This window comes from Pseudoalteromonas sp. G5_S1_54_S4, from assembly GCF_054968565.1.
In genome coordinates this window covers 1-47,767 of the sequence record NZ_JBQKUL010000035.1, presented here as the reverse complement: position 1 = coordinate 47,767, position 47,767 = coordinate 1, and the positions used below count along the sequence as shown (strand labels likewise).

41 protein-coding genes and 2 pseudogenes are annotated in these 47,767 nt (G+C 40.3%); 17 read left to right on the top strand and 26 right to left on the bottom strand.

From position 1 onward, the window contains the following. Nucleotides 1-770, top strand: a 770-nt coding sequence (locus tag ACTRWE_RS13540) for a hypothetical protein (RefSeq protein ID WP_462880141.1), incomplete at its 5' end; no start/stop codon positions are given. A gap of 93 nt (nucleotides 771-863) precedes the next feature. Here the strand turns inward: ACTRWE_RS13540 and ACTRWE_RS13535 are convergent. Genes ACTRWE_RS13535 through ACTRWE_RS13525 form a run of 3 tightly spaced genes read right to left on the bottom strand, consistent with a single transcriptional unit; the run spans nucleotide 864 to nucleotide 2,699 of the window. After that, the gene (locus ACTRWE_RS13535) at nucleotides 864-1,475 is read right to left on the bottom strand and encodes a hypothetical protein (RefSeq protein WP_462880140.1); all 612 of its coding nucleotides are present in this window, start codon (nucleotides 1,473-1,475) and stop codon (nucleotides 864-866) included. Beyond that, nucleotides 1,468-2,052, bottom strand: a complete 585-nt coding sequence (locus tag ACTRWE_RS13530; protein ID WP_462880139.1) for a sigma-70 family RNA polymerase sigma factor — start codon at nucleotides 2,050-2,052, stop codon at nucleotides 1,468-1,470. Before ACTRWE_RS13530 ends, ACTRWE_RS13535 begins: the two co-directional genes overlap by 8 nt. 14 nt (nucleotides 2,053-2,066) lie before the next feature. After that, a complete protein-coding gene (locus ACTRWE_RS13525; RefSeq protein WP_462880138.1) occupies nucleotides 2,067-2,699 on the bottom strand; it encodes an energy transducer TonB in 633 nt (210 codons plus the stop codon). A gap of 325 nt (nucleotides 2,700-3,024) precedes the next feature. Here ACTRWE_RS13525 and ACTRWE_RS13520 point away from each other — a divergent pair, with 325 nt between their 5' ends. Both ACTRWE_RS13520 and ACTRWE_RS13515 read left to right on the top strand, forming a co-directional pair. Next, nucleotides 3,025-3,879 (top strand): hypothetical protein, encoded by an 855-nt coding sequence (locus tag ACTRWE_RS13520; protein WP_462880137.1) that lies wholly within the window; start codon nucleotides 3,025-3,027, stop codon nucleotides 3,877-3,879. An 80-nt stretch (nucleotides 3,880-3,959) separates the two neighbouring features. Then, the gene (locus ACTRWE_RS13515) at nucleotides 3,960-4,670 is read left to right on the top strand and encodes a hypothetical protein (RefSeq protein ID WP_010387555.1); all 711 of its coding nucleotides are present in this window, start codon (nucleotides 3,960-3,962) and stop codon (nucleotides 4,668-4,670) included. An 86-nt stretch (nucleotides 4,671-4,756) separates the two neighbouring features. On the opposite strand, the gene ACTRWE_RS13510 is transcribed toward ACTRWE_RS13515, so the two are convergent. Together ACTRWE_RS13510 and ACTRWE_RS13505 are read right to left on the bottom strand one after the other, a co-directional pair. After that, nucleotides 4,757-6,088, bottom strand: coding sequence for an MFS transporter (locus ACTRWE_RS13510; RefSeq protein ID WP_016900508.1), 1,332 nt, complete (start codon nucleotides 6,086-6,088; stop codon nucleotides 4,757-4,759). A gap of 113 nt (nucleotides 6,089-6,201) precedes the next feature. Next, nucleotides 6,202-6,978 carry a hypothetical protein gene (locus ACTRWE_RS13505; protein WP_462880136.1) on the bottom strand — a complete coding sequence of 259 codons (777 nt, stop codon included), beginning with the start codon at nucleotides 6,976-6,978 and terminating at the stop codon, nucleotides 6,202-6,204. A gap of 253 nt (nucleotides 6,979-7,231) precedes the next feature. On the opposite strand from ACTRWE_RS13505, the gene ACTRWE_RS13500 reads away from it, so the two are divergent. Next, the gene (locus tag ACTRWE_RS13500; RefSeq protein ID WP_350654372.1) at nucleotides 7,232-7,942 is read left to right on the top strand and encodes a VC0807 family protein; all 711 of its coding nucleotides are present in this window, start codon (nucleotides 7,232-7,234) and stop codon (nucleotides 7,940-7,942) included. A gap of 72 nt (nucleotides 7,943-8,014) precedes the next feature. On the opposite strand, the gene ACTRWE_RS13495 is transcribed toward ACTRWE_RS13500, so the two are convergent. The 3 genes from ACTRWE_RS13495 to dps all read right to left on the bottom strand — a co-directional run bounded on the left by ACTRWE_RS13495 (nucleotide 8,015) and on the right by dps (nucleotide 11,491). Next, nucleotides 8,015-8,458: a c-type cytochrome gene (locus ACTRWE_RS13495; RefSeq protein WP_028835688.1), complete on the bottom strand. Its 444-nt coding sequence runs from the start codon at nucleotides 8,456-8,458 to the stop codon at nucleotides 8,015-8,017. 580 nt (nucleotides 8,459-9,038) lie between these two features. Further along, nucleotides 9,039-10,781, bottom strand: coding sequence for a SulP family inorganic anion transporter (locus ACTRWE_RS13490; RefSeq protein ID WP_064664006.1), 1,743 nt, complete (start codon nucleotides 10,779-10,781; stop codon nucleotides 9,039-9,041). Nucleotides 10,782-10,966: 185 nt separating this feature from the next. Next, a complete protein-coding gene (dps, locus tag ACTRWE_RS13485) occupies nucleotides 10,967-11,491 on the bottom strand; it encodes a DNA starvation/stationary phase protection protein Dps (RefSeq protein WP_350654369.1) in 525 nt (174 codons plus the stop codon). A gap of 348 nt (nucleotides 11,492-11,839) precedes the next feature. Here dps and corA point away from each other — a divergent pair, with 348 nt between their 5' ends. Then, nucleotides 11,840-12,796, top strand: coding sequence for a magnesium/cobalt transporter CorA (corA, locus tag ACTRWE_RS13480; RefSeq protein ID WP_033104432.1), 957 nt, complete (start codon nucleotides 11,840-11,842; stop codon nucleotides 12,794-12,796). A gap of 33 nt (nucleotides 12,797-12,829) precedes the next feature. On the opposite strand, the gene ACTRWE_RS13475 is transcribed toward corA, so the two are convergent. The 3 genes from ACTRWE_RS13475 to ACTRWE_RS13465 all read right to left on the bottom strand — a co-directional run bounded on the left by ACTRWE_RS13475 (nucleotide 12,830) and on the right by ACTRWE_RS13465 (nucleotide 14,731). Next, on the bottom strand, nucleotides 12,830-13,192 hold the full coding sequence (locus tag ACTRWE_RS13475; protein ID WP_016900500.1) for a DUF2237 family protein: 363 nt from the start codon (nucleotides 13,190-13,192) through the stop codon (nucleotides 12,830-12,832). A gap of 167 nt (nucleotides 13,193-13,359) precedes the next feature. Next, nucleotides 13,360-13,779, bottom strand: a complete 420-nt coding sequence (locus ACTRWE_RS13470) for a CBS domain-containing protein (protein WP_033104433.1) — start codon at nucleotides 13,777-13,779, stop codon at nucleotides 13,360-13,362. A 172-nt stretch (nucleotides 13,780-13,951) separates the two neighbouring features. Then, nucleotides 13,952-14,731, bottom strand: a complete 780-nt coding sequence (locus tag ACTRWE_RS13465) for a DUF2189 domain-containing protein (RefSeq protein ID WP_033104434.1) — start codon at nucleotides 14,729-14,731, stop codon at nucleotides 13,952-13,954. Between the two features lie 226 nt (nucleotides 14,732-14,957). On the opposite strand from ACTRWE_RS13465, the gene ACTRWE_RS13460 reads away from it, so the two are divergent. Beyond that, nucleotides 14,958-16,838: an MFS transporter gene (locus tag ACTRWE_RS13460; RefSeq protein ID WP_033104435.1), complete on the top strand. Its 1,881-nt coding sequence runs from the start codon at nucleotides 14,958-14,960 to the stop codon at nucleotides 16,836-16,838. Between the two features lie 58 nt (nucleotides 16,839-16,896). Here the strand turns inward: ACTRWE_RS13460 and katG are convergent, their stop codons facing one another. The 3 genes from katG to ACTRWE_RS13445 form a co-directional block, all read right to left on the bottom strand. After that, nucleotides 16,897-19,164, bottom strand: coding sequence for a catalase/peroxidase HPI (gene katG / locus ACTRWE_RS13455; protein WP_033104436.1), 2,268 nt, complete (start codon nucleotides 19,162-19,164; stop codon nucleotides 16,897-16,899). Nucleotides 19,165-19,487: 323 nt separating this feature from the next. Beyond that, nucleotides 19,488-20,471, bottom strand: a complete 984-nt coding sequence (locus ACTRWE_RS13450; protein WP_033103518.1) for an IS110 family RNA-guided transposase — start codon at nucleotides 20,469-20,471, stop codon at nucleotides 19,488-19,490. 215 nt (nucleotides 20,472-20,686) lie between these two features. After that, entirely contained in the window at nucleotides 20,687-22,027 is a 1,341-nt protein-coding gene (locus ACTRWE_RS13445) for an L-cystine transporter (RefSeq protein ID WP_033102885.1), read from the bottom strand. Nucleotides 22,028-22,318: 291 nt separating this feature from the next. Here ACTRWE_RS13445 and ACTRWE_RS13440 point away from each other — a divergent pair, with 291 nt between their 5' ends. Beyond that, nucleotides 22,319-22,846, top strand: coding sequence for a hypothetical protein (locus ACTRWE_RS13440; RefSeq protein WP_008111407.1), 528 nt, complete (start codon nucleotides 22,319-22,321; stop codon nucleotides 22,844-22,846). Between the two features lie 70 nt (nucleotides 22,847-22,916). Here the strand turns inward: ACTRWE_RS13440 and ACTRWE_RS13435 are convergent, their stop codons facing one another. After that, complete coding sequence (locus tag ACTRWE_RS13435) at nucleotides 22,917-24,041, bottom strand: GGDEF domain-containing protein (RefSeq protein WP_318249040.1); 1,125 nt, start codon at nucleotides 24,039-24,041, stop codon at nucleotides 22,917-22,919. 320 nt (nucleotides 24,042-24,361) lie between these two features. Beyond that, the gene (locus tag ACTRWE_RS13430; RefSeq protein ID WP_200882074.1) at nucleotides 24,362-25,504 is read right to left on the bottom strand and encodes an alkene reductase; all 1,143 of its coding nucleotides are present in this window, start codon (nucleotides 25,502-25,504) and stop codon (nucleotides 24,362-24,364) included. 110 nt (nucleotides 25,505-25,614) lie between these two features. Between ACTRWE_RS13430 and ACTRWE_RS13425 the strand changes: the two genes are divergently transcribed. Then, nucleotides 25,615-26,499, top strand: coding sequence for a LysR family transcriptional regulator (locus ACTRWE_RS13425; protein ID WP_033102881.1), 885 nt, complete (start codon nucleotides 25,615-25,617; stop codon nucleotides 26,497-26,499). 3 nt (nucleotides 26,500-26,502) lie between these two features. Here the strand turns inward: ACTRWE_RS13425 and ACTRWE_RS13420 are convergent, their stop codons facing one another. Both ACTRWE_RS13420 and ACTRWE_RS13415 read right to left on the bottom strand, forming a co-directional pair. Next, entirely contained in the window at nucleotides 26,503-27,771 is a 1,269-nt protein-coding gene (locus ACTRWE_RS13420; protein ID WP_033102880.1) for a mechanosensitive ion channel family protein, read from the bottom strand. A 119-nt stretch (nucleotides 27,772-27,890) separates the two neighbouring features. After that, nucleotides 27,891-29,780 (bottom strand): propionyl-CoA synthetase, encoded by a 1,890-nt coding sequence (locus ACTRWE_RS13415; RefSeq protein WP_033102879.1) that lies wholly within the window; start codon nucleotides 29,778-29,780, stop codon nucleotides 27,891-27,893. A gap of 203 nt (nucleotides 29,781-29,983) precedes the next feature. Here ACTRWE_RS13415 and ACTRWE_RS13410 point away from each other — a divergent pair, with 203 nt between their 5' ends. Next, nucleotides 29,984-30,394, top strand: coding sequence for a nucleotide triphosphate diphosphatase NUDT15 (locus ACTRWE_RS13410; RefSeq protein WP_008111418.1), 411 nt, complete (start codon nucleotides 29,984-29,986; stop codon nucleotides 30,392-30,394). Here the strand turns inward: ACTRWE_RS13410 and ACTRWE_RS13405 are convergent. Together ACTRWE_RS13405 and ACTRWE_RS13400 are read right to left on the bottom strand one after the other, a co-directional pair. Continuing rightward, nucleotides 30,391-30,564, bottom strand: coding sequence for a hypothetical protein (locus ACTRWE_RS13405; RefSeq protein ID WP_008111419.1), 174 nt, complete (start codon nucleotides 30,562-30,564; stop codon nucleotides 30,391-30,393). The genes ACTRWE_RS13410 and ACTRWE_RS13405 overlap by 4 nt on opposite strands. A 139-nt stretch (nucleotides 30,565-30,703) precedes the next feature. After that, entirely contained in the window at nucleotides 30,704-31,702 is a 999-nt protein-coding gene (locus tag ACTRWE_RS13400; RefSeq protein WP_013465771.1) for an AraC family transcriptional regulator, read from the bottom strand. Between the two features lie 96 nt (nucleotides 31,703-31,798). Between ACTRWE_RS13400 and ACTRWE_RS13395 the strand changes: the two genes are divergently transcribed. Further along, on the top strand, nucleotides 31,799-32,248 hold the full coding sequence (locus ACTRWE_RS13395) for an SRPBCC family protein (RefSeq protein WP_033102878.1): 450 nt from the start codon (nucleotides 31,799-31,801) through the stop codon (nucleotides 32,246-32,248). Next, nucleotides 32,238-33,062: a sterol desaturase family protein gene (locus ACTRWE_RS13390; protein ID WP_033102877.1), complete on the top strand. Its 825-nt coding sequence runs from the start codon at nucleotides 32,238-32,240 to the stop codon at nucleotides 33,060-33,062. The genes ACTRWE_RS13395 and ACTRWE_RS13390 overlap by 11 nt, the downstream gene beginning before the upstream one ends. A 70-nt stretch (nucleotides 33,063-33,132) precedes the next feature. Here ACTRWE_RS13390 and ACTRWE_RS13385 read toward each other — a convergent pair whose 3' ends face one another. The 3 genes from ACTRWE_RS13385 to ACTRWE_RS13375 all read right to left on the bottom strand — a co-directional run bounded on the left by ACTRWE_RS13385 (nucleotide 33,133) and on the right by ACTRWE_RS13375 (nucleotide 36,151). Beyond that, nucleotides 33,133-35,322: a fasciclin domain-containing protein gene (locus ACTRWE_RS13385; RefSeq protein ID WP_076920737.1), complete on the bottom strand. Its 2,190-nt coding sequence runs from the start codon at nucleotides 35,320-35,322 to the stop codon at nucleotides 33,133-33,135. A gap of 143 nt (nucleotides 35,323-35,465) precedes the next feature. Beyond that, nucleotides 35,466-35,849 (bottom strand): hypothetical protein, encoded by a 384-nt coding sequence (locus ACTRWE_RS13380; RefSeq protein WP_008111424.1) that lies wholly within the window; start codon nucleotides 35,847-35,849, stop codon nucleotides 35,466-35,468. After that, complete coding sequence (locus ACTRWE_RS13375) at nucleotides 35,846-36,151, bottom strand: hypothetical protein (protein WP_008111425.1); 306 nt, start codon at nucleotides 36,149-36,151, stop codon at nucleotides 35,846-35,848. Before ACTRWE_RS13375 ends, ACTRWE_RS13380 begins: the two co-directional genes overlap by 4 nt. 283 nt (nucleotides 36,152-36,434) lie before the next feature. Here ACTRWE_RS13375 and ACTRWE_RS13370 point away from each other — a divergent pair, with 283 nt between their 5' ends. Further along, complete coding sequence (locus tag ACTRWE_RS13370) at nucleotides 36,435-36,857, top strand: VOC family protein (RefSeq protein ID WP_013465768.1); 423 nt, start codon at nucleotides 36,435-36,437, stop codon at nucleotides 36,855-36,857. Between the two features lie 340 nt (nucleotides 36,858-37,197). Here the strand turns inward: ACTRWE_RS13370 and ACTRWE_RS13365 are convergent, their stop codons facing one another. Then, nucleotides 37,198-38,661, bottom strand: a complete 1,464-nt coding sequence (locus tag ACTRWE_RS13365) for a sensor domain-containing diguanylate cyclase (protein WP_235420439.1) — start codon at nucleotides 38,659-38,661, stop codon at nucleotides 37,198-37,200. 260 nt (nucleotides 38,662-38,921) lie between these two features. Continuing rightward, nucleotides 38,922-39,800, bottom strand: a complete 879-nt coding sequence (locus ACTRWE_RS13360; protein ID WP_033102874.1) for an AraC family transcriptional regulator — start codon at nucleotides 39,798-39,800, stop codon at nucleotides 38,922-38,924. 183 nt (nucleotides 39,801-39,983) lie between these two features. On the opposite strand from ACTRWE_RS13360, the gene ACTRWE_RS13355 reads away from it, so the two are divergent. The 5 genes and pseudogenes from ACTRWE_RS13355 (at nucleotide 39,984) to ACTRWE_RS13335 (ending at nucleotide 47,444) form a co-directional block, all read left to right on the top strand. Beyond that, the gene (locus ACTRWE_RS13355; protein ID WP_013465765.1) at nucleotides 39,984-41,129 is read left to right on the top strand and encodes an iron-containing alcohol dehydrogenase; all 1,146 of its coding nucleotides are present in this window, start codon (nucleotides 39,984-39,986) and stop codon (nucleotides 41,127-41,129) included. Between the two features lie 189 nt (nucleotides 41,130-41,318). After that, a complete protein-coding gene (locus tag ACTRWE_RS13350) occupies nucleotides 41,319-41,645 on the top strand; it encodes a hypothetical protein (RefSeq protein ID WP_033102873.1) in 327 nt (108 codons plus the stop codon). A 173-nt stretch (nucleotides 41,646-41,818) separates the two neighbouring features. After that, nucleotides 41,819-43,072 (top strand): annotated as a pseudogene (locus tag ACTRWE_RS13345) (TolC family protein). Beyond that, complete coding sequence (locus tag ACTRWE_RS13340; protein WP_024601307.1) at nucleotides 43,069-44,298, top strand: efflux RND transporter periplasmic adaptor subunit; 1,230 nt, start codon at nucleotides 43,069-43,071, stop codon at nucleotides 44,296-44,298. Before ACTRWE_RS13345 ends, ACTRWE_RS13340 begins: the two are co-directional and overlap by 4 nt. Nucleotides 44,299-44,306: 8 nt before the next feature. Next, nucleotides 44,307-47,444: an efflux RND transporter permease subunit gene (locus ACTRWE_RS13335; protein WP_024601306.1), complete on the top strand. Its 3,138-nt coding sequence runs from the start codon at nucleotides 44,307-44,309 to the stop codon at nucleotides 47,442-47,444. A gap of 63 nt (nucleotides 47,445-47,507) precedes the next feature. Here ACTRWE_RS13335 and ACTRWE_RS13330 read toward each other — a convergent pair. Beyond that, a pseudogene (locus ACTRWE_RS13330) lies at nucleotides 47,508-47,767 on the bottom strand (TMEM143 family protein); the annotation flags it as partial.

Sequence of the window (47,767 nt, the reverse complement as noted above, 5' to 3'; positions counted from 1 at the left end):
TTTTAGGGCGCTTAGCCATTAGAGGGCAGTGGTTGCTATTTGAGCTGACAGAGTTGTATAAAAAGGATGCTTCGAAAAACTTTGAGAGTGAAGAAATTGAGTTACTTAAAGATAAATTAAGTAAAGTAAAAAGAGCAATAAATCTCCTAGTTGTTAACAACCCTTTGTTGTTTACACCCTATAAAGATGATCAGACGATAGACTTAGTACTAGCGCTTCATCTTTTATACCAAAGTAGCGACGATGATAACTTTGTAAAAAGTTGGTTGGACGCCATAATTTATCGAGTTACTTTTTCTTATGAGTCTAATGGCATGTATCCTACAACTCTGGACTCATATGGACAATTACTAGGACATTACAACAAAGAAAAAACGGATATTCTTTATAAAGAGTCGATGACTAAAGCGAGTATTCTTTATCCAGCTATAACCTTGTTTTGTGAACTATATGAAATGAAGGACTTAGCTGAGGTATTAGAAGATTTTTGCAATAAAAATTTGAAGCATTGTACTCTTCAATATTGGTACCCAAATGAAATATCAGAAGATTATTTATTTTCAGGAGCTAATCAACATGGAATCACAACGACTAACTTTCCAATAAATGGCAAGGCTGCTAGAGAGCATGTTGAGGAAGAGTGTAAACATTCTAATTTTTTTTGGGAGCTATCGGCGGTAAAGCAAGGGTATATGCCATTGGTTTTAGTGGCTTGTCGATTTTATCGTTATCCAATGCCATTTAATTTGCTATTTCCAGAACAAAAATAAATCTAAAGAGGGCTGTTCATCTTTCGATAAACACTTGGAAGAATTTTATTCAGGCTCTTCTATGTGAAGTACGCAGCGCCTCTGTGGTAAAAATCAGCCCCTACACACTTTCACCCCATCTCCAGCATGCTTCAGCGCAATAATCTGCCCTTTGCCGTTATGTGCCATAGCGAGCATGTCGCCGGTATTTATATTACTTTCTACTGCGTGCCTTCCCTTTAAATCACTGAGCAGTGACTGCTTAATTTGTACCAGTACCTCGTCATTGCAGCTGGCTATGTACCAGTCGTTGTCGACCTTTACGAGCGTGCCGTATTCTATGTGGTGTTGTTGATAGCGGCGTAAGTCGTTTGCTAGTTGGGTGTCGAGCGCGCGTTTTTGTTGCGTTATGGTGCTTGCGTAGCTACCTGTTTGATCTATTTCATGCGTTGTTATAAACGAGTAGTCGTGTATGTCTATGGTGTTTAATACGGTTTTAGGGGCAGTATTTATCACGTTGTTACTGTCGAGCACTATAAAAGCCAGTAAGCCCAATGCGCAGGTAAGGCTTGTGAGTTGCAGGGCAAAGCCAAGCTTTTTAGGTTGTTTTTGGATTACGCTATGTTTTAGCGCCTGTTGCTGAGCGTGCGAAAGTCTGGTGCGTGCTTTACACTCGTTATAATGTTGTGTGAGCTTTTCATCAAACTGCTCATCAGGCTTATTCATTACAGTCTCCTAATAATTGTTTTAGGTTTTGTTTGGCGTAGCGTAGCCTTGTTTTTATGGTTTGGGCGTTGCTTTGCGTTATAAGTTCTATATCGGCAAGGCTAAAGCCTTCTTGTTGTAAGGTGATGGCTTCGCGCTGCACAAAGCTAAGTTGCTTGAGCGCAGCATTAAACGCTTCATAACTTATGTGTGTGTCGCCTATGTGTGAGTCACTACTTGTTAATTCACTTTGATTGTTATTTTGCGCAGGAAGTTGGCTGTTTTCGTCAAGCTCGACAAAGTGTTGCTGTTTGCGGTATTCGTCTATTAGGGTGTTGCGTGCGAGTTTAAATAACCAGGCTTTAGGTGTGGTTTGCGCTTGGTAAAGGTGGCGCTTTTCAATAACCTTTAGCCATGTTTGTTGGCTTACGTCGTATGCTAAATGTGTATTAGACTGGGTAACTAGGTAGTGATATAAATCGTTACTGTATAAGGCAATAAGCTGCTCTAAGTGGCGGTTGTCGCCACTTTTTGCATACCGCGCCATGCAGTCTTTGCTTGGCGCTTCAAATAACCATGACTTAATACTCAATAGCATAGGCGCTTATTCCTTTACTGCGAACTGTCTAATTTAAAATCAAGCTGTACGGTTTGACCTGTTTGTAATTGTGCCACACCTTCAATTACTTTTGGACGATATTTCCAGCGCTTAATGGCGCGAAGCGCTTCGCGATCAAATATGCGTTTTGGCTCGGAATTTACTACCGTGGCATCAATCACTTCACCTGTGGGTGAAATATTAAAGCTAAGTTGTACCCAGCCTTCTATACCATCACGTGCTGTGCTAGTTGGGTATTTAGGATTTATACGTACAATGGGTGAAGCATCTCCCGTAGGGCGGGTAAGTGTTTGCTTCATACCGTCACCAAATCCGTCAATTACTATGGGTGGTGCTGTGCTTATTGCTGTTATTGGCTCATTACTAGGTGTTACACGTGGTGGTGCTTTAGGCGGCACTTTAGGTGTGGGTGGTGGCGGTATTCTTTTAATATGCGTGGTTTGTTTATCTTCTGGTGCTTGAAAAATCTCAACAGTAATATCATCACCCAATTTGATAGGCGCTCTTTGCTCGCCACTAATTAAGTATTGCATAAAGGCAAATGCGATAAAGGTCATCGCAGCACCGCCAATAACAGCTGTTGATGTTTTGAACATGGGGTTTTTAGGGAATTCAAGTGTGTGCATAAGCCGCTCCAAATTAACTTATTATGTTGTTTCAGAGCTATAACGGCTGGCAAATAGAAAAGGGGTTAAATCGTTTTAAAATTTTATTAAAAATACAGGGGTAGTATTTTACCTATATAAAAGGTCTCTTGATTTTTTTATTTTGGGTTGGCTAAAAAGAATGTAGTTATTTTAAGTTTTGCCTGTTATTTTCTATTTTCTATTTTATTTACTCTAGGTAGATGAAATTTAGAGCTTTAAGTTGCTTCCCTGCTGTTGTTAGATTTTGCTTCTCAGTAGTGGCGGTGGCAACATTCAGGCATGCTCATTAAAAAGGATTTTATAAATGAAAAAAGCAATATTCGTTTTTTTATTATTTGTTAGTGCGTGTTCATATTTCGAAAGTGAAACAGAGCAAGCTAATCGTTTATCCAAAACACACCAAGTAGACATTCAAGCTGGTGAACCCCATTTATTTTTCCCTGAACAATTTGCAGTTAGTGATGGAGAGCCTCCAATTCTTGAAATGGAAATGACTACGCTTGCAGATGCTTCTGAGTCACTCGATGGTATTGAGGCCGCATTAACGACCTATCCTCCAGGGTTTGTTGCTGAAGCAATTGACGCTATTTACCTTTCTGGACCTATGCTTATAGAGGGGGCTGCTGCTGGAGGAACCTATTCAAGTAATTCCATAATTCTAGTTAATCTCTCAGGATGGAATGGCACGAATTTTAATTTCGAAAATTCGTTGAAAGGGGTTCATCATGAATTAAGCTCGTTAGTTTATATACGTTCACCTTTCGTTATATTTGCATGGCAAGCTTTGCTGCCAAAAGACTGGAAACCCGCAGCATCTAATTTTGACGCGCTTACAAAGTATAAATCTGCACCCGATTATAACGCAGGCTTTTTGTCTGATTATGGTAAAACCTCTGTCGGAAACGACTTTAATATTTATGCTGAATTTGCCTTTGCTGAACCTGAAAAACTGCGGGAACTTGCCGCTACCTATCCAATAATAGCTAAAAAGCTAAGTTTGTTTATTACCGCGTATACGCAGTTCTCGGCTAAATATCAGCAAGACTTTGAAGATTATTTTGCGAGAACGGGTTTAAGTGATGTTGCTGTACAGCCTGATAATTTTGAAATGACTATCCATTTAGATTTAAGCGATCTTAAGCCACAGATAAGCCAATGAGGTTTTTCTTTTTGAGCTGTTATCTCTGCTTAGCATTATGCTAGAATCGGGCTTATCATATAATAAATAAGGATATTTTTGTGGATATTATCATTGGTCAAAATGTGCTGAAGAAAAAAGCGCAGCTAACTCAACTTTCTGAGCGCGCTATTGGGCGAGCTTTTAAAGAGCAAGCCGCTTTGGCAATCCAAATGACACAGTGCAGTGCTGCGGTTTATCGCCGCTTACAACGCACCTATAAATCTACTGTAACTCCTAGGGATCAAAAGCGTGTTAAAGCCGGTGGCTTAACGACACAATCAGTTGTTTTTTCTACCAGCAATAATAGTCAAAAATCTTTTAATAGCTTACTTCCAGCTATGCGTGGCGGCGCTTCAGCGCCTGGTAGTGTTGCAAAAACATCTAACGATGTTGCTATTGCTTCAAATCAGCCCCAAGCAATTAATCTATTAGCTTTATTACACCCAGTGATAAACGAAGATATTATGAAAACAGGTAATAGTGTTGAGAAAGCGGCAACTATTTTAGGCCTTGTTACTACAACAGTTGGTTTTGCTGTTCCTGGTGGCAGCGTTGCTTCTTCAATTGTGAGCTGGGTAGGTAGTGGTGCTACTTATTCAGGGTTTACTATGTCGAGAATTCGCCCTGATGCTCCTGATCGTGCGTATCATCAACTAACAAACTATATTACTTGCTTGGCTGCATGGAATAAAAAGGCATGTGAGTTAATTGATATTGCAGATCCAAATGGCAAGTGGACTTTTCGAGATATTGAAACAGGGTTTGCTTAAAATCTAAAACAATTAAGGGAGTATAATGACTCCCTTAATTGATGTTTGCTTAGCGTTTTTTTTAAAACACTTAAAAGCAGTAAAAATTAATTTTTCACGTCATCTTCGTGAAGATCTTTAAACAGCTCCCCTTGGGGATGTTCAAAAAACTCATCATCTATTTCTTCGTCATCCACAACCAACATTTGATCTTGTGCGGTAGTTTCTTCAATACGGGGATCCATAGTGGCAGCCAGTGGCGAGTTAGTTACATCGGAAGTACCCACCACATAATCACTGGGTTCAGGCTGCTCTACTTTTTGTTTAGAATTAATAAACGTGAGTAATAAATACATGGTTACGGTTAATAGCGAAATAGACGCATACAATGCTTGGTGACCAAAGTAGCTCATGATCTGTGCGTTAACTGTTGAGCCTATTGCCGCACCGGCGCCAAAAGCAACCAATAACGCTGATGACACGCCCACGCGCTCTTCGTCTTCAACTCGCGAATTGGCCAATGCCGAACAAAGCGGATATAAAGTAAAGGCAAACAAACCAAATATAAAGGTCAGTATGTAAGCAATTAACTGTGAGCTTGGTAATAAAAACAATGCCAAACTCACAATGCCTATAGCTATGGCATTAGTACGAATTAATAAACTACGGCGAATACGATCAGAGAGCATGCCCATTGGCCACTGTGCTAGCAGGCCGGCTAAAATAGTTAGCGACATAAAAATAGCAATTTCAGCAGCGTTAAAGCCTGATAATTTGGCAAAAATAGGTGCTAGACCATAAAAGCTACCATTAATAATGCCTGCAAAGTGGACCGCGGTAAGCGATTGTGGCACTTTTTTAGCGTAATCAAATAGGCTCATTTTTATCGGTTTTAAGGGTTTTGGGTGAATTCTACGGGTGATAGAAATAGGAATAATGCCGATAGCCAATGCCATGCACACTAAAAATAGCGGCGCATAACCTAGCTCAGGAAATTGTGCGAGCGCTAATTGCCCTAAAATCATGCCCAAGTATGAAGTGATCATATAAAACGAGAATACCCGACCTCGGGATTCGGGGGCTGACTGTTCATTCAGCCAGCTTTCTAGCACCATGTAATTACACATCATACCTAAGCCAACAAAAAGCCTAAGGCCTAACCATATATAAAGATTATCACTCACCCCGTGAGCAGCCACACAGGCAGTAACCGCCGCAGTACTTGCTGCAAAGGTTCTGATGTGACCCACCGATTTAATAAGATGATACCCAAGTTTTGAACCCAGTAATAAGCCAAGGTAATAACACGAGGTCATTAAGCCTATCCAAAACGTAGACGTGCCTTGTTTACCTAAATAAAGCGCTAAATAGGTAGTAAGTAAACCGGTACCAATAATTAAAAATAAATTGGCAAAGTACAGTGACGGAAATGATTTCATTAAAATGCAAATTATGAGCTAAGACAACTAGATACTAGAGCAAGCGAGAAGGTTTTCCAAGCTGTAAAAGGGAGTTTTATATGACGCAACCCTATGCAGGCTTTAAATAGAGGTTAATGAATAAAATAATCATTTAATAATATTTCTATTTCACCGTTTTGCAGATATTCGGTAATTTTTTTGTTTATTTTTTCAAAGTCTTTTTTATAGCTTGGGTGGCAAATAATATTATCGTTAATGCTCACCGGTGAGTAGTTATTACTATAGGGTAGGTGGGGGTGTATATTTAACTCTTTATAAGCAAAGTTAATATCGGGGTAAAACGCTAATATTAAGTCTACTCGCCCGAGTAATAAAAGTTGTAAGCTTTCCATTTCGCTATTTACTTCAATTACTATTTTGGCTTTTTCTTTTATTTTATCTAACTCACGACTACTGGGTACCCCCCGAACAATGCTAATAATATCGCTGTTATTAATTTGGCCTACGTTTGAAATAATCCGTTCTGGGTTATTAGAAACGACTTTGAGCCGTGCTTTGTTAAATGGTGTGCTGTGTAAAATGTTTTTAGGTAAAGCCATTCCTTCTGAGCCATCAAAGGTGTCCTCACCTGGTGCATAGCAAGCAACAGTTTGTTTTAAAAACTCAAGCTTAGCGCGTTTCATTGGCATGACTTCAATTATATATTGATCACTCAGTTTTGTATCTGCGAGTGCTTTGGTTAATAACGCATGATAAACCCCTTGGTGTTGATTATTAGCAGCGTGTTGAAACAGTCCACTTAATTCGGCAACAGCAATAATTTGTTTGGCAGCGGCCTTTTGATGCACACAAACCACCAATAAAAATAACCAAAAGTACGATGTAGATAAATACTTACCACTGAGCATGACTTTAAACTAATTTATTTTTTGTAGTTCTAATATAGTCTTTGAGGACTGAAAATACGACTGGTGATTTAATTAACGTCTCAATTTATACCTATTTTACTGCAGAGTAAGCGCTACATAATAAAATAATACGACTAAGTGCCATGCTAGAATAGCGAGCGCATTGCGGGTATTATGCATAAAGATAATTTTCAGCATTACTTACTCTTTAGAGAGGAGCTAATGGCAGCAGTAATATTTTTTGGAATTAAAAATGACCAGTGATAATCAAGCTATAAATAAGCGTAAAAAGAATAATCCGCTTATCGAAATCGTATTTAATATCATCATACCTTCAGTCATTTTAATGAAATTTTCTGGCCCTGAATATTTAGGCAGCGTGATTGGCTTAATTGTGGCGCTTATATTCCCTATTAGTTACGGTATTTATGATTTTATAAAAGCGGGCTCATTAAACTTCATCTCGCTTTTAGGCTTTTTAAGTACTTTGCTTACCGGTGGTATTGCGCTGTTTGAGCTTAATGTTGAGTGGTTAGCCATTAAAGAAGCAGCTATTCCGGCAATCATTGGTTTTACCGTGCTGATGTCGGGTTTTTTTGGTAAACCATTGCTAGCCAAGCTCTTATTAAACTCACTTTTATTTAAGTTAGACACTATTTACGATGCCTTAGATGCACGAGGCAATACGCAAAACTTTAAACAAAAGATTACTAATGCTAATTACTTATTAGCGCTGACCTTTGTGTTTTCATCTACGATGAATTACATCCTTGCTAAATGGATTGTTACCAGCCCTGCAGGTTCCGTTGAATTTAACGAACAGCTTGGTGAAATGACATTACTGAGTTATCCGGTAATTGCTATTCCGTCTATGCTCATGCTCATTGGTATTTTTGTTTATGTAATTAAAGTACTAACTAAATTAACCGATATGAAGTTTGAAGACATGGTTAATGCTGAATAGGGTTATACATAATCTATAATAAAAAGCCGTTGTTTAATAACGGCTTTTTTGTTGATGTTTACTTATAAGTATTTATTTGTAATCTGAGTACTTCGTTCTGTGATAAGGAATAAGTTTATAATTTGGTTGTAAAAAGGTCACTAAATCAGTGAGTTCAGAAACGGTCATGGTGTCGTTAAATACCGTCATTTTAGATGCTCCATCGGGGGTTCTAGCATCAGCTCTGTAAGGTCTCGAAAAGCGGTGCGAAGGGTTAATAACCGATGTAACTAACTCAGCATAAGTGACTATTTTGGTTTTATTTCCGCCTAGTCTGATAGAAATATCGTCATGTTTTTTTATACTGTCATCTTCTACACCTGCAAGCGTATGGCATGCCAAACACTCATACTTAATAAAAACGGCTTTACCTTTTTCAGCATTTCCCTCTGGTAAGCTAAACCCCCTTGGAGAATCAACGCCTTTATCGCAACCTGCAAGTGCAATTAAGCATAAAATTATTAATGTATATTTCATGGTAGCTCCTTTGTCTTTCATTGGGTTTAGTGAGCGGCAATTGATAAACCATAGCCATAAACAACTTATGGCTAATTAGCTAAAACTAAAAGCGACCGCATTAGCGACTAAACTATGTATTTACTGCGCTGTATGATATTTGCATCTGGCTATTGTTTGTATTTTTAAGGCTTAGTAAGTAGCAAGAAAAGGTAATAAGGCTACGCTTATTATCAAGTGTTGATTTATTAAAATGCTTGAACACTCTATTGTTTTTATAAAGAGTCATTCACAATAAATGACTCATCTAGGGTCTGTTGACCTTTCAAGGTTAAATTTGCAGCAGTCTGTTTGGTATTTAGGCAAGACAGAGCCTATGTGGTGTGGTTATTCCCCATAAATAGGCGATAACGTAGCATCAATGCCAAACAGGCGCTGCCCGAAGGGTTCTGCCTAGGGACGATTTACTCTTTGTTACTCGGTTTTTACTTAGCCCACTAGGTTACAAACCTCGCGCCGCGATTAAACCGCCCCTAGTTTGAACAAATTTTAATCCACAAAGGTCAACAGACCCTAGTGTAGTTGAGGAAAAATAATAACCCTAATTATTACCTGCATTTATCTCTTCGGAGTTTTGCGATTGAAACATCGTAACCTCGTCGACATGCTGACTGACGCTGTTTTTTTGTAAGGCAATGTATAAGTCTGAATGAATATAAATACCGTCTTTACCTGAGGCGATACCAGCGGTTTTAAACCAAGAAAGTAGCTGGCGTTTTCTTCCCGCTAGCTCTAATCGAATACCTCGTTTTTTAAAGATCACATCTAGGTCTGCGAGCATGGCCATAACGCTTAAATCAAGATGAGTGAAGCAGGGCACAGCATCAATAATGACACATTGCGTGTCGTCTTTTTGTCTTGCATATTGCTCTAACAAGCGGCGTTTAAAATAACTGGCATTAAAATAGGTTAAAGGAGAATTAAAACGATATATAAAAACCCCTTGTACTGCTTTGGCTTTATCTGTTTCGTCTAAGCTTCTTACTACGCCTTTTATATCCACACCTAAAATGGTGTCTGATGGGCGCATAACAGTTCGAATAAATTGAAATAACCCTAGTAATACAGCAAGGGTAATTCCTGGTATAACACCAATAAACAGCACAGCAAAAAGTGTGGCTAAGGCTAAGTAAAATGCCTGTTTATCTTTAAATTTTAATTGCCAGATTGCCTTTAAATCAAGCAGGTGAACAGAGGCAATTATTAATACAATCCCGAGTGCAGCACTGGGAATAAATTCAAGCGGCGCAGTTAGAAAAAGAGCGATAACGCCAATAATAGCGGCAGCTATAATCGAAACTAATTGGGTTTTTCCGCCAGAGTCGTCGTTTACGGCTGTGCGTGAGTCGGCACCACTAACGGCAAAGCCTTGTGATAATGCTGACGCTAAATTAGCGATGCCCAAGGCTCTAAATTCTTTATCGGCATCGATGTCGTAGCCATTCTTTGCTGCAAAGCTTCGCGCCGTTAGCATCATGCTGACAAAGCTAACTATGGCTAAGTTGAGTGCCGGTACAACAAGTTCTCGAATAATACCCACGTCAAATACTGGGGTGTTAAACACAGGCAAACCACCGGTTACTGTGCCTATGGTTTTTATTTCAAACTGCTCTAAATTAAACAACCAAACGAATACCGCACCTAGTGCAATGGCAAACATAGAGGCTGGCCATGTAGGTTTTAAGCGCTTTAACACAAAGTAAACGCCGAGGGTAAATAAAGCCATTAACAAGGTGGGAATATGAGTTTGCGATAAATACGTAGGGACGCCACCTAAACGCTCAAGCAAGTAGCGCTCATCAAAGGTAAAGCCAAATACTTTAGAAAACTGACCAACAATAATGGTAATAGCCACACCGTTTAATAACCCCATTAAAATTGGTTTAGATAAAAAGTCGGCTAATACACCTAGCTTAAAGCGGCTGGCAATAAAGCACCAAAAACCGGTCATTGCGGTCATGGTGATCACTAATTGCCAATGTTTAAAGCTATCGCCTGCAGCGAGTGGAGTAACAACTGCAGCAATAACCGCACATGTTGCGGCATCAGGGCCAATAATAAGCTGTTTAGAGGTACCAAAAAGTGCATAAAGCATCATAGGTAATACGCAAGAATACAGGCCAACTGCAGCATTAACGCCTGTAAGTTGCGCATAAGCTATAGCAACAGGTAAAGCAACGGCTGCAACCGATAATGCCGCCCTCACATCATCAGCAAACCATTGGCGTTGATAATTAAATAAGGTGTGTAAACCTGGCATAAAGCTATATAGACGCGACAACACTTCAAATTCCCTGCTAATAATTAGGAGTCGATAGTAAGTTCTCTTTAATAATAAGTATAGTAACTAAACGTGTTATATGCGCTAAATAGGGGGATTTCTAGTGTATTAATAAGAGGAATATAGTTTAAAAACAAAAAAGCCCAGCAAGTTACTGGGCTTTGTAAGTCAAATGACTGCTTTAAAAATTAGCTTTTCAATTGACCAGTAGATGATTCTATGTGGGCGCGAACAAACCATTGATATTGCTCAAGCTCTGCAAGTTGCGCAATGATCATATCTTCAGATACCGGATCAAGCTCAGCAAGTGATTCTATGGCTTTACGGTGATCACCGTTAACGCCATTATATACTTTGTCTAATGCGGCTAAATGTTCAGTTACTAAGCCTTTACCTATGGCGTAATCTTCCCATGTACGACGCTCAACAATCGATTTTGGTGTGCCAACTGGGACGCCGCCTAAAGTGGCAATACGTTCTGCTATGGTGTCGGTCATTTCACGGACGGTTTCTACTTGTGGGTCTAGCATTTCATGTACGCCAATAAAGTTTGGACCTACTACATTCCAATGAATATGTTTTAAAGTTAGCTGTAAATCAATTAGCGCTACCATGCGATTTTCTAGTACAGATATTGCTTTATTTGCTGATTCGTTTTTTACACCGGGAGCGGTAAATTCAGCGACTTTATTTGCATTATTACTGTTACTCATGATTCCTCCTACTATTTCAAAAATAGTGCTCGCTTTACTCTAGTGAGTATTTAAATTGCGATAACGAACACCTCTTGTATTTATAGAAGCAATCGTCATGCCGATAGTGATATGGTTTTAACTAACTGAAAAATAGCAGTTTAATTTTTATTTATAGAACTTGATAAAGCAGTAAGATTAAGTGCATATGAAAAATATGCACTTTTTTGTAAATTCTGCAAAACAGCAGTACTTTAAAGTGTTAGCGAATAGCGTGCCCTTTATAGTGGTTATAATGAAGGTATTATCATTGTTGATTAATGTCCTGTTACATATACTCAACTTAAAGATTCATTAAAGGAGAAGTGTATGTTGAGGTTTTTTTCCATCGAGCAAGGAGTGATCAAAGAGTTAGCGCCTTTACCTGATACCCCTGTTGAAGTATCCATAAAGAATGCACATTGGATTGATACTATTAATCCAACACCGCAGGAGCAAAATGCGCTTGCAAAAACGCTCAATATAACTTTTCCAGATTCGGTCGATGTAGAAGAGATTGAAACGTCGTCTAGGTGCTTTATCGATAATGAAGGTTTACATGTGCATGCATTGTTTATGTCACCTAATGAAGGGCGATTTAATACTGTAACGGTAGCTTGTTTGTTGCAAAACAATTGCTTACTTACTATTCGTGATGAGGAATTGGCTGATTTTAGACTGCTGCGCTTAAGAGCGCGCAAAGGTCAGGTGGCATGCGATACAGCAAAACAATTATTAATCACTTTATTTGATCAAAAAGTTGAAAACCACGCGGATATGCTCGAAGACATGCATCATCAATTAGAGAGGCTCAGTGCTTATGTACTTGAAGAAGATAACTCAGACTTAGAAGAGGCGGTTGGTCGTATAGCTCGCTTAGAAGATGCTAATGGTAAGGTGCGTTTATGTTTAATGGATACGCGACGCAATATTTCGTTTTTAATACGCCGTATAGGCGCGCAAAATGACGAGCGCGAATCTCTTAGAGAAATTGTACTCGATATAGAAACTTTAATGTCGCACTGTACCTTTTTATTCGACAAGGTGAACTTTTTGATGGATTCAACACAAGGCTTTATTAATATTGAACAAAATCAAATTATTAAAACCTTTTCTATTGCCTCAGTAGTTTTCTTACCGCCTACAGTAGTGGCTAGTGTGTATGGTATGAATTTTAATATAATGCCTGAGCTACAATGGGAATGGGGTTATCCATTTGCAATTGGCATTATGTTACTGTCGGGCTTTGCCCCTTATTTATTTTTTAAACAAAAAGGGTGGTTATAATACTTTAATATTGCAAGCTGAGCGCTCAAATCATTACCCGGTATATTGATGTGCTTTTAATACTTCAAGGGGAATAATATCTAGCGCTTTTTGGTTTGTTGCTTCAAGAACAACAGGAGGAGCAACATTTGCAGCAATGGCATGATACCAACGAATCGCACATAAGCACCACTTATCGCCAGCTTTTAAGCCCGCAAAATCATATAAAGGATTAGGGCTAATTAAATCGTTACCTTGCGCCTTAGAAAATTGCAAAAATTCGTCGGTCATAATGGCGCACACACTGTGATTACCAAAGTCTGAATCTGGCACATAGCAAAACCCTTCGCGAGTATAGCCGCCATTGCCACAACATAGTTGTAGGCGAGTTCCTAATACATTTAATTGATTAGCCATATAACAAATTACCTTTTAGTAATAACTGCTGAAAGTAGAGCTGTTTACCATAACAGGCTGTTAGTGGCTTAGCTATATACGAAGAGGCTTCTGGGTAGGCATTTGTTTATAAAAATAGCTGCGCTTTGGGTAAATTCAAAACGCAGGTTTTTTATTGTGCTATTAAGTTAAGATAATAGCGCCGCAGCTAAGCGCACAAAATCAGAAGAGGTTAAAATACCCACCAATTGACCTTGCTCGCTAACCACAGGCATACAGCCATGGCGATTATCTACAAAAAATTTAACGACATCTGATAGCGGCTGCTCTGGCGTTACACTGATAAAATCACTCACCATAATATCTTCTACTTTTGTGAGTTTTTCTTTGCGTTGTAATGCATTAGCACCAAACGTTGCCATGATCCCCATTACTTTGGCGACCATAATTTTTTGCGTAAGCATGCCAACAAATGCGCCATCTTCGTCGATGACGGGAATGTGACGAACATTTTTTTCTTTCATTAAATTATGTGCGTCGTGCAAAGTACTTTTTATATTCACTGAGAATGGGTTAGGTGTCATTAAGTCTGCAACGTTTTGACTCATGTTTATTCCTTTATATTATCTGTGGTGTATCAGCTTATATTAGCGCTATTTTTAAGCTTTGCACCTTATTCAGATCAAGGTTTTTACGGATTTTATAAACTGAGAGAGAAGAGGCAACACTTAATTAAATGCCAAAAAGCATTTAATTAAGTGATAAAACTACAGGTAAATATTATTCATAACCACGTGGTGTTTTTGTTTTAATAACAGCAATGTATCCATGCCAACTAGCGTAACTAAGTAGTGGCATAATAATAATAAATCCGGCGGCACCTGCAGCAAAGCCCAACGCTACCAGTACAAATATACAAATTGACCATACTACCATGGCTGCAAAGTTTTCTTTAACTGCGTGGATTGAAGAAACGACAGCAGTCATAATATCAACACGTCTTTCCATCATAATTTGCGGCGTAAATGCAGAAATTGAAAACACACTAACCAGTAAAATACCGCCAATAATACTGCCTATGGTTAAAAACGCCGAAAGCTCTTCAAATGTTGGGTTTGCATGGCTTGGGTACAATGCATGAACAATTGCGGCTAAGCGCATCCAAATAATCATAATTACCATAAGTAACACGGCAAAACCCCACTCACCTACAGGGTTACGAAACATCGATTTGAATGAATGGCTTAAAGTAGGTTTATGGCCTTTTTCAAGCTCCCAAGCCACATCGTACAAACCAACCGCAAACACAGGACCTATTAAGGCAAATGCAACCGTGGCTGGCAGTATGGCAAGGTGGCTGTCGGTAAGTACAACAGAGTAAACAATCGCTACGGGAATAAGTGTGAAGATTAAACCGTAAATTAAGCTCAGCATGGGCGCGCGCGCCATATCCTTAAACGCTAACGAAAGCCAATGAAAAGCGGCAAATGTATTTACTTTGTTGCACTCTAAACAACGTGCGAATTTGGTGTCTTTGTCTATTGTGTTTGTAGTTGGCATGAAGATTCTCCTTTTTTAGTCACCTTTTAGTTTTAGAACATAGATGTTTTATTTACAACTCATAAACAACTTATACGCAAGATTTAGTTGCATTGTTTATTTGTTAATCGTTTTTATTGCGTGTTAGCGATTAGGTATATTTTTGAGCACGTACTTAAAAAAGTGGGTTCGTATTTCTTTTACACAGTGGTAATCTAAACGCTGTAGCTAATTTTAAGAGACCGTAATGAAGGAAAATAAACAACAATATCAAGGAGCTTTACTGAGCAGTAAACGGTTTTTACCTCTGTTTGTGACACAGTTTTTCTCCGCTTTAAATGACAATGTTTACAAGCAATCAATCCTCCTTATTTTAATTTTTCAGGCTGCTACGGTGGCCGATGGTGCTTTTTATTCTAACGTGGCTGCGGGATTATTTATTTTGCCATTCTTTTTATTTTCAGGCATGGCTGGTCAAATTGCAGAAAAGTTGGAAAAATCAAAGTTGATCAGCATCGTAAAGTTTTGCGAAATTCCAATAATGCTGGTGGGCGTGGTATCTATTTTAACCGAGCAGGTTTGGTTAATGTTAGGTACTGTGTTTTTAATGGGTTTACAAAGCACTTTTTTTGGGCCACTTAAATACTCTATTTTACCGCAGCATGTGGCTCCTCATGAATTAACCAAAGCTAATGGGTTAGTTGAATCTGGCACCTTTGTGGCTATTTTATTGGGCACCGTATTTGGCACTTATTATATAACCCAAGCTGCAGGCCCTGTTTATATCAGTATCGCGATAGTGAGCTTGGCGGTTATTGGTTATTTGAGTAGTCGTTTTATACCAAAAAGTGCTGCGAATGATGCTAATTTAAAGGTATCGCTTAATCCTATTTCCTCGACCAAAAGTGTATTTAATGTGCTTAACGCACAAACCGAGTCAGTGGGTAAATCAGTATTGGGGATCAGCTGGTTTTGGCTGATTGGTGCAGTGATATTAACCGCGCTCCCTAACTATGTAAAACATGTAATGGGAGGCGATGAGCTGGTGGTTACCTCAGCTTTAGTGGTGTTTTCGTTGAGTATTGCATTGGGGTCTTTACTTTGTGAGAAGCTATCGCGCTCACGTATTGAGTTAGGCATTGTGCCTTTTGGGGCGCTTTTAATTAGCTTGTTTTTATATTTATTAAGCCAAGAACCAAGCATTGAGTTTTATCGCCAAACTAATGAATCGCTGCTTACCCTTGAACAAGTGATTAATACCGGCGATATGCTCTGGCACTTTATTTGGATGGCTGGTATTGGTATAGCGGCGGGTTTTTATACGGTGCCACTGTATGCACTTATTCAGCAGCGTACTCACCCAGATAGCCGTTCACGAGTGATTGCTGCCAATAATGTACTAAACGCCTTATTTATGGTGGGCAGCGCTGTTTTAAGTATTGTTACCCTAACGCTTTTACACTGGGAGATTTCACAATTACTGTTGTTATTAGCAGGTCTTAATTTACTGATATCGCTGTACATATATAGCAAAGTGCCTGAGTTTTTCTTACGTTTTATTATCTACATTTTAGCGATTTGCATGTATCGAGTACGCACTAAGGGAACGCTTAATATGCCCGATAATGGGGCTGCCGTGGTGGTGAGTAACCATGTTAGCTTTGTTGATTGGATGTTTATTTTAGCCGCGTCACCTAGGCCAATTCGGTTTGTCGTGTTTGCCCCTATTTATTATTCACCAGCACTTAATTGGTTGTTTAAAATGGCCAAAGCCATTCCAATTGATAGCGAAAAAGCAAATCCTAAGGCGTTTAATAAAGCCTTTGACGATATCGCTCAGGCACTAGAGCGTGGAGAGCTGGTGGGAATTTTTCCTGAAGGCAAGCTCAGTGGAGATGGCGAAGTTGATGTATTTCGCCGTGGCATTGAAAAAATAATTCAGCGCACACCGGTGCCTGTTATTCCTGTTCATTTAGATGGACTATGGGGCAGTATTTTTAGTCGAAAAACAAAGTGGCGATTGCCTAGACCAAAGTGGTCGTTGGTCAGTGTCACCATTGGTGAAATGGTGGCTGCACAGAAGGTTAATGCCGATGATTTGCGCGAGCGAGTGGTTGCTTTAAAGTAGCTTAATAAAAAAGCGCTGCAATTAATTGCAGCGCTATGGTTGTATTACTTAATGGTTATTAACGGTCTAAGTTCATTACTTTAGTCCATGCCGCAACAAAGTCTTCTACAAACTTTTGCTTTGATGTATCAAAGGCATATACTTCGGCAACTGCACGCAATTCTGAATTTGAACCAAAAATCAGATCAACTGAAGTGGCTGTGTACTTTTGCTCACCTGATTGACGATCAAAGCCTTGATAAATACCCGCATCTGATGACTTTTTCCAAACCGTCGACATATCTAATAAATTAACAAAGAAGTCGTTATTTAGAGTGCCTGGCTTGTCAGTAAATACGCCGTAGTCAGTGCCTTTGTAGTTTGCATCAAGCGAACGTAAGCCGCCTACTAACACGGTCATTTCTGGCACGGTTAGGTCAAGCTGATCGGCTTTATCTATTAGCATTTCAGTTGGCGACTTATAGCTTTTTTCTGCATCAAAGTAGTTTCTAAAGCCATCGGCAGGCAGCTCTAATAAACTAAATGCATTAACGTCAGTTTGCGCTTGCGTAGCATCGCCACGGCCAGCATTAAACGGTACATCTACTGTGTAACCTGCATCTTTCGCTGCTTTTTCAATCGCTGCATTACCACCTAACACAATCAGGTCGGCTAGTGACACTTGGCTTTTGCTAAAGAAACTATCATTAAAGTCGGCTTGAATCGCTTTTAATACGTTAAGTACTTTTGCGGTTTCGGCCGGATTATTTACCGCCCAATCCTTTTGTGGAGCAAGCGCAATGCGTGCACCGTTGGCACCGCCTCGCATATCAGAGTCACGGTAACTTGCAGCCGAAGCCCAGGCTACACGTACTAACTCAGGTACACTTAAGTTTGAGTCTAAAATAGCGGCTTTAAGCTTTTTCACAGCACCAGCATCAATGTTTGATTTAGTCTCTGCTGAAATTGGGTCTTGCCAAATTAAGTCTTCATTAGGAACTTCTTTCCCTAAAAAGTTACGTGGTGGTCCCATATCTCGGTGAGTCAATTTGTACCATGCTTTAGCAAAGGCCAGTTGATACTCTTTAGGGTCATTTAAAAAGCGCTCAGCAATTTTGCGATACTCTGGGTCAAATTTTAATGCTAAGTCGGCCGTAGTCATTACCGGTGCGTTAAACTTACCCTTGATATGAGCGTCAGGTACAGCGTTGTGTAACGATTCATCCGTTGGGATCCACTGAATGGCACCTGCAGGGCTGCGAGTTTGTTTCCACTCAAAGTTAAGCAGGTTGCTTAAGTAAAGTGATGACCAGCGGGTAGGTGCTTGTGTCCATGCGCCTTCTAAACCACTAGATACGGTATCTTCAGAGTGGCCTTTACCACATTTGTTTTTCCAGCCTAAACCTTGCTCTTCAATACCGGCTGCAGCAGGCTCTGCACCTACACAGTCTTTAGGTTTGTGCGCACCATGCATTTTACCAAAGGTGTGACCACCGGCGATAAGTGCCAGTGTTTCTTCATCGTTCATCGCCATGCGAGAAAATGCAACACGAATATTTTTAGCTGAACCGATTGGATCAGGAACCCCTTTAGGGCCTTCAGGATTTACGTAAATTAAACCCATGTGCGTTGCACCTAATGGGCGTTCTAATTTGCCGCTAGCATCTTCACGGTCGCTGGCAAGCATTTCTACTTCTGGACCCCAGTAAACCATGTCTGGTTCCCAGTCGTCAGTTCGCCCGCCGGCAAAACCATAGGTTTCAAATCCCATGTTTTCTAGAGCAACGTTACCTGCTAATACGATTAAGTCTGACCATGAAAGTGCTTCTCCGTATTTTTGTTTAATTGGCCAAAGTAAACGGCGCGCTTTATCCAAGCTTACGTTATCTGGCCAGCTGTTAAGCGGTTCAAAACGTTGTTGACCACCGCCTGCGCCACCACGGCCATCAAGCGTACGGTAGGTGCCTGCGCTGTGCCATGTCATACGAATAAAAAATGGGCCATAGTTACCAAAATCCGCTGGCCACCAGTCTTGAGATTGCGTAAGTAGGGCGTCAATATCACTTTTTACTGTGTCTAAATCTAGGCTGTTAAATGCCTCTGCATAATTAAAGTCTGCACCATAAGGGTTTGAACGTAGATCATGATCACGAAGAGGAGATAGATTTAGTTGATCTGGCCACCAAAATTGGTTTGTTCTGGTTGCGCCCATTTTAGCCTCACCCATGCCAACAGCACCTTGTGGCTTAGACATTTGTGGTTTTTCTTGGCTAAAAGCAGAGCCAGACATAAGTGCCATACTTATAAATCCAACAAGTGCTTTTTTAGTAAATGATCGGTTTTTCATTGTCAGCTTCCTTAAAGTTAACGAATTTCGTTATATACAAAGCGTATTAGTATTATTAAAAATAGAATCTAATAATTTAAAAATTAGTGAGCTTTTACTCCATTCAAGTTGTTGTTTACCAAGCTTGAATGACTAAGCAGTGCGAATAGTATAGTAGAGGGGCTAAAAACCGTGTGCGAAATAAACCGATTGATACAATCTATAAAAATGATTTATTAAAGTTAAATGATTAAATAAACAAATCACTAAAGAGCATTGAAAGTGGCAGACGTAAAAAAGCCCAGCGTAGATACCATCTCTCTTTATAGGCTTCAAGATCGTATTTAACTTTCTTGGAGCTTAAACGCTTCTTGATTTTTTATTACACCAAAACATATATGAATGAGTTTACGCATATTGGCGCCAATGATTTGCATCGACGTTTTGCCATTATTCAGCAAGGCTATTTTTTGCTGTTGTATCTTATAATTCCACTGCCCAGCGACTACTGCTGCCATATAAAGTTTACTTCTTATTTTTGAGGGCCCTAGCTTGCTCATAGTTGTACGGCCCTTCATTTTCCCAGACTCATGCAGCCGCGGTATTAAGCCACAGTAGGCAGCAGCTTGCTTAGCTCTGCTGAAATTTTTAGCGGCGAATATATACGTCAGCTCTCGAGACATAACAGGCCCAATACCGGGGATTGTTTCTAGTAACGTTCTATTCTTCTTTAAGTCAGGAAAGCTATTTATGTGACTATCAATATCTGACTTAAGTTTTTTTATCTCATCATCTAGAAAGTTAATCGTTTCTTTTAATGATTGAGTGACTCGCTCAGATGTCGCATTAAACTCACTTGCTTCTAATCGATTCTGCTCTCGTTGTTTATTGGACTCCAATGCATCAAGTCGACGCAGTAAGGCTTTAAGCTCTCTAATTTCCTTTGCTTCAGGTTGCCAGAAGTTAACGGTTGATTGCTTAGCATAACCGTAGCTTGCAAGCATTATCGCATCTGACCTATCTGTTTTATGAACAACATTTAGAGCCTCAGCATATTTTTTTGCTTTGCTAGGGTTAGCGAGAATAATATTGAATCCTTGCTGGTATAAAAAGTACATTAACGGCTCATGGTAAACACCGGTTGGCTCTACCGTGATAACGATTTCCTCAGCTATAGTTTTGGTTGTACTTAAAAGCCACTGCTTAATTTCCTTGAAAGCTAGGTGGTTATTTTTAAATACTTTTGTTTTCTTTTTATTAGTGATTGGATCTCTCAGCCAACATAAATCAACTTTATCTTTACTGATATCAAAACCAATAAACATCATCTCTACTTACTCCCCTTGTACATACAGCATCAACTTAATCTAAGAGTGCTTGGATACCATTCAGTTTGTTGAGAATTGGAAGCTAGGGCTTAATCTACGGCTCAGTATCAAGTACTGGGCGGGGCTACAAGCTCACTAACTTCCGATGTAATAAATGATAGCTAATCATCTATTACAGAGAGATACAAGGCTGGGCTATTAGATTAAAATCTGTGTTATTGATTTTTCATTAATTTGCTGGTGATCACACCTGAGGTCATAGAGCCTGATACGTTGAGCGCAGTGCGTGCCATATCTATTAAGGGTTCAATAGAAATAAGTAAAGCCACAACCTCTATAGGTAATCCCATGGTAGGCAATACAACCAACGCTGCGAAGGTAGCACCACCACCAACACCTGCAATACCAAACGAGCTAATAACTACAATACCAATTAACGGTAAAATAAACTCAAATGTAAGTGGGTCTATCCCCACACTTGGCGCAACCATCATTGCGAGCATCGCAGGATAAATACCAGCACAGCCGTTTTGACCAATAGTGGCACCAAAAGAAGCCGATAAGTTTGCAATTGCTGGTGGTACTTTTAACTGGTTAATTTGCACATCGACATTCATAGGAATGGAGGCCGCTGAGCTACGTGAGCTAAATGCAAAGGTCAGTACTGGCCAGATTTTTTCAAAATAATGCTTTGGGTTTACACCCACAAAGCTAAGCAATAAGCCATGCACAACAAACATTAATAAAATAGCCACATACGAGGCAACAATAAAGGCAAGTAAATTTAAAATATCGTTACTGCTAGAGTTTGCCACGACGCTTGCCATTAGGCCCGCAACACCATAAGGAGTGAGTGCAATCACCATGCGAACTAAGCTCATTACCATAGCTTGTAGGGCGTTTACACCGTTACGAATTGGGCTGGCAAGTTCTGTTTTTTCCAGCATTACTTTACGTGCAGCTATACCAACAAGGACACCAAATATAACCGTGGCAATAATAGAGGTTGAACGTTGATTACTTAAATCCGCAAAGGGGTTTTCAGGAATAAAGCTCAGTAGCATTTGCGGCACGCTTAAGTCGGCTACATTCGCAGCTTTGCTTTGTAGGGTGTCCATTCTAGCGGCTTCTCGAGTACCCGAAACTAATCCTTCAATGCTCAAGTCAAACCCATAGGTGACAGCAATACCCACCAAAGCGGCAATTGCTGTGGTAAAGAGTAAAACAGAAATACTAATAAATGATATTTTACCTAAAGAGCCTTGGTTTTCGAGCTTTACCACTGCGGCAATCATAAAAATTAATACCAATGGCATGATGATCATTTTTAATAAACCGACATAGCCTTTACCCACCACGCTTACCCAGCTGAGTATTTCTTTAATCGTCTCTGGAGAGTGGGCAAATAAAAACTGTAGGGCTAAGCCAAAGGTGCTGCCAAGCACTAAGCCAAATAAAACGGTACGAGATAAAGAGCTGCTTTTTTGCGAAACAAGATAAATCGCGAACAGCAAACCGACAAATAATGCCAACATTAATAATACAGCAAGCGACATAGTACCCTCTTTTATAGCTGTGAATTAGCGCGGCACTTTAACGCTTTGTAAGACGTTAACAAAATACGCTTTCGCTATGGTATAGAATTAAAATGAATATAGTAATAATATTAAAGTATAACGAATGAGCACATTGTTGAAAAAATTAGCCCATATGATTGTATTTTCTTTAATTTATGGCGTTTACTAGATGAAAGTAAGATCTTAACTACAAATAAAATCGTAACCCTAATACGTAGTAATAAATTAATTTGTTCACTTTAGTTTTTATTTAAAAGAGGGAGTAGAGGTATGTTAAAGGCAATAATGGCACTGGTGATGGTTTTAGTGGTTAGTGGGTGTTCAACCCAATACCCAAACCAAGCACTACTTGGTAAGCAATTTCCTACTGTGACGGGAGAAAGCTTAGAGCAAAAGTCATTCACCATTCCTGAGGACTTTAACAACCCCAATACGTTGCTGTTAATTGGTTATAAACAAGATAGCCAGTTTGATATTGATCGTTGGCTTATTGGTTTAGATATGAGCGCAGTGAATGTGACCGCTTATGAGTTGCCCACTATTCAGGGTATGGTTCCTCGCATGTTTAGTACCTTAATCGATAGCGGTATGCGCAAAGGGATCCCAAAAGAGTTGTGGGGTGGGGTGATCACAATTTACAAAGATGGCGATAAGGTTCAAGCATTTACTGGTAACGAAAACCCGAATAACAGCCGCGTAATACTGCTTGATGAGAGTGGCAAAATTATTTACTTTTACGACCGTGGCTTTTCGGTCTCCGCGTTAAATAATTTAAAAGCGGTGATTGAAAAGCAATAGGTTGCAGGTAAAGTTAGCATGCCTTTGGGCATGCTATAACTAAACGTTAGCGTGCCACGTTACAAAATCATTATTCGCTTACGTTGTTTCTGCCTTTCTTTTTAGCTCTATAAAGCGCTAAATCAGCATTTTTTAAAGCCTCGTCAAAGCTTTGTTTTGCTGTTCTTTGTGCTACGCCAATAGAAACAGTCACGTTCACCGTTTTATTGTCGCTTGGCTGTTTACCTTTGCGAGATTTTTTATCTGTGCGTTTTGGGTTTCTGATCACCATGTCGTAAGTTGCAATATTTTGACGCAGTGTTTCGAGTTCAGGAATTGACTGCTCAGCTGTTTTTCTTGGAAATACAACGGTAAATTCCTCTCCGCCATAGCGGTAAATCTTGCCACCCCCTTTAACGCCACTCATTTTTGCTGCCACTAGCTTAAGTACTTGGTCGCCAATATCATGGCCATAGGTGTCGTTGAATTTTTTAAAGTGGTCAATATCGAGCATAGCAACAGTGTATTTTCGCCCTAATGATAGAGCAAGCTGATTAAGTGCGCGGCGCGTTGGTAAGCTCGTTAAATCGTCTCTGTAAGCTAAATAATAAGAGTCGGTACTCACCGCTAATAAATACAGAGAAGCCATAAGTACAGCAATGACAGACCAAGGAAAATCAATAATGTGTTGCTGATTAAGGCACCACACAATAAAAGTAATGAGTAACGCCGTTTGCGTCAGGTTATGTGTTCTTACGCTTTGCCAAATGAGTAAGCTGCCAATGAGCGACAGTGGTAAAGCTATGGGTAAATAAGGAAGCAGTTGAGTATAAACAGAAGGTTGTAATGATAGCCCTTGTAAATGCAGACTCAGTGCCAGCCACGCAAACGCTGCGCCGCCACATAGAATAATTAATAAGGTTCGGGTCGCAGTGTGTATTGATAAAAGTGCGCGATCTTTTATCACGGCTAACAACATTAATAAACTTGCAGCGCATAGTAAAACCCAATCAGATTGCGCTTTAAGCCAACTTGACCACGGCAAAGCATACTCAAGTGAACATAAATAAAGTAACCAAAATGCGCACAAAATAGCGACTCGACTTCGATTAAACTGAGTGGCAAATATAGCGGTAATAATTAGTAATGGATAAACAAGATTATTAATAAGAGAGAGTTTACTTTGCCATTGGGTTTGAAATTGAGTTAATAACAAAAATAATCCACACACAGCTAAAAGACTCAAAGAAGTTGATTTAACTCCTGCTAATTTTAACAACCCATGCTCCAAAGACCGATGCCTAAAAAAATAAAAGCTTATTGTATTGATATATAAAAAATATTACTACTTTAATGCTTGTTAATTATTTAAAAACAATACTTTAAAACTAATTTTAATGCTTTTTATCGACATTTTTTAACCAAATGTATGACATTTTAGTAAATGTAAAAATAGTGAGCAGATTAAATTCAACAAGGTGGGAGACGATGTAAAAAGCGTTTAAACATTGAATAAGGCCATCCATGGCCTATTAATTAATCGTTTTTGTAGTAAGGGTAGTCACTGTAACCTTGCTCAGTCCCGCCATACATAGTGGCTGCATCGGCATCATTTAATGGCCATTGATTTTTTATGCGCGCTGGTAAATCAGGGTTTGCAATAAAAGGGCGACCAAAAGCAAATAAATCACCGTAGCCTTTAGCTAACATCGCCACCGCTTTTTCAACAGTGTACTTACCAGCGTAAATAATACGCCCAGAAAATTCAGCTCTAGCTGCTTGATAAAATAGCTCTGGTAAATCAGGAGCATTGTCCCAATCAGCTTCTGCAATTGAAAGGTAAGCAATACCGGCTTGTTCAAGTACTTTAATCGCTTCAATGTAGGTATGATGTGGGTCTGATTCTACTAACCCTAAATAAACACGGGTTTCATCAGTACTGCTAAATAAGGGCGCAAATCTAACCCCTAAGCGCTCAGGGCCTACTACGTCACTTACTGCCGCGACAATTTCTTTTAAAAAGCGCAGGCGATTAGTAAGAGATCCGCCGTATTCATCATCTCGTTTATTGGTGTGCTCAGAAATAAACTGATTTACTAAATACCCATTAGCACAATGCAGTTCTACGCCATCAAACCCCGCTTCTAGCGCATTACGGGCAGCTTGTGCATACATGCCAACAAGCTCTTTTACTTCATCGGTTGTTAAAGCTTGTGGTTCACTTGGGTTGGCTAAAGCGCCTTGAGCCGGTCCTGTTTCAATAAAGACTTTAACGCTATCAGCTGTTAGAGCTGAGGGGGCAATAGGTTTGGCTTCATTAGGCTGTAAGCTGGTATGTGAAACGCGGCCAACGTGCCAAAGCTGGGCAAAAATAATTCCACCTTCTGCATGTACTGCATCAGTTACTTTTTTCCAACCAGCTATTTGTTGATTAGAATGAATGCCTGGTGTCCAAGCATACCCTTGTCCTCTTGGTTCAATTTGAGTGCCTTCGGTAACCATAAAACCGGCACTAGCACGCTGTGCATAATATGTGGCCATCACCTCGTTGGGGATATTGCCAGGAACTGTGCTGCGTGAGCGTGTAAGTGGCGGCATTACAATACGGTTTTTAAGTGTGTATGGGCCTAAATTGATTGATGAAAATAGACTGTCGATATTCTTACTTGGTTGACTCATTTTAATACCTTTTAAATTAATAATGCTGTTTAGCGCCAATTACAATGCTGGTGAGCATAGGGATTAAAAGGTACAATTTGAAACAATGTTTTTTTGTTTAAGATACAATTATGAATGGTATATCTCGGCTTGATATAAAACAATTACGAATATTGAGTGCATTACTTAAACTAAAAAATGTGTCGGATGTGGCCCGCAAAATGGGCTTAACCCAGCAGGCTATTAGTGAGCAGCTGCGAAAATTGCGTGACTTATTTGACGATCGGCTTTTTATTCGCCAAGGCAATACAATGGTTGCAACACCTAAAGCAATTGCACTAGAGAAGCCCATTAATCAAATATTAACTCAGGTAGAAGCGTTATTAATACCTAAACAATTTACCCCAAGTAGTTACAAGGGCGTATTTACAATAAGTGCGACTGATTACGCTATAGCAGCTCTTTTGCCACAATTATTAGAAATAACAAGACGCGAAGCGCCAGGATTAAAGCTGATTATTCGTGACTTTGCCTCTGATAATGTTAATCAATTAATAAGTGCAGGAGAGCTGGATTTATTAATTAGTTTTCCTGAATTTATCCCTACAAACTTAATCTATGACACATTATTTGAAGAACAACATATTTGTATTGCGGGGAAAGACACGGTGTTTTCTTCATCGACGTTGAGCCTTGCTGAAGTGGCGGCACACCCTCAATTAGTGGTTTCAGCGTCACGTGCTAACTTAAGAGGCTCTCACGACCAATGGTTTGCTGATAAGGGCTATGCGCGCAATATAGTTATGTCAGTGCCTGGCTTTTCATTTGTCCCCGATTTGCTTTGCAGTACTGACTTAATTGCTTTTTACCCATCGCGTTTACTGCCAAACGCCAAAGTGAAACAGCTTGAAGTTGAATTATTACCACCGCCATTTAAGGTGATTGCAGCGTGGCATCCACGTTCAAATAACAGCGATATTCACCAGTGGTTAATAGCACAATTAAAACGGATTTAGTGATTATTTAATTAGTTGACGAATATCGTTCCCTGTTGGTGCCTCATGGGCACGTAACGAAAAGGCGGGTAATATCGCTAATATATGGTCAAATATATCTGACTGAATATTTTCATACTCACCCCAATTAGTTGTATTGGTAAATGCATAAATCTCAATGGGTAAGCCATTTTTAGTTGGCTCTAGCTGCCTTACCATCAGTGTCATTGCCTGATGAATATGTGGATGCTGTTTTAATAGCGCGACTAAATAATGACGAAATGTGCCAACGTTAGTGAGCCGACGACCATTTAACGTACAGCTCATATCTATTTTTTTCGTGGTATTTTGCTCGTTAATAGCCGGTAGGGTAATTTCGAGGTAGTGACTTAATAAATCTGCTTTTTTCAGCGCGGTGATTTCTTGTTCATCTAAAAAGCGCACACTGCTCATTTCTATATGGATACTCCGTTTTATGCGCCTGCCACCGGATTCTGACATACCGCGCCAGTTTTTAAATGAGTCAGAAATTAGCGCATAGGTTGGAATAGTGGTAATGGTTTTATCCCAATTTCTTACTTTAACTGTGGTCAAGGCTATATCAATCACATCGCCATCTGCGCCGTATTTGGGCATTTCTAACCAATCACCAACCGCAAGCATATTGTTTGCTGAAAGCTGAATACCGGCCACCAGCCCTAAAATAGCGTCTTTAAACACCAGTAGCAGTACAGCCGATAGCGCACCTAAACCACTGAGTAATATTAACGGGGATTTATTCATTAATAATGAAATCGCTAAAATACCGGTTAATACGCTGGCGATCAGTTTAATTGTTTGTAAAAAACCACGTAATGGGAAGTGAGCTGCAATGGGTTGCCTGTCAGATATTGCTTGAAAAATATTGAGCATAGAAAACAGCGAGAGCAGTGCAAATAAAATGATCCACTGATCAGTAAACATCTCAATGATATGTAAAAAAGCCGTTCCTTCTGGAACCCAGAGCCTAGCTTGTATAACAACCACAGCACCTTGTAAAACAAAGGAAATATTACGTGTTAATTTAAGCGCTAAGTCGGCAGGCGTGTGGGTATCGGTTTGAACAACTTTATCACTAAAGCGGCCTTTAAGTAGTCGTTTTGAAACTGACCTTAAGATTAGGTGCAATATGAGCGCAAATAAGCCAACCCAGCACAGTACTAATATGTTGTACCATAAATGCGCACTCCCAGGAAAATAAAGACTAAACCATTGCAGTAAAAATTCTCGCAGCTGCGATCGTATTTCAGTCATTTATATTCCCAAGAGATTTATTTGCGTGAGTTTCATCTATTTAATGAAATCTATTTAAGCAGATGGGGCGAGAAAAGTCTATTTAAGCCGCGCTTAAATAGACTTTTTAAAAATAATATTTATATTTTATTTTCAGCAAGTTGCAGAGTTAACTCCTCAAAAATACTCGGATCGTCAATGGTTGATGGAATTTGCAGTTCTTCACCATCAATAAGTTGACGTAAGTTTTTGCGTAAAATTTTACCTGAGCGTGTTTTTGGTAAGCGCTCTACACACATAATATTTTTAAGACACGCAATAGCGCCGATTTGATTACGCACGGTTTGCACCAATTGCTGCTCTACTTCTTTATGCGATCCATGAAAATCATTTTTTAATACCACCATGGCCATGGGGTTTTGACCCTTGAGCGCATCATTAACACCAAATACGGCACATTCAGCAACCGCGGGATGAGCGGCTACAATTTCTTCCATTTCACCGGTTGATAAACGATGTCCCGCTACATTAATAACATCATCGGTGCGGCCCATAATAAATAGGTAGCCTTCATCATCAATATAACCGCCGTCGCCAGAAAGATAATAGCCATCATATTCACTTAAATAACCGGCTTTAAAGCGCTCGGTATTTTGCCAAATAGTGGGTAAACATCCTGGCGGTAAGGGCAGTTTAATAACGACTGCACCTTGTTCATTGGGGGCGCATTCGTCACCATTCATATCTAAAATACGTACGTCAAACCCAGGAGTCGCAACCGTTGAACTGCCTGCTTTTGTAGGTAGGTGCTCAATGCCGACAGGATTACAGGCTATCGCCCAACCAGTTTCTGTTTGCCACCAATGATCAAGCACAGGTAGGCCTGTTTTTTCTTTGAGCCAATCGTAGGTGGGAGGATCTAAGCGCTCGCCTGCTAAAAACAAGCGTTTCAGACTTGAAGTATCGTATTGTTTAAACCCATCGGCATTGGGATCTTCTTTTTTTATCGCTCTAAAGGCCGTTGGTGCGCTAAATAAAGCCGTTACTTTATACTGTTCAACCACTCGCCAAAATGCACTGGCATCTGGGGTTCTAACTGGTTTACCTTCAAATAAAATAGTGGCGCAGCGGTACATAAGCGGTGCATACACTATGTACGAATGGCCTACAACCCAACCAATATCCGAAGCGGTCCAAAACACGTCACCGGGTTTCATTCCGTATACGGTTTCCATGCTGTAATGCATGGCCACGGCATGGCCGCCATTTTCACGAACAACCCCCTTGGGAGTACCCGTTGTGCCTGACGTGTATAAAATATAAAGCGGGTGATCGCCACTTACCGGAATGGGATCAACGCCAGTAGCTGTTTGCATTGCAACAGCCCAGTCAATATCACGCTCAGGCATAAGTGGTGCAGTTACTTGCTCACGCTGATAAATTATACAATTTTCTACTTTATACGAGGCTGATTCGAGCGCGTTATCAAGTAACTCTTTGTATTCAATTACGGTATTCACTTCCACACCGCAAGAAGCACTGAGTACTAACTTAGGCTTGGCGTCATCAATTCTTACGGCAAGCTCATGCGCTGCAAACCCGCCAAAAACGACCGAATGAATAGCGCCGATGCGGGCGCAGGCTAACATGCCAATTACAGCCTCGGGGATCATGGGCATATAAATAACCACGCGGTCGCCTTTTGTTACGCCTAAAGACTGCATTACTCCTGCGAATTTAGCGACTTCTTGTTGCAGTTCAAAGTAACTGTAGCTGCGCGCGGTATTGGTTACGGGTGAGTCATAAATTAACGCTGTTTCATCACCATGGCCGGCAATAACATGCTGATCTACCGCTAAAAAGCAGCTATTAAGTTGGCCATCGGCATACCAGTGATATAAACCGTTTTCATCTTGTGTGTAAGCTGTTTCGGGAGCCTGGTACCAAGGGAGACGTTTACTTTGCGATAACCAAAACGCTGCCGGGTTTTGTTTAAACTCGTTGTAATGTTGTTTGTATTCACCTGACATAAAGGCTCCTGAGCAAAATTTAATATAACTTTATTTAAAACTAAGCGCTTTTTATCAGGAGTGATATTCGACTATGGTCGGTTAAATAATGAACGAGTTGTTTGGTTTTTAGCTAACGCTATGGTTTATAACGAACTAACAACTAGTTTGATGACTTAAATGAGGTAACATATAAAAATGATGAACTATTTAATGTGGTAATAATGAATCAAGTTGTCAGAGTAGGCGTTGCAGTGATAGTAATGCATGATAATAAAATTTTACTCGGTGAGCGAATAGGCGCACATGGTGCAAATACCTGGGCAACCCCTGGGGGGCATTTAGAATTTGGTGAAACGGTTGAGCAATGTGCAGTGCGCGAAGTAGCAGAAGAGACAGGGCTTACTGTTACTAATATTCGTAAACTCGATTTTACCAACGATATTTTTAGCGCCGAGAACAAGCACTATATTACTTTATATGTACGGGCAAAGTATGAAGGTGGCGAGCCTGTGAATAAAGAGCCTAACAAATGTTTACAGTGGCGTTGGTGCGATATTAATAACTTACCTTCACCTTTATTTACTTCATTGAAAAATTACTTAACGCAAGGCGTTTTACCTACTCAAGACTAAAGGCGCGTTGGAATAGGGAGCTGCCATTTATTTAAAATTTGTTGGTATTCACCGCTTTCTTTTATCGCGTTTAATCTATCAGTAATAATTTTCGCTGTTTGCGGGTTAAGCTGCTTACTTGCTGCAAAGTGAAGAGAAGAAGGTAACCGGGTTTGCGTGACAGACCGCACTATAAAAAACCAATACAAAAACAGTTAACATCATACGCAAACGCATAAATAATTGTCTTTAAAGCAATACATGAGGCTAGTGTAAATAAAATCAATAAAAAGGTACACGTTAAATGTGTGTTTTAGGTAATCAAATTGTTTAATTATTGTTTTTTATAAATTGACGAGGTGAGCATTGATACCAGCGCTTAAAGGCGCGATTAAAAGAGCTTTGATCATTAAACCCCAACATAGTTGCAATACTGCTTAGCGAATAATGAGGAATATATGTTAACAAACGGCGTTTTTGCTCTTGCTCAAGAAGCGCGGCAAAATTGGTGTTTTCTTGCTTTAGATGACGTTGCACTGTGCGCGGGGTCATATTTAAAGCACTAGCCGTTCTGATCAGTGAGCAGTCCTGCAAATCGTATTTAGCCATTAAAATATGATTAATTTTTTCTGTTAATAATTGCTGACTTTTAAACTGGGATAGCTGTTGCTCTGACATTTGCTTTAGCACAGCGTTAATCTGGGAGTTATCGGTTTTAAAAGGAAGGGTTAAGTAACTACTTGGAAACTCTACTTGATTAAAGTTAGCGCCAGCTTTTACTGGGCAATTAAACCATTGCGCTAATTGTTGTAACTCACTGTCTGAAAAATGTGCTGTAAAATAAACGCAACTAGGCGAAAGCTGAGGATTAAGCAGTTGGCGTATAACACTTACCCACGCGGTCATATTTCGTAATACGGCCTGTGGACTGCACTGTGGGTCTGCTAACCAAGTTACCTTGCAAAGTGTTTGTTGCTGTTCAAACTCAGCACGCCCTATGTTAGCCACTAGGCTGTCGTAACTCAGTAGTGCAGTAATGGCACTGGCTAGATTAGTACTCGATTCAATTAAATACCCAAGTACACCAAAATCAGCGGTACGTATTTGTTTTCCTAATTCAAACCCGAATAAGGAGTCATTTAGCGTTTGCTGTGCATAACTAAGCAGCGCATTATAGCTTTTTAAGCTAATACGAGGCGCTAATTGTTGTGTTTGCTTATTTGTATATTCATCAAATTCAATGGCAGTTAGTATCTCTTGGCTATCTAATCCTGTGCTTTGAAGATAATCCAAACAGCTAGAAAAGTAATGATCGGCTAAGGTTTTCATTTGTCGCCTAAAGCTAAAAAATAGTCATCTAATCGCAAGTTTGCCATGCAATATTTTTATATGCTAGAGATCTATAAAAATAATATGGGGCACACAATGATTGAGATAAACGTTAAACATAGTGTGGCAGCAACACCTGAACAATTATGCATCTTATTATTAGCGCATGCTGATTTGGGGCGCTTTTTTAATGCGCAGTTTGAAGTGTTAACACCGCAAGACTCGGGTGAAATAAGTGGTGGAAAAGGCACTATTAGACAAATAAAAATGCAAGGTACAACATTTAAAGAGCAAATAATAACGGCCGATAATAGCCACATTAGTTACCGTATTTTAGGGGATAAACCCGTTGCACAGCACCGTGGTGATATTTACTTAAAAGCCAATAATGCTCAGCCATCACTCACCGAGATCAGCTACCATATTCGTTGCATTGCGCCTTTGTGGTTACCCAATTTTATACTGGCTTTTTTTATAAAAAAAGATGTTAGCCAAGCACTTAAAAAAATAGCCAGCTATTTTCAGGAGAAACATCATGAGCATTGAAATTATTTTATTGGCACTGAGCCCTATTTTTTTGCTGTTTGTAGGGGTTGAGTTTATAAAATTTAGACGTTACTACGATATAAAAGACAGCTTAGCCAACGCGTTACTTGCTTTATTACATCAAGGCGCTGATGCCATTGCGTTATTATTATTAATGCCGTTTTTTTATTGGTTGTATCAGTTTCGGCTATTTGATATTGAATTGACGCTATTTACTGTATTAGGCGCTTTTTTACTGCAAGACTTTTTATACTATTGGTTTCATCGTGCATCACATCATATTCATTGGTTATGGGCCGCTCATGTAGTGCATCATAGTTCTACTAAAATGAACTTTACCACGGCATTTAGGCAAAGTTTAATGTATCCGCTGGCGGGAATGTGGCTATTTTGGTTGCCGATGATATTAATAGGCTTTGAGCCTGTGATTGTTTTTGCGGTGGTGGCACTTAATTTGGCTTATCAATTTTTTGTACACACGCAAGTGGTAAAAAAGCTCGGTTGGTTTGAAGCATTATTTAATACCCCATCGCATCATCGGGTGCACCACGCTATAAATAATGGCTACTTAGATAAAAACTTCGCTGGCGTTTTAATTATTTGGGATAAATTATTTGGCACTTATGTAGAAGAGGATGAAAACAAGCCCTGTAAATACGGCATTATTGGTCAATTAAACAGTAATAACCCAATCAAAATCACCTTTCATCAGTGGCTGTATTTATTTAAAAGTACTTACCAAGCTAAAGGGTTAAAAGCCAAGTTAAACGTGTTGTTTGGCTACCCAACAAGCTCTCAAAGTAGTAATAAGTAAGCCTATTTTTATATAAAAAAAGCCAGGATCAAATAGCATCACTCCTGGCTTATCTCACAGTAAAATTTAGTTATTTGGCCGTTGTGATCACTGTATCAATTAAGTGTACAACGCCATTACTAGTGTAAATATCAGTGGTTGTTACATTGCTGCCAGCTACTTGTAGTGATGTAGCCGGTAAGCTTACTTGCCACCAAATATCGTTCACAGCTTGACCATTATTCTGACCAGCTGCCGTATCACCTGAGAAGGTATATAAAGGACGGCCAAGGTAAGCGACTTGCATGCTGCCATCTGAGCGAGCAATCAATGATAAACCCGGAATATTTTCGATAGACTCCGCAGTGCCTAACACGGGTGGCCACGTTGTTGCACAAGCTGCTTCACATACGCTCATTGCCTCACCTAAGTCGTTATCAAATACATACACGGTTTTACCAGGCATTGCATCGGCCATACCCGTTACTAAACGATTATTTGTTGCATCATAAGCTACGCTGTCTGTTGCTGTATTTTCGGTGCTGGTAAAATCTACCACGTTTACGCTTAGCATATTATCAGCAAGTGTAGTGACCATTTTACCATTGGCTGCAAATGCATCGGTACTTCCAACTTGAGCGCCTAATACATGTTGAGTCAAAACACCTGTTAGTGCAGCGGTGTCAGCCAATAAGGCATCTAAATCAGCGGAAGGGATTTTACTAAATGCCGCATTTGTTGGTGCAAATACAGTAAATGATTGATTGGTATCGTTAAACGTATCAACTAACCCTGCTGCTTGCAGTGCAGTTACTAATGTAGATAATGCAGGCGTTTCTGTGGCAACTGTTGCAATAGTTTTAGTCGGTGTGCCGACTTCAGCCGGTGGCATAATCACTTTATTTAATACATGAATAACGCCGTTGCTTGCGGTTACATTTGCCTCTGTGATTGCCGAATCATTGATAAATAGCGAGCTATTCACATAAGAAATAGCAGCCATGTCGCCATTGGCCATTTCTACTTTGTTACTATTGCTATTAGCAATGGCTACAGCGTCATCAGATAAAACAGTGGCGTCAGGGAATACATGGTAAAGCAAGATATCACGAAGTGTATCTGTATCAGCTAACAGCGCATTAATTGTATCCTGACCGAGCGCTGCAAATGCATCATCCGTAGGAGCAAATACACTAAAAGTGTTATCTGGATCAGCAACTAACGTATCTAAGCCTGTTGCCGTTAGTGCAGCAAGAAGCGTAGTAAAGTTACCATTAGCACTGGCTATATCAGCAATTGTTCCTGCGCTTTGCGGTAAGGTTACATCAGAAATAATAACCGAATCGATTACATGGATAACACCGTTAGAAGTCATAATATCTTTAACAATGATGTTTGCACCGCCAAACGACAACATATTTGTATCTGCGTTTATCGCAATTGGAAGTGTATTGCCTAATAGCGTTTCAGCTGATTGGCCGTTTAAAGACATTGCAGTGACTGAATCAACTGACCCAACAAGCACATGCTGCTTTAAAACATCCGCTAAAACGGTAGGGTTTGCCAGCAGTGTATTTAAAAAACCACTACCAATTGCTTCAAATGCAGCGTCGGTTGGAGCGAAAACGGTGAACTCTTTCGACGTATCCGCCAGTGCCGATGTTAAGCCTGCAGCGTCAAGTGCGGCAAGCAAAGTACTAAAGTCGCCTGCTTGTTGAGCTGTTTCAACAATATTGTTGGTTGGCGGTGTTTCTGACACTGTTTTGGGTGTAAGTACTGCGTCAATAACATGAATAATACCGTTGTCGGTTTTAATGTCGGTCATTGTTACCGTGCTGGTATTAACTAATAAGCTTTCACCATTTAAAGACAGTGCAATACTTTGTCCGTTTACCGTTTCAACGGTTGACCCAGCCGAACCAATTGCTGCTTGCGCATCTACTCTGCCAGAGATCACATGGTAAGTTAAAATTGAGCTTAAAGTATCAGGATCAGCTAATAAATTATTGATAGTTTCTTCACCTAATAACGCAAATGCATCATCAGTAGGAGCAAAAACGGTATAGCTGTTAGTTAAATCGTCTAGTGTTTCATCTAGACCTGTTGCTTCTAAAGCTGCAACAAGGGTAGTGAATTCTCCAGAGTCCTGTGCGGCATCTAAAACAGAAACGGCTGGTTGTGGATCTACAGTGACAGGGGCGTTGTTATCATCGTCGCTACTACAACCTTGAATGAGTAACAAGGGAAGTATGATAGCACCGAGCTTAAATACTTTATTCATAATTTTTCCTTTAATTGAATGTTACAGTGTTACAGCTTTGTGAACTCTACGTAGCCAAGCTCTGTATTGATCAAAAAAAGGAGCGTTATTTTTGTACGATTTAATAGGTGTAAGATTTAATTGAACTTTTATTCAAGCAAGTCTTAAATTTTAGTTTTTTTACTGCGAGGCGCACCCAGTAAAATAAAAAGGTGGCAAATACACACCGATAAAAATGCACTAATTCCCAAAGCGCCACCAAAGCCATCAAGAATGGGAACCAAATAGGCAAAAAACAATGAAAATATAATTGCTGAACTGGCAAGCGTATAAACACCAAAGCGGTGAGGGGCGCTCATGCCAATAAAGGTGCCGCCAAAAAAGACGATACTATAGAGTTCTGCGTTGAGGCTCAGCTGTGCAAAAATCAAATAGGCAATAATTGAGAGTGCAGCTGAGGCTCTTATAGCATCAAAGCGGTTATGCTTTGCTAAATAAAAGGTAAAAAAAGCACCAGCCAAGGCTAATACTGGGTATGTAATAGTCATATCAGCAATCCTTTAGCTAAAACAAACAGGGCTACACTGGCAAATGCAATACTGCCTAATCGTCCGCCAAATCCTGCAAATACATTAAGTGTTAGTGTATATAAAACAGCGCCAATGGCAGAAATAATAGCGATTTCCCAATAGTTGCTAATTAAGCTGGTGGAACACATACCGGCAAAACTACCTGCATAAATGGAGGCATAAGGGTGGTTTTGATAACGTGCAGGAAACGGAATAAATGAACCGATAAGGCCTGTTAAAGCAGCAGACACAACAATAGGTAATGCCAATGTGGTATGCATTATAAAGCACGACAAGCAGCCTATAAAAAAGGTGATGAATTTTAAAAGTATGAATTTAGTCATAAGGCGCACATCATAAAGGTTCAGTTTTAGCTTTAATAGTTAAAATCGACAATTTAAGACTAAAAGCGATATATGTCTCCCAAAAGAGCAAATAACCGTGGCTTTAAATTAAATGTACGCAATGAATGACTAAAAATAATGCCGTTAATGTTCTATAAATTACAAATTATGTATAATGCAGCATATTTCATATATTAAAAGTTATAACCTAAGGTAATTTATGTCTAACTGTTTGCATTTGGCTATTCCAGCTGGTGATCTTGAAAAAGCGAAAGCGTTTTATTGTGACGTGCTTGGTTGTAAAACGGGTAATAGTGAAGCTGGGCGATGGGTAGACATTGATTTTTGGGGTAACGAGTTAACGCTTCATCAAAGCACAGAGCGCTTACCAACAGTGCGTCATGATGTTGATATGGGCGCAGTAGCTGTACCGCATTTTGGTATTCACTTATCTGAAGATGAATTTCAGGCGTTAAAAACTCGGATTGCGGCTGCTGGCCTTGAATATTTAGATAAGCCTTACCGCCGTTTTGTAGGTGATGAATTTGAGCAAGAAACGTTTTTTATTGAAGATCCAAATGGTAACGTTTTAGAAATGAAAACTATGGTAAACCCAGAAGTCTTATTCAAAAAAGACGAGTAATGATTATGCGCCTAAACGATTACTTTAGGCGTTTTCTCTAGGGTCTGTTGACCTTTGCGGATTAAAATTTGTTCAAGCTAGGGGCGGTTTAATCGCGGCGCGAGGTTTGTAACCTAGTGGGCTAAGTAAAAACCAAGCAAAGCTTCCGCGTCCTGCTCACGCCCCTTACCTACATCCATGTAGGCAACAAAGAGTAAATCGCCCCTAGGCAGAACCCTTCGGGCAGCGCCTGTCTGGCATTGATGCTGCGTTATCGCCTATTTATGGGGAATAACCACACCACATAGGCTCTGCCTTGCCTAAATACCAAACAGACTGCTGCAAATTTAACCTTGAAAGATCAACAGACCCTAGTGTAGGTTTGCTTAGCCTGCGCTTTTCGTAATGACTTTTTTTGATACATTGCTTCATCACCGGCTTTTAAAACCTCATCTAAATTTTTAGGCGCTTCGCTATAGTTTATTTGTCCTACGCTTGCGTAAATAGCGATGGTGTTGCCTTGGTGTTCTAAGCTAAGCGCATTTAATTTTTGTTCAAGGGTCGCAACTCGCTGGTTAATTTTATCTTTGCTGGTAAATAATGCCATAGCCACAAACTCATCTCCGCCTAAGCGGCCAACTGCGTCTTCACTGCGCATATGCTGACTAATTGACTCTGCCACCGTGCAAAGTACTTTATCGCCAACATCATGGCCGTAGGTATCATTTATTGCTTTAAATCGGTCTAAATCGATATATAAAAAACACAATACGCCACCACGTTGAGCGTGTTTTTTTAATAACTCATTGGCTTTTAAACTCCAGCCTCGGCGGTTATAAATATGACAAAGATGATCGTAATTAGCGTGCTGTTCAGCCTGTTTTTTAGCATAACTGAGTCGTTGAATTCGCCTACCAACTGCAATAGCAAGAAGCAGAGATTCAATCGTAAAAGCAATCACAAACCCATAACGCTGTATAAAAGGACTGTATTCGGTTAGTAACACTCTAAATATCATGCTGATAAATACACAGCTTAAGGCAATAAATACCAAGCTGGCTTCGTTAACGCCTTGTTTAGCTTGCACAGCTGAGAGTATAAAAATGGTCATCACAATCAGTAGTGACAAATAGCCAGTAACGATTGTGGTGATATTAGTAATAGCGGGTAAATCTAAAGCTATTTTTTGTAAGCACAAAGTCAGTACACATAACGCGGTAATTTTTAATGCATAACTTAATTTGCGCCAATACTCAGGTAGCTCTAATAGTGCGCTCATAAACCAAGTAGCACTGACTATAGTTAAACCAATGCTTAATGTATAAAGGTGGCTGATATATGCAGAAAAGTAGCCATTGGTAAATAAATAGGGCTGGCCTTCTTGTAAAAAAATAAAGCTAACGATACAAAAAAGATAGATGCTATACAGTTTAAAAATAGCGTCTTTAATGCCATAACCTATTATTAAAGCATAAAAAATAAGCGTTGCGCATAATCCATAAAACACCCCAAATATTAAATTGTACAATTGCACCTTTTCAATAAATTGCTGTGAGTCTAGCCAAGTAAACCGGGGGTTATAGCTGGCAGTAGTGGTTAAAGTTAGCTCTGCATTAAAGCTGCCTTGTTCCATTAAAATAGCCATTTGATTTGTTTTTAAAGGGGCTTTTAATTGGTTATTTTGTTGCCACGAAAAACGTTCAAGTGCAGGGCGAGTAAACGTAAAAACACCGCTTTGGTTTAGCGTACATATCAACTCAAATTGGTTAATGCCTTTTTCTAGTTTTATGTCTGCAGCAATACCTTGCGATAAGGGAATGGACACACTGTTTGTGATAGATTTTAAATTGCAGCTATCTTTTGCAATAGCTGTATTGCAGATAAGAAAAATAAAAAATAAAGCACCGCAAAGTTTAATACATAAGGAGGTGGTTGTATGTAAGTGCTTCCTTATTGTTACGGTGTTATTGAGCATAGTAGGGTTATAAAAATGGCAGTTACCCTATATTAACAAAGCGTGTTATCTTTGCTAGTAAAAGTTAATAATAAAGTTTGATATAGCGCATGAATGGGTAAATCTTATTTTTATAACTGTATTTCACTCGGAGTTTTATTAAAGTGGCGTTTAAACTCACGGCTAAACTGTGATGCACTGGTGTAACCTACCTTAAAAGCAGCTTCATTTGCTTTGCTGCCCGCTGTGGTAATTAACTCTTTTGCTTTAGCTAAACGTACTTTTTTTAAGTATTGTAAGGGAGATTCAAACGTTACCTGTCTAAATGCACGATGAAAAGAGGATACGCTCATATTTACCTCTTCTGCTAAACTTTCAACAGTAATAGGGTTTGCATAGTCCTGATGCATCGTTGCTAGTGTGCGAGCTATACGCGCATAATGGCCATCATGCATAGCTAGGCCTATTAAAGTATTCCCTTGGGGGCCGCAAAGGACACGATACACTAGCTCTTTTACTATATCTTCGCCGAATATCTCAGCCTCAAGTGGATTATTTAAAACCGTTAGTAACCTACATGTTACCTGCTCCATTGCGCAGTTTAGCTTTGCTGATTGTACTGCGCCAATGTTCGCGCTGGAGACAGATAAAGGCTGGTGCTGCATCATCTGATTAACCAGTTTGTGCAACATGACAGGATTTATATCTATAGCTATGCCCATAACCGGTAAGTCATTATCGGTAAACGCTTCACACTCTAATGGGACCGGTACACCTAGTACCAAGTAATCACCTTCGCCGTATTTTATTTGATGTTCTGGGAAATGAATTATTTTATGGCCTTGGCCAACCACGATTATGCCTGAATTATAAATAAGCGGCTGGCGCGGTGAACTTTTGGTAGCGCGATGAAAATACACCCCTGGAATAATTGTTTCCATGGTGCCCTCAAAGCTTAGTAAATTATTGTGCTCGGCGTATTGTTGCAACATTTTGGCTATGATGGGCATAAAAGTATCTGTAATTAAAATATTTTGCGTAAAATAACAGCGCTGGTAGTTTTAGGCAAGCTTTAGGCAGTTATTGGGCTTTTTATATATTAACTTTGCTACTAATATGCATCCATCAAAGCTTTACTTGATATGTGACTAAGTAAAGCATCATGAAATTAACCGTCACCTAGGAGCAAAATAATGAAATTTAGCTACGTAAATCCCACTCTCATCCAATTTGGCCAACAGCAAATTGCCGCACTTAGCGACTTGATCGCAAAAGATCAAAAAGTATTGGTTGTTTATGGCGGCGGCTCAATTAAAAAGAACGGCGTGTATGACCAAGTTGCTGCTGCACTTGAAGGTTTTGATTGGGTCGAATTCTCGGGTGTGGGTGCTAACCCAACAATTGAAGTACTTGACCAAGCGGTTAAAATTTGTAAAGAACAAGATATCGACTTTGTATTAGGTGTCGGCGGCGGCTCTGTAATAGACGGCGTTAAATACATTGCGGCTTCTGCAGTATACGACGGCGAAGGTTGGGACATTCCTACTGGTAAGCATACAATTACCAGCGCATTACCAATTGGTGCCGTATTAACGCTACCAGCTACAGGTTCTGAATCTAACCAAAACTCAGTGGTAAGCAAAGAAGCGACTAAGCAAAAATTGCCGTTTGCTTCACCAGAAGTACTGCCTAAATTTGCGATTATGGATCCTGATGTAATGAAAACATTACCACAGCGCCAGCTTGTAAATGGCTTAGTTGATGCGTGGGTGCATACTTGTGAGCAATACCTTACGTTCCCTGAAGGCGCATTGGTACAAGAAGGATACGCAGAGGCACTGTTAAAAACGCTCAAAACACTGGGCGATAACTTTGAAAACCAAGACGATGCATGGCGTGCAAACCTTATGTGGGCAGCTAACCAAGCACTTAATGGCTTAATTGGTTCTGGCGTATCGCAAGATTGGGCAACCCACATGATTGGCCATGAGCTTACTGCTGCCTATGGTGTTGACCATGCGCGTTCGCTTGCTATTGTTCAGCCTTCGTTATTGCGCAATCAATTTGCAGTTAAAAAAGCGAAACTAGAGCAAATGGGTAAAAACGTATTTGGCCTTGAGCAAACAGACGATTTAGCGGAGCAAACAATTCAAGCGATTGAAGCGTTTTACCACAGCCTTGAGGTTGCAACACAGCTAACTGAACATGGTGATGATAAAGCGGCTGCCATTGATAATATTATTGGCAAACTAGAAGCACATGGCATGGTTGCCCTTGGTGAAAACCAAGCGATTACGCTAAAAGAAAGCCGTGAAATTTTAGAACACGCGGTTGCTTAAGCGTTAATCTTAAAAAACCACTGGCTATTAAAGCCGGTGGTTTTTTGTTTTATAGTTAACCTCAGTAAACGCAATTGGCGCCATTAATTGATAAAAAGCCCTTTATTGTCGTTTGCCGCTAATATACTATGTGGCTTCAATTGGTTAGGTTTATTTAAGTCAATTTTAGGCTGAGAAGATAGCTAAATTATGCGCTCAAATCGTTTGTTAATGGTCATGTTACTCGTGCTTGTGCACAGCTTTATAAGTTGTGATGGCGCTGCATACCATTTACAAGAAGACGTTGAGCATGTAAGTAACGCATTATCACAAAACACTATAACCGCTGATAATGACCAAGGACAAAGCGATAATCAGCCACCGGCTGAGATTCATGCACACCAACATTGTCACTGTGGCTATTACAGCACACTTAGTCACGCTATTATTCCTCAACAAAGTAAACCCTCAGTACTTGTGTATTACCATGGTTTAAATTATCCACCTGATGTACCCCCACCGAATTCATTTAGCTAGTTTTTAATTTAATTTCAATTAATTATTGTGCTTTTAGCTGCCTGCGCGTAAGCGTTCTATGGGCTGTTATAGGCATGTTTAAATTGCTAACTATTTTACACTGTCGCTATTTTTAGCGTAGGTTGTGAATGGTTTGCAAGTGAACTCTGTTTATTAAAAAACGGACAAGCTATATGAATAAAAAACCAATTATGCTGGTGGTGATGCTGTGTGCGCTACCTGCTTTTAGTGCGTTTGCAAATGTTAAAACGTTAACCCTAAAACAAGCGTTGATAAATACCGAGCAACAAAATCCGCTATTAAAACGCTATCCTTATCATCAAAAAATACTCAGCGCGCTTAAATCTCAAGCGGCGCTTTCGCCTAACCCTGTAATAAATGTAGAAGCCGAAAACCTCTTAGGAACAAACGATGCGCGTGGTGTGCAAGGGGCTGAAATAACCTTGGCATTTAGCCAGCTTATAGAGCTTGGAGATAAACGCCAAAGCCGCATAAATTACGCAACGGCGAACATTAAAGCCCAAGCAATACAATATCAAAATACTCGGTTAGCTTTATTAGCAACCACTGGTGAGCGATATTACGAGGCGCTTAAATTTCAAACCTTACTTACGCTTAACAGCGAACGACAACACGTGGTGAGCCAAGCTCTTAAAGCAATAAAGCAACGGGCTAACGCTGGCGCTGTATCGCAAGCCGATGTAACCCGTATGCGTTATGCGCTTAGCCAAGTAGAGCTTGATAAAGCTAAGCTAAATAGCGAATTTGAGCGAGCGCGTTTATCGCTCAATGAGTTGTGGAATGAGCAACATGACTACACGAATTTCGCAGGGAATATGGCTACTTTAATACCGCTTAAATCTGAGCAAGCGTTACTCAATGCAGTTAACCAAGCGCCTGAGTTTGCTATGTTGCAGCAACAATATTTGCAGCAAGCGGCCAACTTAACGCTGCAAAAAGCTAACGGGCAAAGCGATATTAATGTAGGTGCAGGCCTGCGCTTCAATCTATAAAGCGATACCAGTTCGTTACTGTTTTCGTTTTCTATGCCGCTGCAATTGAGTAACTCAAATAGCGGTAATATTGAAGCGGCTAACAGTCAGTTGGCACTGCTAAGCAAGCAGCAAGAGCAATTACGGGTTCAGTTACGCCAACAAGTTCGTACCTTGTACGCCTATTACCAAGGCAAAACGTTACAGGCGCAGTTGTTATCAGGGCAGGTTATTCCACAAGCCCAAACACTCATTGAGCAAAGTTTAAAAAGCTATCAACGCGGACAAATTTCGGTGTTGCAATTGCTCGATGCCCAACAAGCTCTATTTGACTCTAAACGCGCACTTATCAATACCTATGCAGTACTATATCAAACGCACCTTACTCTTGAGCGTTTAACTGGCCAATCTTTAATTGAGACTTTTCAACCATGAACAACACGTTTATCGCATTATTAGTATCACTTTCGTTTACAACGAGCCTTATAAGCACACATGCATTTGCCTCAGCAGAGCATGACCAAACAGAGCAAACCCAAAAACAAGGTCCACACGGCGGCTTTTTATTAACCAACGAAAAGCTCACTCTTGAGTTAAAGCTGCAAGAATTGGCAGGTAAAGTTGAGCTGCGCGTATATGGTTATGAGCAAAATCAGCCGGTAGATATCAACGATTTAAGCATCGAAATGAACTTAAAACGATTAGTAGAAGCGCCGCAAAAAATACAATTTACGCGTGAGAATGAGTACCTTGTTAGCACGCAACCCATAAATGAGCCACATTCGTTTGCGCTTTTCATTACTGCCAATTATAAAGGTGAACACGTTAGTTTTGAGTACACCCAACACGAAGGCCGCACTATGCTTAGTGAGCGAGTAGTTAAAGGTGCGGGTATTGAAACGCAGATAGCAAAAAGCGGCGAGGTTGATATTTCTGACACGCTGTTTGGTGTTATTGCACCGACACAGCACGGCACAGTAGAAGTGATGGCGCCATATACCGGATTGATCAGCGATATTTTTGTCAGCATTGGTCAAAAGGTTCAAAAAGGTGAGGTACTGGCCAGTGTCACCAACCGTGAAACATTGCAAAACTACAGTATTAAAAGCCCCATTAGCGGTGTTGTAACCGAGCAATATTTAAAGCGTGGCGAACTGGCAAGTACTCGCGCGCTTATGCAAGTCGTGAACCTTGATAAAGTATGGGTTGAGCTCTCTGCCTTTCCTGAAAATATTGAAAACCTAGCCATTGGTCAAAGTGCCACGGTGTACGATTTACATCATCATTTAAATGCCCAAGGTAAGGTGTTTTTTATAGCGCCTATGATGACCGGCGGGCACATTGCACGTGCTCGTATTGAGCTTAATAACCCTGATGGTCATTGGCGTCCAGGTATGCATGTTAATAGTGATGTCAGTATCGATAAGGTTAATGCTAACGTGCGTGTAAAGCCTGAGGCTATTCAAGAGTTTAATGGTATGGCGAGTGTGTTTGTGCGTAAAAATAGTGTGTTTGAAGTACGCCCTGTTACTTTAGGCGCAAAAAGTAGCGAGTGGGTTGAAGTGATCGCGGGTTTAAGCCCAGGTAGCGAGTACGTCACAACCAATAGCTATGTGATCAAAGCCGATATTTTAAAAAGCGGCGCAAGTCACGCTCACTAGGAGGTACCATGATTAACTGGATTGTTTCTTTTGCGGTTAAACGCCGCATGATGGTACTGGCACTGACATTTTTATTTGCTGGGTTTGGTGTGTATAACATCCAAAACTTAGCGGTAGATGCTGTCCCCGATATTACCAACGTGCAAGTGCAAATTAATACTAAAGCGCCTGGTTTTACGCCGCTTGAAGTTGAGCAGCGTATCACTTACTTAGTCGAAACAGCGATGGCGGGTATTCCTAAGCTTGATTATACCCGTTCGCTTTCTCGCTATGGGCTTTCTCAAGTAACCATTATTTTTGATGAAGGCACCGATATTTATTGGGCACGTCAACAAATTGGTGAGCGTATTCAAAGTATTCGCGCCGATTTACCTAATAATGTTGAGCCAAACCTTGGACCTATTGCCAGTGGTTTAGGTGAAATATTTACCTATAGCGTGCATGCAAAACCCGATGCGTTAAAAAGTGATGGTACGGCGTATAACGCCGAAGACTTACGTACTTTGCAAGACTGGGTTATTCGTCCGCAGCTTTTAAAAGTAAAAGGCGTAACCGAAATAAACAGCCAAGGTGGCTTTGAGCGCCAGTACCAAGTTGCGCCCATGCCAGAAAAGCTCATCGCTTATAAGCTAACAATCAACGATGTTATTAGTGCACTTGAGCTTAATAACAGCAATCGCGGAGCCGGTTATATAGAGCGCTTTGACGGCCAATATTTAGTGCGCTCGCCTGGGCAATTAAAAACATTAGCCGATATAGCAAACACCGTTATCGCCAAGCGTGATGATGCTCCTGTGCGAATTAAAGACGTGGCAAATGTGTATTTAGGAAAAGAGCTCAGAACCGGCGCGGCTACCTATAATGGCGAAGAAACCGTACTAGGCACGGCAATGATGCTAATAGGTGAAAACAGCCGTGTGGTCGCCAAAGCCATGGCTGATAAGTTGATAGAGGTACAAAAAAGCTTACCTGCAGGGGTTATCGTTGAGCCTGTCTATGACCGTACCAACCTGGTTGATAAAACCATTGCCACAGTTCAAAAAAATCTGTTTGAAGGGGCGGTATTAGTTATCGTCATTTTACTGTTATTGCTCGGGAACATCACTGGTGCGCTTATTACCGCCATGGTTATTCCGCTGAGTATGCTATTTGCTATTACAGGCATGGTGGGCAATCGAGTCTCGGGTAACTTAATGAGCTTAGGTGCAATCGATTTTGGATTAATTGTTGATGGCGCGGTGATTGTGGTTGAAAACTGCCTTCGTCAATTAGGGATGGCTCAACATAAACATGGTCGCTTACTTACGCTCAGTGAGCGTTTAGAGGTTGTCACTTCAGCCACCAAAGAAGTGTTTAGCCCCGCCGTATTTGGTATTTTAATTATTATGTTGGTGTATTTACCGCTATTTGCGCTCAGTGGTGTTGAGGGCAAAATGTTTCAGCCTATGGCGTTTACTGTTATTGCTGCGTTAATAGGTGCACTTATTTTTGCTGTTACCTTTGTGCCGGCGGCAATTGCCGTATTTGTGCGTGGTAAAGTAGATGAAAGCGAAAATGCAGTAATGCGTGGTGTTAAAAAAATCTACAAGCCACTGCTTAACTTATCGCTTAAATTACCGTGGGTGATGGTGAGCATTGCCACGGTTTTAGTACTAGTACTTGGCTTTAAAGTTAAAAATATGGGCGCCGAATTTTTACCCCAGCTAGATGAAGGTGATATTGCAATGCATGCGCTGCGTATTACTGGCACCGGTATTGAACAATCGGTGCAAATGCAAAAGCAGTTGGAGCAGGCTTTATTAGAGCAACCTGAAATTACAAACGTATTTTCAAAGATTGGCACCGCGGATGTAGCCAGCGATCCTATGCCACCTAATGTTGCCGACACTTTTTTAATGTTAAAGCCGCGTGAGCAATGGCCAGATCCGTCACTAAGTAAAGACGCGTTAGTGCAGCAAATTCGTCATCGTGTGAATGAGGTACCGGGTAATAACTATGAATTTACCCAGCCTATAGAAATGCGCTTTAACGAGTTAATTGCCGGTGTGCGTGCCGATGTAGCGCTGCGTATTTACGGTGACGATTTAGCCACACTTAAACAGTTTGGCGAAAAAGCCACTGGTTTAATGCGAAATATTACCGGTGCTACTGATGTACGTTTAGAGCAAATGGAGGGCTTGCCTACACTTTCTGTTACCCCAATGCGAGACCATATGGCGCTACTAGGATTGACTGTAAACGACATTCAACAAACTCTTGCCGCTGCTGTTGGTGGGGTGCAAACAGGGCTAATTTATGAGGGTGATAAGCGCTTTTCGTTATTAGTACGCTTAGATAAGCGTTGGTCTGATGATGTCTCTGTGCTTGCGCGTTTACCTATTGCATTACCTCAAAGTAGTAACCCTGAGCTTGCATTTGTACCGCTTGGAGAAGTGGCTACAATCAGTATTGAAAAAGGCCCTAATCAAATAAATCGCGAAAGCGGCAAGCGCAATGTGGTAGTAACAGCGAATGTAACAGGACGCGATTTAGCCAGCTTTGTAAGAGATGCCCAAGCGACTATGAACGCACAACTTAACCTACCCAGCGGTTATTGGCTTGAATACGGCGGTACGTTTGAGCAATTACAATCGGCGAGTAAGCGTTTGTCGTTGGTAGTGCCTGTGACTTTATTGCTTATTTTTGGCTTACTTTATAGTGCTTTTGGATCGCTGCGTGATTCACTTATTATATTCAGTGGTGTACCACTGGCACTGACCGGTGGGGTATTGGCATTATTGCTACGAGATATGCCGCTTTCTATTTCAGCGGGTGTGGGGTTTATTGCGCTAAGTGGGGTTGCGGTATTAAACGGTGTAGTGATGTTGTCGTTCATTAAGCAATTACGAAATGAGGGGTTAAGCTTATATTATGCAATACATAGCGGGGCACTACAGCGATTACGCCCAGTGCTAATGACCGCGCTTGTGGCTAGTTTAGGCTTTATACCTATGGCGCTAAATACCGGTACCGGCGCTGAAATACAACGGCCTTTGGCAACCGTGGTGGTAGGTGGAATTATGTCATCCACTTTGCTCACATTGTTAATTTTACCAGCACTTTATAAATTAGTGCATGCAAAATTTAAAAAGCAGCAAACAGCCTAAATTAGGTAATAACGTAAAAAGCAGCTGAAGTGTCAGCTGCTTTTTTGTTAAGTAAGGAGTTGCTTAGTTATATTGAAATAGGCTATCCCAGCGCTCATCTAATATGGCTTTTGCGCGCTCTAGATTTACCGCGTTATATAGGGTGTTTGTGCAAGTTACTAAATGCATACGTTCAAGCTTTTCAAGCGCGTCGCTAATTTCAAAATCTAGCTCGCATTGGTACTTGCTTTTAAACCACGTCTCTATCTGCTCATCAAGTGCGTGAGCACTTAAGCCATTTTTAGATTTTAGTAAAAACGTGTAGGCCAGTAGGGCTTCTTTTA

Coding starts and splice junctions, on each gene's coding strand:
- ACTRWE_RS13535 (WP_462880140.1), bottom strand. CDS start 1,475: ATGAATAAGCCTGATGAGCAGTTTGATGAAAAGCTCACACAACATTAT.
- ACTRWE_RS13530 (WP_462880139.1), bottom strand. CDS start 2,052: ATGCTATTGAGTATTAAGTCATGGTTATTTGAAGCGCCAAGCAAAGAC.
- ACTRWE_RS13525 (WP_462880138.1), bottom strand. CDS start 2,699: ATGCACACACTTGAATTCCCTAAAAACCCCATGTTCAAAACATCAACA.
- ACTRWE_RS13520 (WP_462880137.1), top strand. CDS start 3,025: ATGAAAAAAGCAATATTCGTTTTTTTATTATTTGTTAGTGCGTGTTCA.
- ACTRWE_RS13510 (WP_016900508.1), bottom strand. CDS start 6,088: ATGAAATCATTTCCGTCACTGTACTTTGCCAATTTATTTTTAATTATT.
- ACTRWE_RS13505 (WP_462880136.1), bottom strand. CDS start 6,978: ATGCTCAGTGGTAAGTATTTATCTACATCGTACTTTTGGTTATTTTTA.
- ACTRWE_RS13500 (WP_350654372.1), top strand. CDS start 7,232: ATGACCAGTGATAATCAAGCTATAAATAAGCGTAAAAAGAATAATCCG.
- ACTRWE_RS13495 (WP_028835688.1), bottom strand. CDS start 8,458: ATGAAATATACATTAATAATTTTATGCTTAATTGCACTTGCAGGTTGC.
- dps (WP_350654369.1), bottom strand. CDS start 11,491: ATGAGTAACAGTAATAATGCAAATAAAGTCGCTGAATTTACCGCTCCC.
- corA (WP_033104432.1), top strand. CDS start 11,840: ATGTTGAGGTTTTTTTCCATCGAGCAAGGAGTGATCAAAGAGTTAGCG.
- ACTRWE_RS13475 (WP_016900500.1), bottom strand. CDS start 13,192: ATGGCTAATCAATTAAATGTATTAGGAACTCGCCTACAACTATGTTGT.
- ACTRWE_RS13470 (WP_033104433.1), bottom strand. CDS start 13,779: ATGAGTCAAAACGTTGCAGACTTAATGACACCTAACCCATTCTCAGTG.
- ACTRWE_RS13465 (WP_033104434.1), bottom strand. CDS start 14,731: ATGCCAACTACAAACACAATAGACAAAGACACCAAATTCGCACGTTGT.
- ACTRWE_RS13460 (WP_033104435.1), top strand. CDS start 14,958: ATGAAGGAAAATAAACAACAATATCAAGGAGCTTTACTGAGCAGTAAA.
- katG (WP_033104436.1), bottom strand. CDS start 19,164: ATGAAAAACCGATCATTTACTAAAAAAGCACTTGTTGGATTTATAAGT.
- ACTRWE_RS13450 (WP_033103518.1), bottom strand. CDS start 20,471: ATGATGTTTATTGGTTTTGATATCAGTAAAGATAAAGTTGATTTATGT.
- ACTRWE_RS13445 (WP_033102885.1), bottom strand. CDS start 22,027: ATGTCGCTTGCTGTATTATTAATGTTGGCATTATTTGTCGGTTTGCTG.
- ACTRWE_RS13440 (WP_008111407.1), top strand. CDS start 22,319: ATGTTAAAGGCAATAATGGCACTGGTGATGGTTTTAGTGGTTAGTGGG.
- ACTRWE_RS13430 (WP_200882074.1), bottom strand. CDS start 25,504: ATGAGTCAACCAAGTAAGAATATCGACAGTCTATTTTCATCAATCAAT.
- ACTRWE_RS13425 (WP_033102881.1), top strand. CDS start 25,615: ATGAATGGTATATCTCGGCTTGATATAAAACAATTACGAATATTGAGT.
- ACTRWE_RS13420 (WP_033102880.1), bottom strand. CDS start 27,771: ATGACTGAAATACGATCGCAGCTGCGAGAATTTTTACTGCAATGGTTT.
- ACTRWE_RS13415 (WP_033102879.1), bottom strand. CDS start 29,780: ATGTCAGGTGAATACAAACAACATTACAACGAGTTTAAACAAAACCCG.
- ACTRWE_RS13410 (WP_008111418.1), top strand. CDS start 29,984: ATGAATCAAGTTGTCAGAGTAGGCGTTGCAGTGATAGTAATGCATGAT.
- ACTRWE_RS13400 (WP_013465771.1), bottom strand. CDS start 31,702: ATGAAAACCTTAGCCGATCATTACTTTTCTAGCTGTTTGGATTATCTT.
- ACTRWE_RS13395 (WP_033102878.1), top strand. CDS start 31,799: ATGATTGAGATAAACGTTAAACATAGTGTGGCAGCAACACCTGAACAA.
- ACTRWE_RS13390 (WP_033102877.1), top strand. CDS start 32,238: ATGAGCATTGAAATTATTTTATTGGCACTGAGCCCTATTTTTTTGCTG.
- ACTRWE_RS13385 (WP_076920737.1), bottom strand. CDS start 35,322: ATGAATAAAGTATTTAAGCTCGGTGCTATCATACTTCCCTTGTTACTC.
- ACTRWE_RS13380 (WP_008111424.1), bottom strand. CDS start 35,849: ATGACTATTACATACCCAGTATTAGCCTTGGCTGGTGCTTTTTTTACC.
- ACTRWE_RS13375 (WP_008111425.1), bottom strand. CDS start 36,151: ATGCATACCACATTGGCATTACCTATTGTTGTGTCTGCTGCTTTAACA.
- ACTRWE_RS13370 (WP_013465768.1), top strand. CDS start 36,435: ATGTCTAACTGTTTGCATTTGGCTATTCCAGCTGGTGATCTTGAAAAA.
- ACTRWE_RS13360 (WP_033102874.1), bottom strand. CDS start 39,800: ATGCCCATCATAGCCAAAATGTTGCAACAATACGCCGAGCACAATAAT.
- ACTRWE_RS13355 (WP_013465765.1), top strand. CDS start 39,984: ATGAAATTTAGCTACGTAAATCCCACTCTCATCCAATTTGGCCAACAG.
- ACTRWE_RS13350 (WP_033102873.1), top strand. CDS start 41,319: ATGCGCTCAAATCGTTTGTTAATGGTCATGTTACTCGTGCTTGTGCAC.
- ACTRWE_RS13340 (WP_024601307.1), top strand. CDS start 43,069: ATGAACAACACGTTTATCGCATTATTAGTATCACTTTCGTTTACAACG.
- ACTRWE_RS13335 (WP_024601306.1), top strand. CDS start 44,307: ATGATTAACTGGATTGTTTCTTTTGCGGTTAAACGCCGCATGATGGTA.